Origin of the sequence: Kosakonia pseudosacchari (assembly GCF_900184035.1) — a bacterium.
GTDB lineage: Bacteria > Pseudomonadota > Gammaproteobacteria > Enterobacterales > Enterobacteriaceae > Kosakonia > Kosakonia pseudosacchari.
In genome coordinates this window covers 514,198-571,617 of sequence record NZ_FXWP01000025.1, presented here as the reverse complement: position 1 = coordinate 571,617, position 57,420 = coordinate 514,198, and the positions used below count along the sequence as shown (strand labels likewise).

The following is a 57,420-nucleotide window of genomic DNA, read 5'->3' as shown; positions in this document are numbered from 1 at the left end:
CGCTAAGTCTTATCTTAATGCCGATTACCCCGGAAGTATGGTTGCTATTTTTCACACCCGAATCATCCTGGATATGTCTTATTAAGATTTAACAGCACACACGCATTTGTCGGGTGATGAGTGGCTCATCATTTGCGAATACGTGTGTGCGCAATAAACCAGTGAATTACCGTCAATATTATTATTGGTTGTCAGAAAAATATGCGTTCCATTACTCCGCACACTCAACCCGCACCCATTGTGCTGACCGAGAGTGAATTAGAAAAAATCAGCAAATTGATATACCAACGCGCCGGTATTGTGCTCACCGCGCAAAAACGCGACATGGTTTATAACCGACTCACCCGTCGTCTAAGAGAGCTGAATTTAAAAAGTTTTGAGGATTACACCGATCGACTGGTGGCCAATCCAGGCTGTGACGAGTGGCAGGTATTTATCAATGCCCTGACCACTAACCTGACCTCCTTTTTCCGCGAGGCGTATCACTTCCCGACGCTGGCCCGGCATGCCCAGTCCAGAAACGGGATGTACAACGTCTGGTGCGCAGCCGCCTCAACCGGCGAAGAGCCGTGGTCAATCGCCATGACGCTGGAAGAGACGCTGGGGCGCAGCATTACCGGCCCGCGCGTGCTGGCCACCGATATTGATACCGATGTGCTGGAGAAAGCAAGCCTTGGGGTTTACCGGTTAAGTGACATCGACAACCTGACCGAACAGCAAAAACGCACCTGGTTTTTGCGCGGGACGGGCGAGCATCAAAACAGAGTGAAAATCAAAAGCGAACTGCGCAGCACGGTCCAGTTTCGCCAGCTCAATCTGATTGATGCGCAGTGGGATATTCCCGCGCCTTTCGATGCCATTTTTTGCCGTAACGTGATGATTTATTTCGATCAGAACACCCAGGAGAAGCTGCTGCAGCGCTTCGCGAAAATGCTGAAACCCGGCGGGCTGCTCTTTGTTGGCCACTCGGAGCATTTTCAAAATTTAACCAGCCCATTTCGTCTGCTCGGGCAGTCTGTCTACCGCCTTGGAGATCAAAAGCCATGAGAAAAATCAAGGTGTTATGCGTTGACGACTCGTCACTGATCCGCAAGATCATGACGCATATCGTTAATGAGCAGCCGGATATGGAGATGGTCGCCACGGCGCTGGACCCGATTGTCGCACGCGATCTGATTAAGCAACACAACCCGGATGTGCTGACGCTGGACGTGGAAATGCCGCGGATGGACGGGCTGGAGTTTCTGGAAAGGCTGATGCGCCTGCGCCCAATGCCGGTAGTGATGCTGTCATCGCTCACCGGCAAAGGCTCCGATATTACGCTCAGCGCACTGGAACTTGGGGCGGTGGATTTTATCACCAAGCCGCAAATGGGCTTACAGGATGGCATGGCGCAATACAGCGACATGATCGCCGACAAAATTCGCATGGCGGCCAAAGCGCGCATTCATCGCAGCGAAACAAAAGTGGCACCGCCTCGCGTGATTAAAGCCCCGCTGGTGGGCAGCGAAAAGATTATTGCCATTGGCTCCTCCACCGGAGGAACCGAGGCACTGCGTCAGCTGCTGGAACCGATGCCGCCGACCAGCCCGGCCATTGTCATTGCGCAACATATGCCGCCTGGCTTTACCCGTTCGTTTGCCAACCGGCTGGATCATCTGTGCCAGATGTCGGTGAAAGAGGCGGAACACGGCGAACGTGTGCTTCCTGGTCACGTCTATATCGCGCCGGGTGCTTTCCATATGGAGCTGACACGCAGCGGGGCGAACTATCACATCGCGCTGAATGATGATTTACCGATCAACCGCCATCGTCCCTCTGTCGATTCGCTGTTTCACTCTGTGGCGCAAAGCGCCGGGAAAAACGCTATCGGCGTGATTTTGACGGGGATGGGCAGCGACGGCGCCGCCGGACTGCTGGCGATGCGCCAGGCGGGCGCGTGGACCATTGCGCAAAGCGAACGCACATGCGTGGTGTTCGGTATGCCGCGTGAAGCGATTGCCCACAATGCCGCCTGCGAAACCGTCGATCTTGAGCAAATTGGTCAGCACATTCTTCAGCGTTCTGCCGGTCAGGCGCGCAGGATTTAATTTTTTATTTCATTCCCCTTTATTCAGGAAAAAACAATGGCAGACAAAAATTTACGTTTTCTCGTTGTCGACGACTTCGCCACAATGCGCCGAATTGTGCGCAATTTGTTGAAAGACCTTGGTTTTAACCGTGTTGAAGAAGCCGAAGATGGCCTGGATGCGCTGAACAAGCTGCGTGCGGACGCCTTTGATTTCGTCATCAGCGACTGGAACATGCCGAACATGGACGGCTTGCAGTTGCTGACAGAAATCCGCGCCGACGCCAATTTGAGCAAAATGCCCGTGCTGATGGTCACCGCCGAAGCCAAGAAAGAGAACATCATCGCGGCCGCGCAGGCAGGTGCCAGCGGTTATGTGGTGAAACCTTTCACCGCCGCAACGCTGGAAGAAAAGCTGAACAAAATCTTTGAAAAAATCGGGTGGTAACCGATGAGCGGCTTAGAGAATTCGCAGCCAGAAGATGATTTCAAAAGCATCTTCTCCCGCGTCGGGCAACTGACGCGCTTGCTGCGCGACAGCCTGGTCGACTTAGGTCTGGACCGCACCATTATTGAAGCGGCAGATGCTATCCCCGATACGCGAGACCGCCTGAACTATGTCATCGCGAAAACGGCCCAGGCGGCTGAACGCGTACTGACCTGCGTGGAAGAAGCTCGCCCGCAGCAGGAGGCGATCACGGCGCAAGCGGAAGCGTTAACCGCCCGCTGGGATGAGTGGTTCGCCGATCCGGTGGAATTACCGATCGCCAAAGCGCTGGTGACCGACACACGTCAGTTCCTCCAGCAGGCGCCTGCCATTGCTCGTCAGACCAACGACCAGCTGATGGAAATCATGATGGCACAGGATTTTCAGGATCTTACCGGCCAGGTGATCCGCCGCATGATGTCGCTTATCGAACTGGTCGAGAAAGAGCTGATTCAGGTGCTGCTGGCTTACGTGCCGGAATCACTCCAGCAGGAGAAAGAGGCGGAAGCGGAAGCAAAAACCGCTGCCATGCTGGTCAATGGCCCACAAATTGACAACAGCAAAGCGGGTGTCATGGCGTCGCAAGATCAGGTCGACGACCTGCTCGACAGCCTGGGTTTCTAACGGAGCGCGGTTCGCCGCGCCGCTGAGCAAATCATGTCAGAAGAGAGTGATGTAGAAAAAACAGAAGAACCCACACCCCAGCGAAAACAGAAAGCGCGTGAAGAGGGGCAGATCCCCCGCTCGAAAGAGCTGAGTTCGCTGCTGATGTTGCTGGCCGGGTGGGGGTTTCTGCTCTCTGGCGGTTCACAGTTTGCCCGGCAACTGCTGGAGCTGCTGCGAACCGGTCTGGTGCTCAACCGTTTGTCGGTAATGGATGAACAGTCCATGTTCCACCAGACCCGCTACTTGCTGGAGATGATGAGCAGCGCGCTGCTGCCCATTTTGCTGGGTTTGTTTGTCACCGGGATCGCATCGCCGATGTTGCTGGGCGGCGTCAACCTGAGCGGCAAATCGCTGAAGCTCGATCTGAAGCGGATCTCGCCGCTTTCGGGGTTCAAACGCCTGTTTTCCGCCCAGGTGTTATCGGAAATGCTCAAAGGGTGCCTGAAGGTTGTGCTGGTCGCGTGCGCCTTCGCGCTCTATATCTACAAAAACAAAGCGCATTTCATTCAGTTAGTTAACGAAGCACTGCCGATGGCTATCGCGCATGCCATGAGCATGACGCTGGATTGCCTGATGATGGTGATTTTTTTCCTGTTACCGGTGGTGGGTTATGACGTGTTTTATCAGATAACCAGCCACCTGAAAAAGCTGCGGATGAGCCGTCAGGAGATCCGCGACGAATTTAAACAGAGCGAAGGCGACCCGCACATTAAGAGCCGCATTAAACAGATGCAGCGTGCGGCAGCGCAAAACCGAATGATGAGCGATATCCCGCAAGCGGATGTCATCGTCAACAACCCGACGCACTACTCTGTCGCCCTCTCTTATAAAGAAGGCGGGATGAGCGCGCCAGTCGTTCTGGCCAAAGGCGCCGGAGAGATTGCCTTAAAAATTCGTGAGCTGGGCGCGCAACACCGCATCCCGATGCTCGAAGCACCACCGCTGGCCCGTGCGCTTTATCGCCATTGTGAGATTGGCGAACAGATCCCGGGCGAGCTTTATAGCGCCGTCGCAGAAGTATTGGCCTGGGTTTATGGCCTGCGTCGGTGGCGCAACAACGGCGGCGTTCCGCCGAAGCAGCCCAGGGATCTCGCGGTTCCTGAGTCGATGGATTTTGTACATGAGAGTTCAAACTGATGGCTAATATCGCCAGCAAATTACGCTTACCGGCGTTTAAAGATACACAGTGGCAAATCATGGCAGGCCCGGTGCTGATCATGCTGATTCTGGCAATGATGGTACTGCCGCTGCCGGCATTTCTGCTGGATACCCTGTTCACCTTTAATATCGTGCTCTCCCTGATGATATTGATGGTGGCGATGTTTACGCAGAAAACCCTCGAGTTTTCCGCGTTTCCGACGGTGTTGCTGTTTTCAACCCTGCTGCGCCTCGCGCTGAACATTGCCTCCACGCGTATCATTCTGATGGAAGGCCACACCGGCGCCGCCGCAGCGGGCCGGGTGGTGGAAGCCTTCGGCCACTTCCTGGTCGGCGGCAACTTTGCCATCGGTATTGTGGTGTTCGCGATTCTTATCATCATCAACTTTATGGTTATCACCAAAGGTGCCGGACGTATCGCCGAAGTGGGCGCGCGTTTTGTGCTGGACGGGATGCCGGGTAAGCAGATGGCGATTGATGCCGATCTTAACGCCGGGCTGATTGGTGAAGCGGAGGCCAAACGCCGCCGTAGCGAAGTGACCCAGGAATCTGATTTTTACGGTTCAATGGACGGTGCCAGTAAATTCGTGCGCGGCGATGCCATCGCCGGGCTGCTGATCATGGCGATTAACGTGGTCGGCGGTCTGATTATCGGCGTGATGCAGCACGGTTTAAGCGTGGCGGAAGCAGGCGAAACTTATACCCTGCTGACCATCGGTGACGGTCTTGTCGCGCAGATCCCGGCACTGATCATCTCCACCGCCGCCGGTGTGATTGTGACCCGCGTTTCCAACGATGAAGACATCGGGGAACAGATGGTTGGCCAGTTGTTTAACAACCCGCGCGTCATGTTGCTTTCCGGCGCGGTGATTGGTCTGCTGGGGCTGATCCCCGGTATGCCAAATCTGGTATTCCTGATGTTCACCGCCATTCTGCTGGGGCTCGCCTGGTGGCTACGCGGTCGCGAAATGAATAACCCGAATCGCCGCAGCGCCGTCAACGAAGATAAAGACAGCGCCAGCGCGCTGGCCGCCAACGATCAGGCCACGGCGGAAGCCTCGTGGGAAGACGTTGAAATGGAAGATGTACTGGGTCTGGAAGTGGGCTATCGCCTGATCCCGCTGGTTGACAGCGACCAGGATGGGCAACTGCTGGTGCGCGTGCGCGGTATCCGTAAGAAATTTGCGCAGGAGATGGGCTTTTTGCCGCCAGCGATCCATATCCGCGACAACCTCGATCTGGCGCCTGGCGACTACCGCATTCTGCTTAAAGGCGTGGAAATCGGCAGTGGCACCATGGAGCCGGAACGCTGGATGGCCATCAACCCTGGCTATGCCGAGGGTGAACTGCCCGGCACACCGTGTGTCGATCCGGCGTTTGGCCTGCCCGCCTGCTGGATTGATGAAGTGTTGCGTGAACAGGCGCAGATTCAGGGCTTTACCGTGGTTGACCCCAGTTCGGTTATCGCCACGCACCTGAACCATTTGATCACCCTGCATACGGATGAATTGTTCAGCCGTCAGGAGACGCAGCAGTTGCTCGACCGCATCACCAAAGAGATGCCGAAGCTGGTGGAAGATTTAATTCCGGGGGTGATTTCCGTGACGCTGTTCCACAAAGTGTTGCAGAACCTGCTCTCTGAACGCGTGTCGATCCGCGATATGCGTACCATCATCGATACGCTTGCGGAATATGCGCCAGTGCAAAACGATCCGGATGAGCTGACCTCGCAGGTGCGTATTCGCCTGGGCCGCGCGATCACCGCCCAGTGGTTCCGTAACGACGATGACATCAAAGTGATTGGCCTGGATACCTCGCTGGAAAAACTGCTGATCCAGTCCCTGCAAAGCGGTAGCGCGATTGAGCCAGGCATTGCCGAAAACCTGATGCGTCAGGCTGACCGCGCGATTACCGAACAGCAGTCGCTCGGCGTGTCGCCAGTGTTGTTGGTCAACCCGGCGCTGCGCACCATGGTGTCGCGTTTCCTGCGTCGCGCGTTCCCGCAACTGGCGGTTTTATCGACGCTGGAAATCAGCAACAACAAGACCGTGCAAATGACAGCGGTTATTGGCACCCATTAATCACATCCCTGGTATGACTTTTCTGGCGCTGCAGGTCTCCCCTGCAGCGTCCGCACATACGATAGCGGCAACTGGCACACATCAATGAAATCACTGGTATTACTTCTTCTGGCGCTGCAGGCATCCCCTGCGGCGTTTGCACAAACGACGGGGGCCTGGAGCGCCTCTTCCGCTGGCGGCAGCGTCACCACCGGTAAACAGGTGCTGCGTGGACGCCCGCTTTTCTCCCCGGAATCCCTTTCCCCTTCGGCGCAAGCTGTGCGTATTTCATGGCGCATTACGCTGCTCTCCCCTCCTCCGCCGGGGCTGGTGATTAAGCTTTGTCGTATCGATAAATGCATTCCGTTGCCGGCGCTTTCCGGCCAGCGTCGCATTGATGTTCCGCTGGCGGCGAACGGCGAATTCCGCTTTATCTATTCCGTCAACAGCCTCGGCCAGTTACAGCCGGCGCTCAACGTTGTGCGTAATCAATTAACGGTAAATTATCGCTAAGCAGAAAAAACGAAAGGCTATGCGGACAAATACTGTTCCGCTAGCCTTTTGGGGAAGTTTAATGCAGTGAAGGGGCTTGATGTTGGGAGTAAAGCTGGCTGCACCGGGCACCACGATGTATAGAGGATAAATTCTGTTTGAGGGTGTTAAGACGCGTCTGTAAATTACGCGTTATTTCCGCTTCATTCGCCAGTAATGCTTTTAACAGCACTTTCAATTCTTCTTTGACCATCATCGAAAGCGCATCGGTACTATGGTTGAAAATATCCTGCTTCTTGATGACATACTCCGCTGCGACTTCAACAAAATCATCCCAGCGTTCCTGTTTCGTCATCTCCAGCATCGCTAAGTTCATATCAAATAATTCACGGTAATACTGCAAAATACTCTCAGCCATAACGCACCCGTTTCTGTACCGGTTCAATCTCTTTCCATGTGGCGGCCAGTTTCATTAACAGGCTGTCGACATGTTTTAACGGCTCAGGTTCATTACGCAAATTCGCTTCTAATAAGGTGCGAGACATATATTCGTACATCTGATCGAGATCGGCGGCAATATGCTGGCCTTTTTCATGATCGAGCGCGGCGCGCAGTCCGTTGTCGATAATATTAATCGCTTTAGAAATCATTTTTCCGCGCTGGGCGACATTGCCTTTTTCAAAATAGATTGAGGCCTGCAAAATAGCGCTGTGGGCGCCATCAAACAGCATGGAAATTAATTGATGCGGTGTCGCGCCCGCTAATTTGCTTTGCAGCGAGACCTGCGCATAGGCGTGAGTGCCCTGAGATGCATACATATGCGGCTCCTGAAAGCAGGCCCGCGAAGGCCTGCTGATAACAAAAAATTAAAGAGTAGCAAGCAGCGAGCTTAACTGGCTGCTCATGTTGTTCATGTTCGACATCACGGTATCCAGGTTCTGGAACTCGACGCGATAACGTTCAACCTGCGCGTCAATCAGCTTCTGGGTTTTGTCGATCTGCGTTTGCGCTATTTTCGACTGGTTTTCCAGGCTCTCGGTGGCGGTGTCGATGATGCCGTCGGTTTTGGTTTTCGAATCCCCAAGGTACTCAGTGAGGATGGAACCCAGCGACGTCGCCAGCCCTTCATTCGCGCCACGACCGGAAAACATATTGGCGATTTGTTCCGGGTTATCGGCAATCGCTTCATCCAGCGTATCTTCGTTCAGCGTCATCTGGCCGGTCTGCGCATCAATGGAGATACCGAGATCCGCCAGCGAAGCGTAGGTGGCATCCGCATCGCCGTACACGCCGTTGACGGCGGAGCGAACTTCGCTCACCAGCCCGCGCAGGGTGGAATCGCCCATCAGTGCGCCGCTTTGCGAGCTTTGCGTGGCCACTTCTTCATCGCCAAGACCAGACGTATCGGCAGCAACGTACTTACTGGAAGATGACGTTTTATCCAGCAATGCGTTGTATTGCTTAACAAAATCTTGCAGGCTGGTTTTAATTGCCGAGGTGTCGTTGGTCAGGGTGAGTTGCTCAGATTCGCCGTTTTCCGACACTTTTTTCAGGTTCAGCGTCACGCCATCAATGATGTCATTGATGTTGTTGGTTGAACGCGTGTAGTCGGAACCGTCGACGCGCAATTTCGCGTCCTGCGCATCCGAAACGGCGATCATGTTGTCTGTCATACCCGGGTCGTTAACCAACTGCCCCTGGTCGTCAATATGCTGACCACCGTTTGAGGTATCCAGCACACCGGCAAGCGAAGCATCGCCATCAACTTTGACGCTCATCTGCCCGTCGGAACCGGTTTTTTTCGAGCTCAGCACCAGTTGATAACCATCATCGGTACGCTGCACCGTAGCAGTAACATCGCCCTTCTCTTTATTGATGGCTTTTGCAATCTGGTTCAGCGACGTTTCATCATCTTTCAGTTCGACTTCCATCGACTTGCCATCGTTCTGCGTGATGGTGATGGTACGCGTGCCGCCTGAAGTGCTGGTACCCAGCGCGGTATCGGCATCGGTTTGCGGCTGCGTTTTCAGTTTATGCGCGGCGGCTAACTGCGAAATCGTCACCGAATGGCTATCGGCTTGCGCGCCGGAACCCGCAACAGCGGAAAACGCTTCGTTAGCGCTGACGGTCATTTTGCTAAACGCGTCGCCGCCCATAGTGGTGACGCTTTTTTGCAGATTCGACAGCAGACTGGAAATCTGGCCCCAGGCCGAAATTTGCGAGTCATATTTCTTTTTCAGGTTGGTGTACGGCGTCAGGCGCGTTTGTTCGCCCGCTTTTAGCTGATCCAGCATCGACGCCGTATCAATCCCGCCAGTACCAACCCCTAATGATGATATTGCCATTTCTTCTCCTGTCGGAAATGTCTGTTTGCGGTAGTTCTCTATTAAGCTATCGGCGCGGGAAAATAAAAGATGAATTTTTTACCCTTACCGCACAATAAAGGAAAGCGGCACTTTGCACCGGCTATTTTCACTAATTACAGCTGATTGCAAAAGGGCAAACACCGTACATAAAGAAGCAAAAAGGCATTGCTGATAATTAGTCGCAAAAATGACAGCAATTTATCGCTTTGCGTTCAATGAAAACCCTTCCTTATATAGAAAGCACGCTCCATTAAAATTCGAAGAAAAAAATCATAAAAAGCTATTACGCAAAATACGTGCGGTTTTGTTGGCAATTTAAAACCTAACCCGCAAAGGCGCATAAAATATCAACGATATAGCGCTAAAAACCCATTAAAAATAAAAAAAACGGCCAGCAAATAAAAAAGTTTTTCGTGCAAAATATTTTAGTCATTTTTTAAAAGGCCGATTTATTAAGTATGCGAACGAAATGACGCATAACCATACTCTGTATAGTAAATTGTGTATAAGGAAACCCCATGTCCCAGGTTATTAATACTAACGCCCTCAGCCTCGTCGCCCAAAACAACCTGAATAAATCTCAGGGCTCTCTGGGTACTGCAATTGAGCGTCTGTCTTCTGGTCTGCGTATTAACAGCGCAAAAGACGATGCCGCAGGTCAGGCAATCTCTAACCGCTTCACCGCGAACATCAACGGCCTGAGCCAGGCTTCCCGTAACGCCAACGATGGTATCTCCATCGCGCAGACCACTGAAGGCGCGTTGAACGAAATCAACGACAACCTGCAGAACATCCGTCGTCTGTCTGTACAGGCGCAGAACGGCACCAACTCTGATTCTGACCGTCAGTCCATCCAGGACGAAATCGACGCGCGTCTGTCTGAAATCAACCGTATCTCTGAACAGACTGAATTCAACGGCGTGAAAGTACTGAGCGAAGACCAGAGCCTGTCTATCCAGGTGGGTTCTAACGATGGCCAGACTATCGATATCCAGCTGAACAAAATGGATTCCAGCACTCTGGGTATGGACGGCTTCACCGTTGCAAGCGGTGTTGACGTTAATTCTCTGACCGCTTCTACCACCGTTGACATCAGCGTAACCGTCGACAAAGGTCTGAGCAACGTTGTTGACTCCAAAACCACTCCGACTGTAAATGCTACCGGCGTTGTTGAAGGTTCCGACGGTAAAACTTATGTTTCTGGTGATGATGGTAAATACTACGAAGCAAAAGCGAACACCAACGGTGATGGTCTGACTTATGACACCACCACTGCAGCAAATACCACCGGTGTCACCATGAGCGCCAACAAAGCGGGTTCTTCCGTGACCGTTTCTCAGACTGCTACAACTACCGGTCTGCCGGGTGGTAGCGCTCTGATGACCGATGGTGAAGGTAACTTCTATGTTAAAGATTCTGCTGGTGGTCTGGCCAAAGCCGAAACAGACCTGCAGGGTAATATTACTGTCGGTAAAGCAGTTTCCACCGCTCAGGCAACGACCGATCCGCTGACCAAAATCGACGAAGCACTGTCTCAGGTTGATGAACTGCGTTCCGGTCTGGGTGCGGTACAGAACCGTTTCGCTTCTGTTATCAGCAACCTGAACAACACTGTTAACAACCTGTCTCAGTCTCGTTCTCGTATCCTGGATGCGGACTTCGCTTCTGAAGTTTCTGAAATGAGCCGTGCGAACATCCTGCAGTCTGCTGGTACCTCTGTACTTGCTCAGGCTAACCAGGTTCCGCAGAACGTCCTGTCTCTGCTGCGTTAATTTCTGGTGTTTCCGGCAGGCTCCGGCCTGCTTTTTACCCACCCGCCCATTCGCCTGGGCGGGTTTTTTATTGCCTGCGATTTAACACACCTTTCCAGCCGTAATTCACCGTTCTGCACTGCGTTAACACAAACGCGCTATCAGAACCTTCATCTATCTATTATTCCCGCGCTGGCTATCTTTTTTCTATTCCGTTTAAAGGAGAGCAGCGATGGCAGATTTAACCGCACCAGAAGGTTCATTCGCATGGGCGATGTTACAGCTTCAGGCCGGTAACCGGGTCAGCAGAAGCGTGTGGCAGGATGCGGGTATGTACCTCGTCAGAAATCCAGGCTTAACAGAACAGGTGGTGGTTGAAAATGACTGGCGTGCGGCGGCGGGTATTACGGTTGGCACACCATTTAACTATTTGCCCAATATCGAGTTATGCAATGCGCAACAGGATTTTGTTCCCTGGGTTGCGACGCACGAGGATATGGAAGCGACGGACTGGCAGGGTATTGCTGCGGTTGGTGAGCCTGGCAACGACTGGAAATTGATATTTGATATGGAGGTTATAAAAATCAACTCTACGGACACTGACGGTGAGGACTATGGCGCTAAAAGTTATGCAACTATAATTCAGTCACCTGATTTATTAAACGCTATCTGGGGTTTCGGAACCTCATATCATCCTGAGTACATTTCTCCATCGTGCCTTTTTACCGCAATGTTTTTCACAGGTAGTCCTGAAAACGATGAACAATTGCTTGCCGAACTTAGTGTTGCGGGCATACAAGTCAGAACCGATGATGTCGTTTTTGATATGTCTCACGACTTCCAGGCTTATATTTTTGCCCATTCGATGGGAGATTATGTTCGCTTTAGATTTAATGACTTCAATTCAAGCAAAGATGTCTACAAAGTACACCAGTACCTGAAAAGCCAGGTTGGTAGAACCATTCGGGTTTATGTCAACTGGTGATCACGTTGAGAAAAGGCAAAAAAGTTTATCGCAGGTTAGCGTGAACAAAAAAAAGCCTTTCCGTCAGGAAAGGCCTGTAAGGTACAGCGCGTATAAAAAGTAAAACAAAATTAGTTAAACGAGGTCTCGGTCACGCGTTCAATCAGCTCCATCTCTTCACTGTTCAGCAGCTTTTCAATATCCACCAGAATCAACATGCGCTCATCGAGCGAGCCAAGACCCAGCAAATATTGTGTCGAGAGCGTAACGGTATATTCCGGCGCAGGTTTGATCTGCTCGGCATTAAGCGCCAGCACATCGGAAACGCCGTCAACCACAATCCCGACCACCCGGCCGCTGTCGAGGCTCAGCACAATCACCACTGTGTTGTCGTCAAACTCAGCGGAAGCCAGTTCAAATTTCACACGCAGATCGACAATCGGCACGATCACACCGCGCAGGTTGGTCACACCAGCAATAAACGCAGGTGTGTTGGCAATGCGGGTGACGCGATCATAACCACGGATCTCTTGTACTTTTAAGATCTCAATGCCGTACTCTTCGGTGCCCAGGCGAAACACCAGGAACTCATTACCCGTGTTGTCACCGGTTAACTGCTTATTTGTGTTAGATAAATTCATTTCTTAACCTTTTTAAAAACTGACGTCAGGCTCTGTCTCAGTGTGCCCTGGCGCTTTTTGCCAGCGTCGTTAGAACCGCCACATCCAGAATCAGCGCGACGCTGCCGTCGCCGAGGATGGTCGCCGCCGAAATACCCGGAATTTTGCGGTAGTTCTGCTCAAGATTTTTCACCACCACCTGGTGCTGGCCGATCAGTTGATCCACCAACAAGGCGTAACGGCTACCGGCGCTCTGCACAATGACGGCGATCCCTTCGCTGATGTCGTAATCCTCGTCGTGAATGCCAAACAGCGTGCCCAGCTCGACAAGCGGTAAATACTCTTCGCGCACCTGCAACATGCGCTCGCCGCCGGTCATCCGGTGCAGGGTGTTTTCCGAAAGCATCAGCGATTCCATCATGCTGCCGAGCGGCAGAACGTAGATTTCTGAACCCACACGTACGGACATCCCATCGAGGATCGCCAGCGTCAGCGGCAGAATGATGCGGATCTTCGAACCGCGACCCTGCTCGGAATGGATGGTCACATGCCCACCCATTTCCTGAATGTTACGGCGCACCACGTCCATACCAACGCCACGACCAGAGACATCGGTCACTTTTTCCGCCGTGGAGAAGCCCGGCGCGAAAATCAGCATCCAGACATCTTCATCACTCATGTTGTCGCTGATCGTCATGCCCTGCAGTTGCGCTCGCGCCAGGATCTTCTCGCGGTTCAGCCCGGCACCATCATCGGTCACTTCGATAATGATATTGCCGCCGTGGTGTTCCGCCGAAAGCACCAGATTCCCCTTGTCGGCTTTACCATTGGCGCGGCGCACATCAACCGGTTCAATCCCGTGATCGAGGCTGTTACGCACCAGGTGCGTTAACGGATCGACAATCTGTTCGATAAGACGTTTATCAAGCTCAGCAGAACCGCCAACCAGCGTCAGTTCCACTTCTTTATTCAGCTTACCGGCCAGGTCATGTACCAGACGCGGGAAGCGGCTAAAGACATATTCCATTGGCATCATGCGAATCGACATCACCGACTCCTGCAAGTCGCGCGCGTTACGTTCGAGCTGCGCAATGGTGCTAATCAGCGTGTCGTGATTGGTGGAATCGAGCACACTGGAAAGCTGCGAGAGCATCGCCTGGGTGATGATCAACTCGCCCACCTGGTTGATTATCTGGTCAACCTTCTCGACCGCCACGCGAATGCTGCTGGCTTCTGTCGCTTGCGGGCGCTGGCGGTTATTTTCCGGGCGTGTCGCACGCGCTGCCGGTGCGGCCGGTGCCGCTACCGCGTTCACTGCCGCAGGCGTTGCTGCCGCAGCTTCGCCGGAGGTGGCAACCGGTTCTTCTTCGGCCGGGGCCGGGGCGATGGAAATCTGTTCCGGTTCGAGCACAAAACACAACACCGCCAGAATATCGTCCGGGGATACCGTGGTGTGCAGCGTCAATTGCAGGCTCTCATTGTCGGTCTGCAACTGGCTCACGCGGCCTAAATTGCCCATTTCATCAATGAGCGGCTGGCGATCGTCTTCTTTGATTTTGCTCAGCACGATGCGCAGCCGTTGGCCATCCTCGGCAGGTTTCGCCGCCGGTGTCGCAACTGCTTGTTCAACCACTGTGTCGGCAGCAACCGGTGCGGCGATATCTGTGGAAACCGCAGCGGAAGCCGTGCCGTCGAGAGCAATCTGGCGCAGTGCATTGCAGATATAGTTGAACGTCTCTTCGTCGGGCTCGGCGGAAGCTTTATAGGCATCCAGTTGATCCTGCATAATATCTTTGCTCTCCAAAAACAGATCGCGAATAGGGCCAGTAATCGTCAACGTACCGCTGCGTACATCATCCAGCAGGTTTTCCAGGATGTGCATGGTTTGCTGTAACACAGTGAAACCAAAGGTGCCCGCACCGCCTTTTATTGAGTGCGCGGCACGAAAAATCGCATTCAGAACTTCTCTGTCCGGCGAGTCGAGATCCAGTTCCAGCAGATACTTTTCCATATCCGCCATCAGCTCATCCGCCTCGTCAAAAAAGGCCTGATAAAAATCGCTTATGTCCACTTACTTACTCTCCTCAGGACCGCTTTTTACCGTAGGTTCAACTGCCACCGGGCTGCTTTGCGGCGGCGCGTCGGTGGCTGATGCACTCGGGCTTGCCGGGGTTGAAACCAGCGTGTCGCGCAAAAGCACATCTTCTTGCATGATCTGTTTCTCTTTCTGCTGGCTCAGCACCAGGATACTGATACGGCGGTTAATGGGATCGGCTGCATCGGAACCGGCCTGCATCATGGTGTCCGCCGTACCGATCACCCGGATAAATTTATTGCTCGCAAGCCCGGCACCGGCCAGGATGCGCCGCGCCGCATTGGCACGATCGGAAGAGAGCTCCCAGTTGCTGTAGCCCTGTTCACCGTTGGCGTAAGGCAGCGAATCCGTGTGTCCGGTGACAATGATGCGGTTCGGCATGTCGTTTAACACCGGCACCAGCGCCTGCAGAATATTCACCATGTAACTTTCGGGCGTCGGTCGGCCTATTTTGAACATCGGGCGATCCGCGCTATCGGTGATTTGAATCAGCAATCCATCATCGGTCAGCGAAAGCCGCAGGTTGGAGGTGAAGTTGTTCAACCGTGGATCGATTTGGATCAGGCTTTCCAGCTTCTCTCTCGCCCGCTTCAGGTTGACTTCACTCTTCTTCGCGTCCAGTTGCTGCAACGTTCGTTTGAAAACTTCGCCATCTTGTTTGATGACATCTTCGCCGCCGCCGGGGATCACGCTGTCGCTAAGGCTCGCTTTATCGCCCTGCGCCAGCGTGGTTTTCATCGGCATTTTGAAATATTCAGCGATCTGCTGGCGCTGCTCCGGGCTGGAAGAAGAGAGCAGCCACATCACCAGGAAAAACGCCATCATTGCGGTCATAAAGTCCGCATAGGCGATTTTCCAGGAACCGCCGTGTGAACCATGCTTTTTATTGATGGATCTGCGGACAACAATGGTAGTGGCAGACTTCTTACTCATGTCGACTCACCCGAAGAGGATGACGCGCTTGAGGTACGTACTTCGCGAACGTGATCTTCCAGTTCCGCGAAGCTGGGACGTTCCGTGGAAAAGAGGGTTTTACGGCCAAATTCAACGGCGATCTGCGGCGCATAACCGTTCATGCTGGAAAGCAGCATGGTTTTAATGCACTCGAGCATTTTCAGGTGTTCCGCGCTACGCTGGCGCAGCAATGTCGCCAGCGGCAGCACCATGCCGTATGCCATCAAAATACCGAGGAAAGTACCGACCATGGCGTGGGCAATCAGCGCGCCCAGTTCGGCTGCCGGACGATCGGCCGCCGCCAGGGCGTTAACCACCCCCATTACCGCCGCCACGATACCAAATGCGGGCAACCCGTCGCCGACAGCGTTAAGGCTGTGCGCCGGCACTTCATGCTCGTGTTCGCAGGTCTCAATCTCTTCATCCATCAACGCTTCCATTTCAAAGGCGTTGGTATTACCGCTCACCATCAGGCGCAGATAATCGGTGATGAAATTCATGATTTCACTGTCGGCCATCAGCCGTGGATAGGCTGAGAAAATCGGGCTGTTTTGCGGATCTTCAATATCGTTTTCCAGCGATACCAGACCGTTCTGGCGGCCTTTCGCCAGCAACAGATACATCATCGCCAGCAGATCCATATATAACGCTTTAGTGAAATGGGAACCTTTAAACAAAGTAGGAAACGCTTTTAAGGTGGCCCGGATCGCTTTACCGTTATTTCCGACAATAAAAGCCCCTACGCCAGCCCCGCCGATAATTAAAAACTCGGTAGGCTGAAACAGTGACGCTAGATTCCCGCCACTGAGCGCAAAGCCGCCAAATACAGTCGCGAAAACGACGATATAGCCAATGATGACTAACACTTCAACTCCTTAATAACTCAATAATCATGGCGCAACAACATAGCGGGCCGCGCGGTGAAAATGCCGCAGCATCTGTTACTGCCGCCGATGAGAACGCGCCAGATCAGGAGTGGCTTTTTTTATTGCCCGCGAAGGTGGAAAACACAAACAGCAGGTAAAATTGGTGCTGGTATTTTCCGGCGTGGTAATAAAACGCCCGCCACACGTGCTGCACTCAGTATGTTTAACCATGCCGCAGTCAATAAACCGCAGCAGCGTCCAGGCGCGCGTTAAACCTAAAACTGGTTTTTTCTCTGTACCGTTCAGACTATTTTCCAGATACAGGCGATAGCCCTTCAGCATAATCTCAACGGGGCGACCAGATTCCGTCTTTTGCAGATAACAATAAATGTTATAAAACATTGACGAATGAATATTTTGTTCCCACGCCATATACCAGTCGGTGGAAAACGGTAGCATGCCTTTCGGCGGCGAACAGCCTTTGAGTTCTTTATACAGTTTTAATAATCTTCTGCGGCTAAGATTGGTTTCACTTTCGAGAACCTGCATCCTGGCGCCAAAAGAAATCAATTCCATGGCAATTTGCGCATCCCTGATTTCTGACATTATGCTTTTTTCACACATCACAAACTCCGCTGTCAGGATCTCGAAGGCTCGTCCTCAGAAAGAGAATTAAGCAAATCAGTGGATAAAATGATTCCGGTATGGATACTTTGTAAAGCATCAATACGGGAATCTTTGGTCAAACAGTCAATCACTGTTTCGTTATCTATGCGTAACCGACAAATAAGCTGGCCGGTTGACGCAAGTTTAATAAGCTGCGGAAACGTCAAACCTTTCACAATATCAATAGTGGACTCACTTAATCCCAGGCGAAATTTTGCCGTAAAGCGGTCCTCGTGAATAAGACGTTGCGCCAATAACAAATAGGAAAGATTCAAATCCCGAATACACTGCGTCGGCTCATTAAAGTTTGTTACGTTCATTACAATTCCCCCTGTACAAGGTAATCCATAATGCAATTACCGTCCTTTATTGTGTAACCAAGATGTAACAAGTTTAATGCCGATTTTTTTAGTATAAGAAATCAAGGTGAAACGGAAATAATGAACCTAATAAGGAAAGCCAGCCTGGTCGAAATTTAATCGGAGCAAGATTTTCCTGATACCTTATTATTCCCAGCCTCTTCCTTCCAGACGTGCACGTAAACGTTTGATCGTTTGGCTATGCAACTGGCTGACGCGCGTTTCGGTAATACCCAGCAGCGATCCGACTTCCTTCATATTCAACTCCTGTTGATAATATAAATTGAGTAGCATCTGCTCGCGCTCAGGAAGTTCTCTGATCTCCTTACTGATCTGCTTTGTCAAATCGCCCAGTAAAACATCATTTAGCGGATCAAGATGATCCTGTTCCATTTCTGACAGCTCAACACCATCTGCCAGTAATTCTTGTAGCTCATCGAGTGAACAGAGCATGCTGGTATTTGTTTCGGATAATACTTGCTGATATTCCTGCAATGACATCCCTAATTCAGCAGCAATGTCGGACTCGCTTGCCACGCCACCGGCACGTTGCTCAACGCGCATAATGGCAGAAGAAACTTCGCGGGTCTTACGACGCACGCGGCGAGGCACCCAGTCGTGTTCGCGTAATTCATCCATAAAGGCCCAACGTAAACGCTGTGCAATATAGACCGTGAGTTTGACCCCTTTTTTGGGGTCAAACTGTTCGATTGCATCCAGAAGCGCAATAGCACCAGCCTGAATAAGATCGTCAATATCAACACTTGACGATAATTTAGACTGCATCTTTAACGCTTCATAGCGAACCAAATAACCGTATTTGGTCCACAACTGGTCTTTCTGAATTGACCCGTCAGGGCTATATAATCCATTCACTATTACAATTTCCGGGATGATAATAATTGACTAAAATTATTATCGATTATCGCCAATTCAAATAGCATGATAAGCAATCGGAAAGTGGAACATATCGTGACTTTATTTCCCCACGAAACCCACAGCGAATTAAAATGTTTCCCAGTCGCCTTCACTTTTCTTGGCAGGAACATAATCTCGCTTGGCAGTGGTAATAACCGGGCGCAATTTCTCGCTGTTATTTCGTTCACGGGTCACAACCGATACGTGGCTTTCATTAACAACAAACTGCGCGACAATTTGTTCCAGATCGCTGGCATGTTCTTCCACGCTGGTTGCGGTGCGCGCAGCATTCTCAACCATGCTGGCATTCTGCTGCGTGACCAGATCCATTTCATTAACGGCCTGCGCAATCTGGTTAATACCGGTGCTTTGCTCATCCGATGCCGAGGTAATTTCCGCCATAATGTCGGTTACCTGAATAACAGATTTCACAATTTCCTGCATTGAAGAACCGGCCAATTCCACTTCCTGGGAACCGATATTCATATTGGCGACACAGGTGTTGATCAATTGGCGGATCTCTTTCGCCGCATCGGCGCTGCGTTTCGCCAGGTTACGCACTTCACCGGCAACCACCGCAAAACCACGCCCCTGTTCACCGGCACGCGCCGCTTCAACCGCCGCGTTAAGCGCCAGGATGTTGGTCTGGTTAGCAATGCTATCGATCACGCTGTTGATGTCGGCAATTTGGCGGGAGTTCACCGTAATTTCCGTCATGATCTTATCAAGATTGGTCATCACTTCGCCGCCTTTCTGCGCGCTGGCGCTGGCGCTTTCTGCCAGTTGCTGAGCGCTGTGGGCGTTATCGGCGTTCTGACGAACCGTGATTTTCAGCTCTTCCATGCTGGCCGCAGTTTCCTGCAGTGCGGAAGCCTGCTGTTCAGTACGCGAAGAGAGATCGTTGTTGCTGGTCGCGATTTCCTGGGCGTTGGAGTAAATCTGCTTCACGCCATTACGAATACCGTACACCGTGTCGGTCAGCGACTGGCGCATATGCTCCACTTCCTGCAACATTTGGCCGATTTCGTTCTGCGCACCGGCGTCAATTTTGTTGCTCAGGTTGCCGCCAGCAATAGCCTGGAAGGAGACAACGGCCTGCTCCAGACGGCTAAAGATAGTGCGTTTCAGCCAGATACGAGAACCCACCGCGCTAATGATCGCCAGAGCCAGAGCAAAGAACGCGAAGAAAGTCATCCGCTGGGTGTCACTGTGCGATACCTCGCTAAAACCAGTAACCAGGTGCTCGGCATAAGTCAGATACTCTTCAGCCGCCTCTTGTACCGCAATACGGTTTTTGGCTTCGTCAATCATATCGCGATCATAGGCGGTCGGGTTTTTAATAAAGGTAATTTTCCGCTGCGCACTTGCCAGAACCGTATCAAAACGCTTCTTAATATTGGCGGCAATCGTCTGCTCTTCCTCGGTCTGGAATGGCGTGGACACAAATTTGTCCATCTGCTTTTCCGCATTCGCGAGCATTTCCTTCGCTTTGTCGATATCAGTTTGTTCTACCGGCTGGTTGATCAGGGTCGCGACCATCGCGCCGTTAACCTGAGCAATACCCCCCGTCAAGCCGACAATCGCGCTATTCAGCATATCGATGTTGTCATTGGTCATTACCGCATCACCGAAGTTATCCGCCGTCGAGCGGCTACTTACCAGCGCATAGGCAGAGACCAAAATAATACAAGCAATTAACAACCCAAACAGGATATTAATCCCGGTGGATATTTTTAAGTCTTTAAACATAACGAAACCTAACTAATTGAGAACACGGTGAAATACCTTTTTGCAGGTATTCCATGCACACATGCGAGATGAATAAAAACCCGTCAATAATGACGGGCCTGAATCGGGTTAACCCACAAAATTAAAAATTGATAGCTGCTGCATCGACTGAAATACGGTCATGGACGAATTAAGCGCAAACTCTGACATCTTTGATTGCGACAACAGCGTAATCATTGAATCCCAATCCGAACCTAATGTTTCCTGCAACCGGCTTTGCACATTGATATTTTGCGCTTCGGAACTAAAGCCCAGGGCTTCTAGTTGTTGCATATTGGTCCCGACGGTGGCGCGAACCTTACCGAGGTTATCAATGTTTTTCTTGATGCTGATATTGGTGCTGTCCAGCGTATCCTGCAAAGCCTGACGATCGGCATCGCTGGTAATCGGCTGCTGCAGTTGCGTAATGGCCGCGTCCAGCGCTTTAAACAGATCGTCCGACGAACCGCTCAAAAAGATATCGTCGCCCGTATGACCGACCTGCATTTCGGTGCTGTCGGAAACGACCTGCGTCATCGCGGTATCACCGCCGACATAGGTGCCGTCTTTCTGGAAAGGTGCCGCCCCGGTTTTGTAACCGGCAAAAATATAGCGCCCGTCGCTGTTTTTGGTGTTCGCCAGATCCAGCAGGTTATCGCGAATACCTTGCAACTCCTGCGCCAGCGCCGTGCGATCCTCATCGGAGTACGCGCCGTTACCACCGGCGACAATTTTCTGCGACAAATTTTCAGACAGCAGGTTAGAGATAGAATCCAGCGTGTTATCTTCCTGGCCCAGCGCATCCTGCGCGTAGGTGCGCGCGGTGTCGTACTGGCTCATTCTGGATAACGCATTCTGCAAAATGACCGCCTGCGACGCGCCCGTTGGATCGTCGGAAGGCTTCAGCAGCGTCTGCCCGGCTGAAAGACGCGTGGACAGATCGTTATAACCGGTCATGGCATCTGACAGGCTATCAATACGGTTTTGAAACATATAACTGGTGCTAAGACGCATCGTTTATTCCTGACTTTTCATTGAGTGGCCCGGTAAACCGGGCGTACTTAGCGAATACTTAACAACGTGTCGAACAGGGTGTTCGCAGTCTGTAGAACCTGCGCGTTCGCCTGGTAATACTGCGAGAACATCTGCAAATTGACGTACTCTTCAGTGATATCAACACCCGAAACCGACTGCTGCTGAAGCGCCCACTGGTCATACACATTCGCTGAGGTGGACATGTCCGCTTTCAGCGCGCTCACCGAGGCACCGACGGAGCTGACAAGGCTTGCGTAAGCGCCCGACAGCGTCTTGCCGTCAACCACTTCTTCGTCCTTGATGCCAATCATCGCCAGGATGTTCTCGTTATCGCTCTGGTCGTCAGGATCGGGAGATTTCGCCGCCGCAATCTGATCGCCATCGGTGATCGCCACGGTGATGTTATCTGCCGCGCCGTCGGTCGGGTTCAGCGAGAAGCTGTCGCCCGGCTGCGGTGTGCCGCCTGGGGTAATGGAGATCCCTTCGAATTCCAGTTCACCATTAGTGCCAATGGTCGGCGTGATAGCGCGGCCATCCGCAGTGGTGATAGTCCAGTCGGTGCTGCCCGGCCCGTTAAAAGTCAGCTGGTAGTCTTCCGATTTCACCGACGGGATATCGGCAAAGCTGACATCCAGTGAACCGGTGCCCGCGTTATTGATATTGCCGACCGCTTGCGGTTGACCGATGTTAAAAATATCGCCGCCCGCGTTGCCGTCGAGGTCGTAACCCTGCGCATTCGCTTCGTTGAATTTGTTGGCCATTTGCAGCGCCAGCTGGTTCAGCTGATCGCGCGCGGAAACCAGATCTTCATTGCGGAATTTGAACAGCCCGCCCAGCGCACCGGTGGTTTTCCCTTCGTCGAGCGGCAGAGCGTTGCCTGAAGCGTCAACGTACGCCACCACGGTTTTTGCCGGGTCGCTTTCAGAGGCACTGGCCTGCAGTTCATAGGATTTGCCGCCGCTCACCAGCGACATCCCGTTTTGCATGGAAACGCTGACCGCGCCGGTATCGGTATTTTCTGTCACCTTAATACCGATCTTCTCGCTCAGTTGGCCTAATATCTGGTCACGCTGATCGAGTAAATCCGCAGGCATACCGCCGGTCTGACCGTGGATCTTTTCAATTTGCTTATTCAGCGACGCCAGCTGTTTGGTATAGGAGTTAATATCATCAACGGTCTGTTCAATTTGCGTGTTGGTGCTCTGCTCCAGACCATTTAATGTTTTGCTGTTGCTGCGATATTGGTTGGCAATCGCATTAAATTCAGCCATAACCCCCTGGCGAGCCGCCGGATCAACCGGGTCTTTACTTACCGATTCCATGGCTTCGAATAAATTGTCCATGGTCACGGAAATATTGTTGGTGCTGTCGCCAAGCATGTTATCAATTTGGCTAACCTGCTCGTAACGGCTATTCAGGGAATAAAATTCCGTTGCCGCGCCGCGTACCTGATTGGTCATAAAACCATTATAAGCACGCTGAACGTCGCCCACTTTTACGCCATAGCCGAAGAAACCATAATTGGTGGATTTGCCACCCGCTTCGCCCAGGATAATATTCTGGCGGCTATATCCTGCGGTGGTCGCATTTGACAGGTTATTCCCCACCACATTCAATGCGTTCTGCGCAGCGTTAAGCCCATTCTGGGCGAGATTGATTAAATTCATATGTTATCGATCCTAACCAGAGGAGGAGGTAAGACGCCCCTGATAAAAGTAGCGCTCTCTTATATTTATCGGCCTTACAAAATTTCACTAAAGCCTGACGGTTAAAATAATGAAGAAAAATCTGTCGAATAGGCTTCAGCCGCCTGATTGACGTTATTCTTCACTTGCTGAATGATGCTGATCAATTTTTTCGCATACGCAGGATCGGTTGCATATCCGGCAGACTGCAACGCTTTTGCCGCTATTTCCGGCGATTCAGATTTCACAACATTTTTATAACGCGGGCTACGACTAATTAACGACGTATAATCTTCCAGCGCTTCGGTATAAGAGGAATAGACTTTAAATTTATCCCTTATTTTCTGCGCAGTGCCATTTTCATATTCGGTGGTGGTAATTTCGGTAGTTTCACCGTCCCAATCCGCCGTGGCTTTCACGCCAAATAAGTTATGACTTGGTTTGCCATCGCTGGTCATAATTTCGCGTTTACCCCAACCGGATTCCAGCGCCGCCTGGGCAATAATTAACTGATGTGGAATACCGCTTAAACGCGCGACCGCCATCGCAGGCCCCATCATGCGGGAAATAAAGCTGCCGCCAGGAACGGCCGCAATTTCCGGCTGCGGCGTGGCGGTTTTTTCTGCCTGCTGTTCTTCAGGGTCGACCGGCTGCAAACGCAGCGGCACGCTGATAAAGCGTGCCGGGCTGATATTAAGCGGCACTTCACGCGTCGCTGTGACATTTTCCACTGTTGAGGCGGGTTTGCCGGTCAGTTGTTGCACCATCAGATCGGCAAAACCCATTTTTCCTTTTTCGGCGATGTTCTGCGACAACTGCTGGTCATACATCGAGGTAAACATCTCCGACTGCTGCGTATTAAACAGCCCGTCTTTGAAGGAGGCCTGGCGCATGCTCTTGAGCATCATCTGCACGAACAAGCCTTCCATCTGCTTCGCCACCGCCTTTAACGCATCCGGGGAGTCGTTGTGGGCGGCCAGTTTCAGTTTGTCGAGGCTGTGCGCGTCAAACGCCGCCCCCTGAGTCATTGCCGGGCCGATCATCAGTTAATCTCCAGACGCGCATGCAGGCAGCCTGCGGTTTTCATCGATTGCAGGATCGCCATCAAATCATTCGGCGTTGCGCCAAGGTTGTTTAACGCCCGCACCACATTGTTCAAATCGGTGCTGGTGTTCACGCGTTGCAGCGAGCCGTTTTGCTCACGCACGGAAAGCTGCGTGTTCTGCGTGACCACTGTTTGCCCGCCTGCCAGCGGCGTATTCGGCTGGTTCACCTGGGTGTTGTTAGCGACTTCTACCGTCAGATCGCCCTGCGCAACCGCACAGGAATCCAGCGAAACATGGCGGTTCATCACCACCGATCCGGTACGCGAGTTGATGATGATTCGCGCATCACCGGCATCCACGCGCAACGGAATATCCTGCACCGCCGCAAGGAAGCGCACGCGCGCGGCGCTGTCGGCAGGTGCGCGCAGGCTAATGGTGCGCGCATCTTCCGCAAATGCGGCGCCTGCGTAACGGCGGTTGATCGCATCGCTCACCTGTTGTGCCACGGTGAAATCATCTTCATTAAGCTGGAGTTTAAGCGAGCCTTGAGCGGCAAAGTTCGACGGCACTTCACGTTCAACCGTCGCGCCACCGCTGATGCGTGCGCCATTAAGCTGGTTGACCTGCACCCGGTTGCCACCGGCTTGCGCGCCTGCGCCGGAAACCAACAGGTTCCCCTGCGCCAGCGCATAAATCTGGCTATCCGCGCCCTTCAGCGGGGTCATCAGCAGTGTGCCGCCGCGCAGGCTTTTGGCGTTACCCATTGAGGAAACCACCACGTCAATCTGCTGACCGGCGCGGGCAAACGGCGGCAGTTCCGCCGTCACCATTACCGCCGCGACGTTTTTGAGCTGCATATTCACGCCCGCCGGCACGGTGATACCGAGCTGCGAGAGCATGTTGTTCAGGCTCTGGGTGGTAAACGGTGTCTGCATGGTCTGGTCGCCAGTACCATCAAGCCCGACAACCAGGCCATAGCCCATCAGGGAGTTGCCGCGTACCCCTTGCAGGGTGGTGATATCGCGAATGCGCTCCGCGCTGGCCTGCCCGGCGATAAGCGCCGACAGACAGCACAACAGCGCAAGGCCACGGGTTAAGAGATTCGTTTTCATCATCAATCAAAAAGGAGAAAGGTTAAGGAACATGCGCTGCAGCCAGCCCATTTGCTGCGCTTCGTTGATATAGCCATTACCGACATACTCGATACGCGCATCTGCCACCTGGGTGGAGATAACGGTGTTGCTGGCGCTGATGGTGCGCGGGTTCACGATGCCGGAGAAGCGGATAAACTCAGTCCCTTGGTTAATCGCAATCTGTTTTTCACCGACAACCGCCAGGTTGCCGTTTTCCAGCACCTGTTTCACCGTCACGGTGATGGTGCCGCTAAAGGTATTTTTCGCCGCCGCGCCGCCTTTCCCGGCGAAATCATTCGTTCCACTGATGGACGCATCGGCTTTACCGTTGCCCACCAGACCGGCCATAAAACCAGGTACGCCGGCGACGCCGACATCGGTGGAGCCATCACGCGAGGCACTCGCCGAGGAACTCTTGCTGGCGCTGACGTTTTCTTGCAGCGCAATGGTCAGCGTGTCGCCTACGTTGCGTGGGCGGCGGTCTTCAAACATCGGTTGATAACCATAATTCATCGCCTGCCCTGTCTGAAAAATCGAGCCATTCGCGGTAGCGGCGGCGACCGGTGCGGGCATAGCGGAGGTTTCGCCCCCCACCAACGGTTTTTGCGGAATGTAGGCGCAGCCGGTAACCACGGAAATCAGCATGAAAGTCGTTGCTAAACGACAAAGCGTACGTACAGAGCAAGGGAGATTGGTCATTTCATTCACTACAGGTAAAGCAGCCGCGAGCGATGCCCGCGGCCAGGGATCAAAGTTGAGTCAGTCGTTGCAGCATCTGGTCAGACGTCGACACCGCTTTACTGTTAATTTCGTAGGCGCGCTGGGTCTGGATCATATTGACCAGCTCTTCTGCGACGTTAACGTTCGAGGTTTCGACGTAGCCCTGTTTCAGGGTTCCCGCGCCGTTTAAACCCGGTGTGGATTCATTCGGTGCGCCAGACGATTGCGTTTCGCGATACAGGTTTTCACCAATGCTTTCGAGGCCGGAATCATTGATAAATGAGCTCAGCGTTAGCTGACCAACCTGCTGCGGCGCGGTCTGCCCCGGCACGGTCACGCTGACAATACCGTCGTTACCGATGGTCAGGCTTTGCGCGTCCTGCGGGATAGTGATCGCCGGTTGCACCTGATAACCGCTGGAGGTCACCAGCTGTCCGTTCTGGTCAAACTGGAACGAGCCGTCGCGGGTATAGGCGGTGGTGCCATCCGGCAACTGTACCTGGAAGAAACCGCTGCCCTGAATGGCGACGTCTTTGCTGTTGTTGGTCTGCGTCAGGCTGCCCTGGCTGTGAATGCGCTCGGTCGCAACCGGGCGAACACCGGTACCCAGCTGTAAACCAGAAGGGATGGTGGTCTGCTCGGAAGACTGCGCGCCCGGCTGGCGTAAGGTCTGATAAATCAGATCTTCAAATACCGCACGCTGGCGTTTAAAGCCGTTGGTGCTGACGTTCGCCAGGTTGTTGGAAATCACATCCATATTGGTTTGCTGGGCTTCGAGGCCGGTTTTCGCAATCCATAAAGAACGGATCATGGTCTATTTCTCCTTATCGGGGCTTAACCGGCGCTCAGTAACTGGTTAGCTTTTTGTTCGTTATCATCAACGGTGGTGATGACTTTCATGTTCATGTCAAAACCGCGGGCGGTGGCGATCATGTCCACCATCGATTTCACCGGGCTGACGTTGCTGCCTTCCAGCATGCCGGGCATCAAGCGCAGATCCGCATCAGCGGGAAGCACTTGTGCCGCCGCCGGATCGGCGACATGAAACAGACCGTCATCGCCATGTTTCAGCGTGTTTGGTGTAGCGTTAACCATTTTCAGGCGCGCCACCTGCGCCAGCGCTGAAGGCTCATCGCCTGCGCCCAGCGCGGTGATGGTGCCGTCCGCCGCGATAGTCAGTTCCGCCTGCGGCGGTACAGCTACCGGGCCGCCGTCACCGAGCAGCGGCATACCGCGCACCCGCAACTGGCCTTCGGCATCCACTTCGATGTTGCCGTCTTTGGTGTAGCCTTCACTGCCATCGGGCAACTGCACCGCCAGCCAGCCGTTTTGCGGCATGGCGACATCCAGGCTGCGCCCGGTGGCCTGCATCGTGCCCATGGTGTTGTCGCTAAACGGCGTGGATTCGGCCACCATCGTGCGGGTTTCTATCGACGGCCCCTGCACAGGGATCGCGCGAAACGCCGCGATCTGCGCACGAAAACCGGTGGTAGAAGCATTCGCCAGGTTGTTAGAGGTCACCGCCTGGCGGTTAAGGGCCGCGTTTGCGGCCCCCATTGCGGTATAAATCGCGTGATCCATGAGGCGCTACTCTTAACCCAGGTTAACCAGCGTTTGCAGAAGCTCAGACTGGGTCTTGATGGTCTGAGAGTTGGACTGGTAGTTACGCTGGTAAACAATCATGTTCACCATCTCTTTACTCAGATCCACGTTTGAGGCTTCCAGCATGTTGCCGCGCAGCGAACCCAGGTTACCGGTGTCGGCAATACCAATGACCGGCTGACCGGATTCCGGGGTTTCCGTCCAGCAGTTGTTGCCCGCTGACTGAAGACCGCCCGGATTGGTGAAGTTGCTCAGTACCACCTGACCCAGCAACTGGTTTTCACCATTGCTGTAAGAGGCGATGATCTGGCCGTTATCACCCACGGTGTAGCCGTTCATCAGTCCCGGCGGATAACCGGTGGTGCTCGGGCTGTCCATGGTGTTTTCAGACGCCTGCTGAGAAAGACCAGAGAGATCGAGGTTGAAATTCAGCGCCGCGCCCCCCTGGTAAGCCGCGCCCGCAACCGGCAGGTTCGCCGGGTTGGTGGTGAGCTTGCCGGAGGTATCAAACGTCAGGTTGACGGAGCTGGTGGTGCCCGGCGACGTGGAGTCGACGGAGTAGGCCGTCCACTGGTTATCCGCCGTTTTCACGTAATAGACGTTGATCGCGTGTTCGTTGCCCAGGCTGTCATAAGCGTTAACCTGGGTGGAATAGGTGTAAGAGTCGCCATCTGCCGGATCGAAAGGCGTCACCGTGACAATCTCGTTACCGGAATCCAGGTTACCGGAAATGGAACCCGCGTCAGAGGCGCGAGCCGGCATCTGCCCGGTCGGGATCTGAATCGGCCCGACCGGCGCGCCCTGCTGGATCGCAGGCGGTGTACCCGTAGCCATGTAACCCGTCAGGCGCATGCCCTGGTTATTGACGACGTAGCCATTTTCGTCCGTCTGGAACTGACCATTACGGCTATAAAATACGCGACCCGCTTCGGTCACCATGCGGAAGAAACCATTGCCCTGGATACCCATATCCAGCGGGCTGCTGCCTGCGCCAAGTACGCCATCGCTGAAGTTCTGGTTCACACCAGCAACCTGTACGCCCATGCCGACCTGAGAACCGGCAAACACATCGGCGAAAGCCACAGAACCTGATTTAAAACCGACCGTTTGTGAGTTGGCGATGTTGTTACCTACAACATCCAGCGCCTGTGATGAGGCGTTTAATCCACTAAGACCTTGAGAAAAACCCATGTGATAAATTCCTGTGCGCAGGTTGCGCAAAATCCAAACTAAAAATTACTCGATGAGGTAAACGTCACTCAGCGAGGCGGTACCATTAACACCCAGTTGCAGCACCGCGCCTGAGTTGGTGAAGGAGACGCTCTGCACTTTCGCCGGTTTCAGCGCGGTAATGGTTGGCGTGCTGCCGTCGGCGTTGGTGGCGGAGAACGACACTTTGAAGTTCGTGTCGGCCTGCAAGCGCGGATCGCTCGGCTGGAAATCGTCAAAATCATCCAGCGAGTACTGATGCACGCCCGCTTCCACATTTTTCAGCTTCGCGGTATAGGCGTTACCGGCCGGATCGGTCAGCGTGACGGTGACTTCATCCGCCGGGCTGTTCAGGGAAATCCCGACTTTCTGGTTTCCGTCCGTGGCGGTGGAAACAGAAGGTTCGCCTTCAACCATGATGTCGCGCCCTACCCAGTCAGCGGAGTTCATCTGCTGCATACTGGCGACCAGCGTACCCATGCTGTTCATGGTGCTGTTGAGCTGCTCGACGCCCGCCGCCGTGTTGAACTGCGCCAGCTGAGCAGTCAGCTGGTTGTTGTCCATTGGGCTGGTGGGATCCTGGTTTTGCATCTGCGCCACCAGCAGCGTCATAAAGTTATTCAGCAGGTCGTCGGCGCTGGAGCCGGTACCGACACTCGAAGAACTGGTGGTATTGGTGTTACTGGTGCCCGACGAGGAGGTGGTTTTCGTCGTCGCGGCGCTTTGGGTGATGACCGGTGAAATTGCCATTCTTTAATCCTTACTGGCCCAGAGTCAGCGTTTTCAGCATCAGGTTCTTCGCCGAGTTCATCACTTCGACGTTGGCCTGATAGCTGCGGGATGCCGAAATGGTGTTGACCATTTCACCCACCACATCGACGTTCGGCATATGGACATAACCTTTGTCGTCCGCCAGTGGGTTTGCGGGTTCATAAACCAGTCTGTCCGGCGCAGTGGATTCCGTAACGCCGCTCACTTTCACGCCGCCAATCTCCTGACCGGCGGAGTTATCGACATTGAACACCACCGAACGCGCGCGGTACGGTTTGCCATCCGGGCCAGCAATACTGTCGGCATTCGCCATATTGCTGGCACTGACGTTAAGTCTTTTTGATTGGGCGGCCATAGCCGAACCTGAAATATCGAAAACACTAAACAGCGACATGAAAATTATTGACCTTGGTTAAGGGCACTCGTTAAACCTTTTATTTGAGCACCGAGAATCGTTAGACTCGTCTGATATTTGACATTGTTGTCAGCAAAATTAACGCGTTCACGATCCATATCGACAGTGTTTCCATCAGCTCGTGGCTGATCGGGAATACGATAAAGTAATTGTCGATTGTCCGTTTTCGGCGCTACGCCAGGAATATGTTTCCCGGCGGTTAAACTTAGTGTTAATGGATGACGCGTTTCCTGCTGCATTGCATTTTTCAATTCTTTTGAAAAATCAATATCTCGCGCCTTGTATCCCGGCGTATCGGCATTCGCGATATTGGACGCTAAAATATCCTGCCGCCGCGACATCAGGCTTAACGCCTGCTGCTGGAAACGCAATTCATTATCAAGTTTATCAAACATGAAATGACTCGCTTACTTCTGAATTGATTACGGGGCATAGTCTAAGAGACAACCTAATAAATCTATACCTTAAAAATCCGACAGAAGTTGACGCATTTAGCCAGTTCACTTTCGCTTAATTTGCCGAAAAGAAGCTTATATTTAAAAGTTGAAATAGCAATGCAGTGAAATGCTGTCAAAACTGACGGCATTTAATAGATAAGAAAATGTCCATCCTGAATTACAATTAAAAAAATATTAATCCTATTGTTTCTTTATATTATAAGGCAGGTTTACCTCATTATGCCGCAGCTCCTTATACGGTCGCTTATCGTGATTTTCGCGCTCTGCTGCCCGTTCTCACCGGCTTTTGCCAGCGCGCCGGAAAATAGCGATCTCGAAGCCCGCATCGCCACCTTGCTGGCCGCGAACAATAAAGAAGCGGAGAATCAGCCACAGCTGCGCATTAAAATTCTTACTCCCGCGTCTAAACTCGCCGCATTATGCGCCCAGCCAGATTTACGGCTTTCGGGCCGCTCTGTGCGCCTGACGGGTCGGCGCAGCGTGATAGCCAAATGCGGCAAAAAACAGCAGTTCATTCAGATTCAGATTAGTGCCACCGGCAGGTACTGGGTGGCAGCGCAGACGCTGAAACCGGGGCAGATTATTGGCGCAGAGGATATCCAGCCCGTGAGTGGCGAACTGGATCGTTTACCGGCCGGGTTATTGCTTGATCCGCAGAGCATTATTGGCAGCACGCCCACGCGCATCATTCAACCGGGATCGCCGCTGGCAGAAAATCAGCTGCGCCGCAGCTGGGCCGTTATTGCTAATCGCACCGTCGAAATTACCGCGCCGGGTGACGGTTTTCTGATCCACGCCAAAGGTAAAGCGCTGGATAACGCAGCGCTCGATGAAAGCGTCAGAGTACAGACCCGAACCGGCCAGGTGGTGGTCGCCACCGTAACAGGACAAGGACAAGTGAGCATTAGCCTGTCGAACTGATTTCAGTTTTATTTTCCCCGTGCCGATATCTTTAATACAGAGCCACCGCATAGAAAACCAGGATCCGTATGAACATTGAACGCACCCGCCAGGCCAATCCCATTCAGGCAGCCGGCACTCAACAACAACCCGTTGAGACCAGAGTTATGAATGATGAGGCAACGCAATCGGGGAAAACAGACGCCCAGCAGGCCGGCACGCAGGTCAAACTCAGCCAGCTGACGCAGCAAATTAAAAATGACGGCAGCCGTGATGTTAATACGGAACGTCTTGCCGCCATTAAAGCGAAGATGGATGCAGGTGAACTCCACCTCGACAGCGATAAAATCGCCAGCGCGTTGGTACGCGACATCTTTCGATTCTCATAATCTCAACATGCATGTGAATGATGGAAAACTTACCCGTAATTCTGAACAAACTGTATACGCTGCTGGGTGAACTTGAAGCGACCCTGGTAGAAGAAATTGGCCAGCTTAGCCGCGCCCAGATAAACCCGGTTTCACTGCAAGTGATCTCCGACAACAAGAGCCGTTTGTTGTCGGCGATTAACTTCTACGATGAGCAGCGTAAACAGGAAGAGAAACAGCATCAGTTGACGTTTCCCTACCCGCGCCACTCCGAACTGGCCACGCTTTGGGATCGTATTACCGTGGTGGTGCGAAAATCTGCTGAGCTCAATCAAAAAAGCTATCAGTTGCTGAACATGCATATGAAGAAGATGAACGACTTCAAAAAGATTGTCAGCCAGACGACCGCAACCGCGCAGCTGTATGGCGAAAGCGGCAACCGCAGCAATGATGCTTCGGGTAATGTTTACCGCATTTCTGTTTAATGCGGTCTCTTCTCCGTGCAACATTCAGCATTAACACAGCGTTATGGCGTCTTGCGCGCCCGTGTTGTTCCCCGCACCAGACCCGGAATCCCTCCTCTTTTCCGGGTCTGGTGAGTATGTTGTGCATGTGCTTCCCGCATTGCGCCTGACGCGCGTTCTCTGAACGCCTTTGCGTCGTTTTCTGCCCCCCTTTCCTCTATTCGTTTCGCGTAGCCTGTCGACGCCGTGACTGACTTTGCTTGCGGGTTGCAGGCTGACATTTCATTCCGTCTGCTTTTTCTGCGCACTGTTATGCACGTTGTTAATGGCTAACCAGATCGTTTCTTCTGTGCCGTAAGCGGGCATTAAGTTGCGGTGGTTTGTTCTGCGTGGCGTGATACGCGTTATCGATGGTTAAACCAGGATCTCTCCTCCGGTGCAGCAAGCTGGTGTTCAGTTCCGGTAGTTTGTTCTGCGTGATGTTATGCGCGTTGTCGATAACTAAACCAGGATCTCTTCTTCGGCGCCGTAAGCTGGCGTTCAGTTGCGGTGGTTTGTTCTGCCTGGCGTGATGCGCGTTGTCGATGGTTAAACCAGCATCTCTCCTTCGTCGCCGTAAGCTGGCGGCATTTTCCTATGCGCGGCATTCAGACGCTTAAATCCGCACTTTTCTTCTGTGCTGTTAGCTGGCGTTTAGTTTCGGTGGTTTATTCTACGTAGCGTCATGGCATCCATTTTTGCCTTCAGCGATTGTCTGGACGATTGAGGCTTACCGTCGCGCGCTTCGATTCTGTTTTATGGCCCTCATCCATAGCACAATCCTCTGCGCCGTTTATTTGACCATAAGCGTAAGTCGTCTTCGTACTAGTCTTAGCGATAAACCCGCACAGAAAGCCGTTCTCAGCGATTCCCCTAACAAAAATGTTTCTAAATGTTTCATAAATTTTGGCGGTGAATGTGAGGTCGGTCGCATTAAAAATCAAAAGCGCTGATTTAGATCCTTTTTTTCCGGTTAAAAATGCTGCCTGAGCGGGGGGCTGTCAGAGTAAATAATTGGCACTTTTTTAGCAGGGAATTTTTGAGCTGCTTTTTCCGCCTCCGATAAATCAATCGGCAGAAAAAAGGCTATTTACGAACGCATCAAAAATAGCGAGAATACGTTCAAGCAATGCAACAGGACGTTTTACCGGTTCATTCTGAATGGTGCTTTGCTTAAATACCCTCTCGATGAAAGGCGTGTTATTTAGTTGCCACATGTCGGGAAACCTGGTGACTAAACTATATTACTGTGGCAATTAGACAGTACATTAGTTGTCATATGTGATGTAAAACCACTATTTCGATTGCCACCTTGAGTGGCATTTTTTTTGCCATTTTTTCATGAAGTTAGAAATAACAATCAAGGAACAGTGTCAAAAGATATAAGAAGAACGGGAAAGGAAAGATATTTTTTGGCTATACAACATAAAAACAGAAATGCGAAAAAGAATGACAGGGAAAAATAGAAATATCAGAAATGGGGATCGCTAACATTCAAGAGCAGGCGAGATAACGCATCATAAAAATATCCATTCATCAACTTAACGGATATATTTTGACAGTTTTATCTTATCAGCGAAAAAAATAGAGAGAAGCCCGTTTTGCAATGGCTGTGGAGGCGTATTCTACCGTATCTTTTTTAATCGTCCAGTTTCTGCCTTCTGCGATGTTAACAACATAACAAACTGTTATATTTAAATTTTTCCGGGAAAAAAAGCAAAACCCACACCACGCAGTAGTGATTAGTATCGATGGCGTTAAATTTCCCCGCCAATTTCCGATTTTAAACTCTACATCAAACACAAACTGCGATATTTTAATCCAGAAAAGCTACTCATGAGGTTGTTGTGTGTTCTGGACATGCTGCACCTCGTCCGTCCACAGCCGCGTGTAATCAGGCCAGCTCTGCGGATAGCAAAAAACGCCCTGCACGCTGGCGGGCGTCACCAGCCGGTAGCGTTGCGCGAGCAGCGGCACGATCCAGCGGTGATCGCTGAGATAGCGCATCAATCGTTTGACGCGTCGGCTGTAGCGCTCCGCCGGCCCGGCGTTAATACGATCAAGAATGCGGATACCGCGCCGCCAGATTGCTTCTCCCCAAAACCAGGCCCACATCACGCTGTGACGGTAGCGCTCCTCCATGCTGAACGCGTCATGCTGCTCGAAACGCAGAAACCCCATGCAGATATCCTGCTCCGCCCAGTTTTTATCCTGCAATAACCAGTGGGTAACGCTTATCGGCGTCAGCGTCACTTTACAGCCGCGATACCGCAGGCTTTTCGCCAGCTCATCCACCAGCTTGCGCATTTCTGTTGAGCGGAAATAGACAAGATTCAGGCTATCTGGCAGTAGCGCCTGCACTTCCGGTTCGGCGGTTGGCTGCAGCCACTCCGGCAGCGGGCCCAGCGTATCCTCCCGCTCGATCAAGCCTGTGCTAATGCTACGCGCAACCCGCCGGATAAATGCCTGCTGCTGCGCGTTTAAGCGTCCGCGCGCCTGGTTGAAGGTCACATAATAAAAGGCATCGGCATTATCCCGCTCGGCCATCGCTTCGGGTGTAATCAACGACTGGGGCGTATCCATGCGTACCAGCGCAGGCAGCGGGGAGACGCTGAGCGGCGTGCTGTAAACAATCTCCGATGCCTGCGGCGTTTCGCCATACCAGGCGGAAAAACGTCTTAACACCAGTTGCGTACTGGAGTGCTCGCTCACTTTAAACGGCCCCAGGCCAATGGAGCCATTGCGCGGATGCGGCAGCGCATACACCGGGTTTGCCAGCCGATAAAGCAGCATGTTATCCCGTTGGCCCAGCTGCATCGTCAGCACATAATTGTCACATTTCACGTCAATAACATGCGGCAGCCCAGGGCCACCGGCATAGCGCTCAAGCGTCTGCCGAAGCTGCTCAGGCAGAACAGGTTCGCCGTTATGCCAGACCAGGCCGCGACGCAGAACAAAACGCCAGCGTAATCCATCTTCACTGCTGGTGATGGTATGGGCGAGGCCGGGAATGGGCGCGACCTGCTCAGGAATATGGCGCGTCAGCCCGGCATGCACCATCTGCAAAATATGCCGCCCGGCACGATCGGTGTGGATAGACGGAATGGGCGCCAGCAGCGGCCGGTAAAAAGAGATTAAATAGCGAAAACCGTCGCTGGAATAGTGCGGCTGCGCCTGAACGGATGTCGTTTCTGCTTCAGATGTCGGATATTCCCCCGCCAACAGGGTTTCCAGCGCCGCCGCATTCATACGGCATTGCAACACGCCCAGCGCGCCGCGCCCCGGACGCGAATTCCACACCAGCCAGCCCTCTTCCTGCATTTCATGCAATAGCGAACGTGCATAGCGCGCTGTGCAGGCGAGCGTATCGGCGATTTGCGCCAGCGACACTTCATGACGGTGAGTGTTATAACGGGAAAGCAGCCGATTATAACGGCGCAACAAACTCCCTTTTTTAACGGCAGAGTTATAAAGCATTAAAGTTTTCCAGCGTCATACAAGGAAGTTAAAAGATGAGCCGTCAGGCCAGAGGAAAGCCTCTTAAATGTAGCATATGAGAATAAAGCCAGAATTAACGCCTCCGCATTCCATGCGCTTTATCGCTGTCCCCTGAGGGCTGTAATCATATGACAAACAAGACTAAATTGGTAATTTTCATTTGAAACCCGGCCACTCTTTGTCATTTTAACCAATTCAGATATTTCATTGATATTATTTTCCCTCACACCTTAAAAATGCGCATCACTCATCATTAAGCACCACGCCTGGCAGCAAAATAACGCTATTTTTTTAACGCTGCGCGAAACTTTTGCCGGCATTCGAACGAACTGTCTTTGAGCGTTAATTTATTTCCCTTACAGGAGCGCAACATGATCCCGATGAAAAAACTCGTTCTCAGTCTCACCGCCGCTGCATTGTTGAACATCGCTACTGCCCACGCAGCCCTGCCCACCGGTTCGCAAGCGCCCGATTTTAAACTGCAAGGCGCGCTGGCCGGAAAGCCGCTCACCTTCTCGTTGCAACAGGCGCTGCAAAAAGGCCCGGTAGTGCTTTACTTCTTCCCGGCGGCGTTCAGCAAGGGTTGTACCATTGAAGCGCACGCCTTCGCCGAAGCGACGGACGATTTCAAAAAACTGGGTGCGACAGTGGTGGGCGTGACGGCTGGCAACACCGACCAGGTGGATGAATTCTCCAAACTGGAGTGTCGCGATAAATTCACCGTCACCGCCGATCCAGGCGCAAAAGTGGCGGCGCAATATGACACGTTGATGAAAATGAATGGCAAAACCCTCTCCGATCGCACCTCCTATGTGATCGCGCCCGATGGCAAAATCCTGCTGAGCTACACTGACAGAAACCCGGAGACGCATATTCAGAAAACGATGGAAGCGGTGAAACAGTATGCCAACGCGCATTCGTAAACGGGGCCGTTAATCATCATTTATCCATCAGAGAATCGCTATGTTAACCGCCATGCTCGCCGCCTTCGCAGGCGGCATTATTCTCAACTTTATGCCCTGTGTGTTTCCGATTATCTCGCTGAAAGCGCTGGGGCTGTTACGCCATACGCAAAGCCCGGCGCAAACCCGTAAAGAGGGTCTTGGCTTTTTGCTCGGCTGTGTGCTGACCATGCTGGCGCTTGCGGGCGTCTTGCTGGCGTTACGCGCCGGGGGAACCGCCGTGGGCTGGGGCTTTCAGTTGCAATCGCCGCTGGTTATCGCCTTTCTGGCGCTGATTATTCTGGGCGCGGCACTCAATTTGCTCGGCGTATTTGAGGTCGGTCTGTCGGTACAACGCGCCGGCGAGTTAACCCTACAACGCGGGGCATTTCTGCGTGCGGCGCTGACCGGTGCGCTCTCAATCATTGTCGCCACCCCATGCGCCGCCCCCTTTATGGCAGGCGCCATCGGCTACGCGCTTGTGCAACCACCCGCCGTGGCGCTGGTGATATTTATCGCCCTGGCGCTCGGTTTTACCGCTCCGTTTACGCTGATTTCACTGTTTCCGGCGCTCGGCAAATGGCTGCCGCGCCCCGGCGCATGGATGAATACGCTTAAACGCGGGCTGGCTTTTCCCATGTTCGGCGCTTTCGGCTGGCTGGTGTGGGTTCTGGCGCAGCAGGCTGGCACCACGGCGCTGGCGGCTATTCTGGCGGCTGCCGTGGTGGTGAGTTTCGCCGCCTGGCTTTACGGCATGGCGCAACAGCGTCGGTTTGCCGGGCGCGGTCATAAAGCGCTGTTTGCCCTGACCGCAGCGCTGCTGCTGGCTACCATTGTTCCGCTGCCTTCAATAGTGCAAAACGGTGCGCCGCTGGCGGCAAGCAATACGATTGAAGAGGTCAAATGGTCGCCGCAAACCGTGGCGGATAATCGCGGCCACGGCAAGGCTATCTTTGTCAATTTCACCGCCTCCTGGTGCATAACCTGCCAGGTGAATGAAAAGACCTCGCTCTCGACACAAGCCGTGAAAGCGGCGCTGGCGAAAACCGGCACGCTGTATATGGTGGCGGATTCGACCAAATTTAATGCGGATATTGATGACGCGCTCAACGAGCTGGGGCAAGGCAGTTTACCGCTGTATGTGGTCTACCCGGCAGACGGTGGCGCACCGAAAATTTTGCCGCAGGTGTTAACCCCTTCCATTGTGGTTAACGCGCTAACGCAGGCCAGCGGGAAAAAAACCTGAAGGCGGGATATGGAAAAAAACGAGGCAGCACGCGATGAATGGCCGCAACTGATGGCGCTGGCGCAGTCCGGCGACAGCCAGGCCTACACGCGGCTGCTCAAAGCGCTGGTGCCGGTTATCCGCTCCCTCGCCCGCAAACAGATTGCCGATGAAGTGCTGGTGGAAGATGTGATTCAGGATGTGCTGCTCACCGTGCACCGGGTGCGGCACACCTACGATCCGGGCGCGCCTTTTCTGCCGTGGCTGATGGCGATAGCCAACGCCCGCGCGGTGGATGCGCTGCGCAAACGAGGCCGCCATCAGCAGCGCGAAGTGGCAAGCGAGGCGGATATTCCCCTGCCTGCCACCAGCATGGAAGTGCCATCACACGATGAGCTGACCATGCTGCTGAATCAGCTACCTGCGCGCCAGCGGGAGGTGGTTGAACATGTTCACCTGCGCGAAATGACGCTGGCAGAAACCGCGACGCAGCAAAATTTGACGGTCGCCGCCGTGAAATCTCTGTTGCATCGCGCCCTGAGCAATCTTCGTCGGTTAGGAGCACATCATGGCCGATCATGACCTGTTAATTGAACAATTGGGTCGTTCCATTGAACCAGTAAAACGCCCCTTCCAGCCGGGCTGGCGGGCGCTAAGCTGGGTGGCGCTCGCGCTGCCTTGCGGCGTTATCGCGGGTTTTATCCTCAACCGCACGCTGACCGACTGGTCGCAGCCTGGCGCGTGGTGGGCGCTGATGCAATTACTGCTGACATTTATCGCCGGGACGCTGGCGGTGCGTAATGCGTTTCTGTTGAGCATCGCCGGGCGCAACGCGCTGGGCTGGAAATGGTTTACGCCACTGGCAGCGCTGTGGCTGGCAGGTACGTTCAGTAATCTGCATTTGCACCGCGTGTTGCCGGTAAGTACGGCTGTCGAAGGGCCGAATTGCTATCTGTTTATGGTGACGGTCAGCGTGCCGATGGCATTGATAGTGATTGCTTACCTGCGCCGCACGCGCACGCTTTTCCCGGCGCGCAGCCTGGCGGCGGCGGGCGCAGGCGTCGCCTGCATGGCGCTTACGCTGCTTACCCTTTGCCACCCGACGCACATCAGCCTGGCGGATTTGATGCTGCATATCGCCGCCTTCAGCACCATTGTACTGGCGACAATCGCGCTGGGTTACAAATGGGTGTCACTGCCGTAATGCGCAGCACGTACTGAACGGTCAGTACGTGCTTACACACTTAGCTTTTTTGCGGGAAGATCCACAGCTGTTCAGCAGGCAGCACCACGCGGTAGTTTTGCTGGTTGCGCTGCTGGGTGCCGTAAACCCGGATCGCGTAATCATCGCCGGAGGTGCGGAACAGATACTCCCAGCGATCGCCCAGGTACATGCTGGTGAGCATCGGCAAATCCAGCGAGTTATCCTGCGGCGAGTCCGCCAGCCGCAGGCTCTCGACGCGGATCACCGCCGTGCAATCCTGGCCTGCGCGCACGCCCGGCCCGGCAACGCCCCACAGCGCCCAGTTCGCCCCTTCAATCCTCGCCCTGCCGTTACTGACTTCGCTCACCTTGCCGTGTAGCCGGTTGTTGCTGCCCATAAACTCGGCGGTAAATAGCGTCGACGGCGTGGCGTACATCTCCTGCGGCGTACCTTGCTGCTCAATCACTCCGTTGTTGAGGAGCAAAATGCGATCGGAAATCGCCATTGCTTCATTCTGATCGTGCGTCACCATCAGTGCCGACAGCCCCAGCTTAACAATCAGTTCGCGCAGGAAGACCCTGGCTTCTTCACGCAGCTTGGCATCGAGATTCGAGAGCGGCTCATCAAGCAAAATTACCGGCGGGTTGTAAACCAGCGCCCGGCCAATCGCCACGCGCTGCTGTTGGCCGCCGGAAAGCTGGTGCGGGTGGCGCTTGCCAAGCGTGCCCAGCCCAAGCTGATCCAGCACGCTTTGCACGCGGGTATTGATTTCCGCGGCGCCGACTTTGCGCAGCTTGAGCGGGTAAGCGACATTCTCGAACACCGTTTTATGCGGCCACAAGGCGTAAGACTGGAACACCAGGCCAAGGTTGCGTTCCTCAGCCGGAACTTCACTGCGCGGCGTACCGTCGTACACCACGTTATTACCAATAGTAATCCGCCCCTGGGTGGGTTTTTCCAGCCCGGCGACAGCGCGCAGCAGCGTGGTTTTCCCGCTGCCGGAAGGGCCAAGCAGCGACACCACTTCGCCGCGTTTCAGCTCCATCGAGACACCTTTTAGCACCGCGTTGTCACCGTAGGTCAGATGCAGGTTTTCTACCGCCAGCTCAATCATGTAATTTCACTCCAAAGCGCAGGGCCACACCAAGACCGATGACCACCAGCAGAATATTGATAAACGACAGCGCGGCGACAATATCAATCGCCCCTGCCGCCCACAGCGACACCAGCATTGAGCCGATGGTTTCCGTCCCGGGCGACAGCAGATAGACCCCGGTTGAATATTCGCGCTCAAAAATCAGGAACATCAGCAGCCAGGAGCCAATCAGGCCATAACGCGACAGCGGCACCGTCACGTGGCGGGTCACTTGCCCGCTGGTCGCTCCCGTGCTGCGTGCCGCCTCTTCCAGTTCCGGGCCGACCTGCAAAAGCGTTGAGGAGATAAGCCGCAAACCGTAAGCCATCCACACCACGGTGTAGGCCAGCCAGACGCTGAAGATGGTGTTACGCAGCGATCGCAGCCAGACAATCAGGTTTTCGCGCAGCCACTCGGCCACCGGCAACCCGGAAAGCCAGCCGTTTTTCAGCGACTGATCGAGCCACATCGGTAAAAACAGGAACACCCACAAAAACGCCAGCCCGGCCAGCAGCCCCGGCACCGCGCGGGGAACCAGCACGCTGTAATCAAGAAAGCGCGTCACGTTATCCTGCTTGCGGTGCATGGCAATGCCGACGAACAGATAACAGATCACCGCCAGTGCGCCACCAAAAACACCAATCGCCATTGAGTTGACGATGGCGCGCAACAGGTTCGGTTGCTGCCAGATATTGCGGAAAGTATCGAGCGACACCTCATCCCACAGCGAAACGCCAACCCCCCAGTTGGAGATAAACGCCCGCAGCACGACGCCAATCAGCGGCACGCCGATGGTAACCGTCAGCCATGCCACCACCACCGCACCGGCAACCCAGCGCCATTTGCCCAGCGGCAGCGCGCGAGCCTGCGAGGCTTTACCTTTCATGGTGACAAAACGGTTGGCGGTACGCATCAGGCGGCGTTGCAACATCACCAGCGGGATCGTGATACAAATCAGCACCACCGCCACCGCCGCCATCAGATGGTAAGAGGGCGTACCCAGTTTGTTGGTCAATTTATACAGATAGGTCGCCAGCACCATGTTGCCTTCCGGATCGCCCAGCACCAGCATCAGGCCGAACACCTCCAGCCCAAGGAAGAACAACAGTACGCAGGCGTACAAAATTGACGGGCGAACCATCGGCAGGCTGACGGCGGTCATCACCTTTAACGGCGATGCGCCAACGGTACGCGCGGCTTCTTCCACGTCAGAACCGACGCTGCGCAGCGCCGAGGAGATATAGAGATAAGCGTGGGGAACATGCGTGAGCCCGGCAATCACCACGATGCTAAACATCGAGTAGATGTTCCACGGCACAAAGCCGATTAACTCCTGCGCCCAGCGCGAGAAAAAGCCCACCGGCCCGGCCGCCACCACATAACCAAAGCCGAGCACCATCGGTGAAACAAAAATCGGCACGAGGATCAGCGGCTCAATAAAACGGCGGCCCGGTAAATCGGTGCGCACCATCAAAAACGCCAGAATGCCGCCCAGCGGAATGGCGATAAACACCAGGCCAAAAGCGAGGATAAAACCAGACTTCAGCGCCAGATAGAAATCCGGATCGGTAAAAATGAACTCAAATGCTTCGAGACTCAGTTCCTTAGAACGGACAAAAAAGGGTGCCGAGAGAAAACTCTGCACCACAATAAATAACAGCGGGATATAGATAACCAGCGCGGTGATTAACACAATGACGCCGCGCGGCAACCCCTGCCATTTTCTGCGCACACTATTCATACATCATCCCTTTGGTCAGGAACCTCACGCCAACCCACTGGCTGAGAAAAAGGTTGTACGCAAAACCGGCGCACAACCCGTCAGGGCGTTATTTAGCGGCGGCAGCGCGCCATTGTTTAATAAATTCCAGACGTTTTTTCGGCTCCAGATACTCCAGCAGCGACTCATCCACCGCAATCGGCTTCAGCGCGTCGCCCAGCTGTTTGGTCATGCCGTCAATGTCGTTTTTGCCTTCAATATCGTTACGCAGCGAGGGGATATCCGCCTGGTTGGCAAGAATGCTCTGCCCCTTTTCAGAAAGCACATAGTCAAACCACAATTTCGCGGCGTTACTGTGCTCCGCTTCAGCGCTGATAAACGACACGCGCGACAGCACCAGCACGTAATCTTTCGGGTAGGAGATGCCCAGCGAGTTATCCCCTTTGGCGCGCGCTTCGGCGTAAGACCCCAGGATGTTGTAGCCAATTAAGTTTTCACCCGAAGAGACACGCTCCATCATGGTGCCGGTGGAGGATTGCACCGTTAAACCGCCCTTCGCCACATCCGCCAGATGGGTGAAATAGTCTTTGTCGTGCTTACTGTCTTCCACGGCGAGCATAAAGCCGAGGCCGGATTTTTCGATATCGTAGGTGGTGACTTTGCTTTTGAATTTGTCGGTCTGGCTGGCGATGAGTTTGCCAAGCGCGATGTGTGAATCCGGCACATCACCTGCCGGGATCAGGCGTTTGTTATAGATAAAGACCACCGGCTCATAGGTGGTGCCGTAGGCTTTTTTCTCCCAGACCGCCCACTTGGGCAGTTTATCCAGCTCGGGCGAGGCGTATTCAGCGGCATAGTCAGTGGCCAGTTTCAGCGCGGTATCCATTGAGGAGCTCCAGACCACGTCGCCGCTGCCGCCGCCGGACGCCTGTTCGCTAAGATAACGGTTGTACAGTTCGGTACTGTTCATATCGTTATATTCCACTTTAATGCCCGGATACTGCGCCTCAAAACCCTTGATCAGCGGGCCTGCGGCTTTGGTATCGGTGGTGGAGTAAATAACAACTTTGCCTTCTTTGGTTCCTGCGTCTACGATTTTCTGGTAATCCGCCGGATACCCCTGAGGCACGGCAGCCAGCGAGGCGCCGGAAAAGAGCGCCGCCAGCGCCACGGCCAGAACAGTGAATTTCTTATCCATGAACAAACCCCTTTGGTATCATTTTTTTAAACACAAATTTAACATATAGCGTGCATTTCAACCGGTGCAACGCAGTCGCTTGTTTTTTCCAGGTTTTGTGACGCTGGCGGGATTTAATTACTGACGTTGCAGAATCAGGCGCACCGATGCGTTAAAGCATTACAGATCAGCCAGATAGATCTGCCCCGGTTTTCATCGTGGAGTGATAAAGAGGTATTAAAAAGACGACGTGAGGACGAAAGAGAATTAACTCAGGCGGTATCTATTTTTATTTATAACGCCTGCGAGATCGATGACAGGAATATTAATCGCCTAAAATCAGCGGGCGATCATACAGCACAATATGTTGCGGATTTTGTGGCGAGTATTTCACGGTCGTGCCGTTGCCCTCGGCAAAGCGCACAATTTCACGGCTATCCAGGAACTGAAACACGCTCGCCTGCACCACCTGCCCTTCGCGGGTTTTGAAGCGCAACACCAGTTCACAATAGACAGAGCGTCTGTCCATCCAGTTGGTACGTTTAAGGGCAATAATATCGGCGTTCGCACCGATGCCGTGTTTCATCACATGGGCTTCGATAAACAGCTGGCGAACCCAGCGCGTTACCTTGTAGATAAGGAATATCACCACAATGGCGATGCATAAAAGGGCAACACCGTGCAGGATATTTGCCATGCGGTTTCCTCCTGATGAAAAGTCGGTTTACTTTAACGCTTTTTGGCAGGGATGCGACACGGTATCCTGACCGAAAAAATCCCTCCCGCGTTACCGGCAGCTCACCCCTTCGGCCTAATTGCGTCACCTAAGCCAAACACCCACGTTCATTATTTGTTCGCTTTTTCGTCATAAAACGATCATCACCCGTGCTCTTAATGGTCGCCAGTTTAATGAAAAATCCGGACGACTTATGAACAGCGCGTTGGCAGAAATCTCTGAAGACCACTATTCGTCTCTGCATCAATTAAACACGGTGCCGAAGCAAAAGGTGCTGAGCGTGAAGAACTTACGCAAAGCCTATAACGCGCACCAGCCTGTGCTACACGACATCAGTTTTGATCTGCACAGCGGTGAGATGGTGGGCGTGATTGGACGCTCCGGCGCAGGGAAATCCACCTTGCTGCATGTACTAAACGGCACACACAGCGCCACCGCTGGAGAGATTTTAAGTTTCCCGGAAGTGGGCACACCGCGCGATGTCACGCACCTGAAAGGCCGCGCGCTTAATCAGTGGCGCAGCCAGTGCGGCATGATTTTCCAGGACTTCTGCCTGGTGCCGCGCCTCGATGTACTAACCAACGTGCTGCTCGGCAGGCTGAGCCAGACGTCGACGCTGAAATCCCTGTTTAAAGTCTTTACCGATGAAGACCGCGCCAGAGCCATCGCCTTGCTGGAGTGGCTGAACATGCTGCCGCATGCCTTGCAGCGTGCGGAAACGCTTTCCGGCGGGCAGATGCAGCGTGTCGCCATTTGCCGCGCGCTGATTCAAAACCCCTCTCTTTTACTGGCGGACGAACCTGTCGCGTCGCTGGATCCGAAAAATACCCAGCGCATCATGGGCGTATTACGCGAAGTGAGCGAGCAAGGCATCAGCGTGATGGTGAACCTGCACTCGGTGGAGCTGGTGAAAGAGTATTGCACTCGCGTTATCGGCGTTTCCCAGGGACGGATTATTTTTGACGATCATCCCTCCCGGTTAACGCAGGACGTGCTGCAGGTGCTGTACGGCGATGAAATCAGTCAATTGCATTAATTATTCCTTCCAATGAGACGACACAGGCAATGACAATGAAAAAGCATATTTCTGGCGCATTACGTTTATCGGCTTTGATGACAGGACTTCTGCTGGCATGGCAGGCGGCGGCCGCGGAGCAGCCGAAGGAATTAAATCTGGGGATTTTGGGCGGCCAGAACGCAACCCAACAAATTGGTGATAACCAGTGCGTGAAAGAATTTCTGGATAAAGAACTGCACGTGGACACCAAGCTGCGCAACTCGTCTGACTATTCGGGCGTGATTCAGGGTCTGCTGGGCGGAAAAGTCGATGTGGTGCTGAGCATGTCGCCCTCTTCTTACGCCTCCGTCTATATTAATAACCCGAAAGCCGTGGATATCGTCGGTATCGCGGTGGATGACAAAGACAAGTCGCGCGGTTACCACTCGGTGGTGATTGTGAAAGCCGACAGCCCGTACAAGAAACTGGAAGATCTGAAAGGCAAAGCGTTTGGCTTCGCCGATCCGGATTCCACCTCCGGTTACCTGATCCCGAACTACGCCTTCAAACAGAAGTTTGGCGGTAACGCGGATAATAAATACAACAACTTCTTCTCCAGCGTCACCTTCTCCGGTGGTCACGAGCAGGACATCCTCGGCGTGCTGAACGGCCAGTTCGCTGGCGCAGTGACCTGGACTTCAATGGTGGGTGATTACAACACCGGCTACAGCGTCGGGGCGTTTAACCGACTGATCCGCATGGATCACCCGAATCTGATGAAAGAGATCCGCATCATCTGGGAATCGCCGCTGATCCCGAACGGCCCGATTCTGGTGAGCAACAGCCTGCCGGCGGATTTCAAAGCCAAAGTGATTACTGCGGTTAAAAAACTGGATACCGATAACCACGCCTGCTTCGTGAAAGCGATGGGCGGTACGCAGCATATCGGTCCCGGCAGCGTGGATGACTTTAAACAGATTATCGAGATGAAACGCGAACTGGTTAGCGCACGTTAGTCCTTCGCCGCATCGATTCTCCGGCCCCTGCGTGAAAACCAGGGGCTTTTATTCGCGGGTCATACAGGATCTACCGCTACGCATGAACATGTCGAATACGCAGTTTGAGCACTACTATCAACAAGTCAGAATGCGCCAGAAGCGCGACACTGTCGCCTGGTCGCTGGTGCTGCTGGCGCTCTATTTCGCCGCCGGTAACGCGGCAGAATTCAATCTCGCCACCATCTGGCATTCGCTGCCGAATTTTATGGATTACATGCTGGAAACGGTGCCGACGCTGCACTGGCCGGTGCTGTTTGCCGACAGCCACACCAAAGGCTCGCTGGCGTACTGGGGCTACCGTTTACCGATCCAGCTCCCGCTGATTTGGGAAACCCTGCAACTGGCGCTGGCCGCAACGCTGGTTTCCTTCGTTATCGCCGCTGTGCTGGCCTTTCTGGCAGCGGGCAACACCTGGTCTCCTCCGCCGGTACGCTTTGCCGTGCGCACGCTGGTCGCCTTTTTACGCACGATGCCGGAACTGGCGTGGGCGGTTATTTTCGTGATGGCGTTCGGCATCGGGGCGATCCCCGGATTTCTGGCGCTGGCGCTGCACACCGTTGGTAGCCTGACCAAGCTGTTTTATGAAGCGGTCGAGAGTACGCATGACAGGCCGGTACGCGGGCTGGCCTCCTGCGGCGCGACACATTTGCAACGCATTCGCTTCGCGTTGTGGCCGCAGGTAAAACCGATTTTTCTCTCTTATGGCTTTATGCGCCTCGAAATTAACTTTCGCTCCTCGACCATTCTTGGGCTGGTCGGCGCAGGCGGCATCGGCCAGGAGTTGATGACCAACATCAAACTCGACCGTTACGATCAAGTCAGCATCACGCTGCTGCTGATTATTATCGTCGTTTTCGTGCTTGATACGCTCTCTGGCCGCTTGCGCCAGTGGGTGCTGGAGGGGAAAAAGTGACCAACTGGCAAGCAGTACCGAATGTGGAATTGAGCCGCAAATTAAACCGAAAACTGTTCCAGACGCAGGGGCGTTATCTGCGCCGCCTCGGGCTTATCGCCCTTGCCGTGCTGCTCTATTACGTGTGGTTTTTTATGCAGTTCGGCATTCCTGTTGAACAGGCGTTGACCGGCATGCAGCAGATTGGCCGCTATATGTTGCGGATGTTCGTCTGGCACGATTTCCTCAACTGGCCGTTTGGCTATTATTTCACGCAGATTGGCATTACGCTGGCAATTGTCTTTGCCGGAACCCTGACCGCCACGGTATTCGCGCTGTTGTTATCGTTTTTTGCCGCCCGCAACATCATGAAAGGCGGCATTGCGGGCGTTATCGCCTTTTTCATGCGCCGCCTGTTCGATATGTTGCGCGGTATTGATATGGCGATCTGGGGGCTGATTTTCGTGCGCGCCGTCGGGCTTGGGCCGCTTGCCGGGGTGCTGGCGATTATCATGCAGGACACCGGCCTGCTCGGTCGGCTGTACGCCGAAAGCCACGAAGCGGTGGATCGCTCACCAGGACGCGGCTTAACCGCCGTGGGCGCAGGAGGTTTGCAGAAACACCGTTTCAGCACATTTACCCAATCTTTCCCGACGTTTCTGGCGCTGAGCCTGTATCAAATTGAGTCCAATACCCGCTCGGCGGCGGTGCTCGGTTTTGTTGGCGCGGGCGGGATTGGTTTGATTTATGCCGAGAATATGCGGCTGTGGAACTGGGATGTGGTGATGTTTATCACCGTTATTCTGGTGGCGGTCGTCATGCTGATGGATAGCGCGTCGGCCTGGCTGCGCCGACGCTATATTACCGGCAAAACAGTGCCGCTGTTTAAGCCAGAGTAAGATGCCGGGGCCTCAATGCCCCGGCAGGTTAGCCATAATAAATTTTCGCGTTCACATATCCTTTTTTAGTTTGTCCCACTCGCCCTCCACTTTGCTTTTGAAGGTGGCTTGTTTGTCCTGTTTGCAGGCTTCAATCACGGCGGGCGTCACCGTTTCAATCCCCTGAACATCCACTACCGCTTCTTCTGGTTTGTCCTTACTATTTAAGGCTTCAGCAATGCCGATGGCCGTTGGCTGGAAAGAGGCTTTCAGCGCGAGAAAATCCTCACATGTCCAGCTATTCACCGGTTTACCTTTATCGGCTGCCTGTGTCGCAGCGGAAACCAGCAGCAAGCTGCCAACGATGATGCTAACGGTTGTTTTCATTCACTTCTCCTTATTAATGACTCATATCATTGAAAAAACTGCTATTCCTTAGGGGCTAAATGATGCGGTGAACGCGCGCGTGGATGGATAAAGAAATGTCCTTTCGGCGCATTATCCGTGGTGATGGCGACCAGGGTCACAGTGCCTTGTTTACCGCGCTTGTCATGCAGCGCGTAGACCAGAAAGGGGAGGATCAGCACAATCACAAAACAGATAACCAGCAGCGTGATGTACTTCTCGTCGGCGCTTTCGCCGCCAATCGAGGCTGGCGGATAAAAAGAGACGATAAAGGCCAGTAGCGAAACCAAAAAGCCCAGCCCCGCCACCGCGAGGCGGAATCCTTTGGCACCGGGAATATGAAAAGTGCGCTTGAGGCGTGGCTGTTTGCAAATTAACTGCATATAGCCCAGGAACAATAAAAAATAGCTACACAGATAAATCACCACCGTCAGCGTCAGCGCGATCAAAAAGGACATATTGCTGCCGCCCCCCGAGTTGGTGAGCACCACCAGCGCAACGGATGTCAGCAACAGTTGGCTCACCACCAGCGTTACCGGCACGCCGTTTTTATTCACGCTGGCGAATGACGCAGGCAATATGCCTCGCTGGGCGGTGACATACATGCCGCGAGACGGGCCAACAATCCATGAGGCGATCTCCGCCAGCACACCCAGTACCAGCAGAGCAGCAATCACTTTTACGGCCCATGAAAGCCCGGCACCGTAATGGGTGATTAACACACTGAAGGTTTGCACGACCCCGGCAGAAAGGTTGATGTCGTTATGTGGGATCACGGTCGCGACAGACAAGCCGCCAATCGAACTGAGGCAAATCGCGGCGATCATCAGCAGGATCATGGCCAGCGGATAGTCGCGCCCGGGGTTGTTCATTTCGTTAACATGCGTAGCCGACGCCTCGACGCCCATATAACTCAGAATGAACGCCACAAAAACCACCAGCGTACCGAGCCGGGTGAAGTCCGGGACAAATGTCGACATATCAAAGGTGATGGCCAGCGGCGCACCGCTAAGGAGGTAAGTAATAGCCAGCACCACGAGGATAGCCGCAGGCAGCAGGATGCCGGCGAAGAAGCCCACTTTAGCGATTTGCGCGGTATATTTCGTGCCGCCAAACTGGGTAAACGCCAGCCCCCACAGAATGATTAACGCGGCGATGGTTTTCGTCAGCGGATCGCTGTTCAGCGCTGGCCAGTCAAGGATATACGCCAGCGCGCCCAGTACGAAGTAGAGCATCGGGATAAAACCGATCGCGATTTGCAGATAACCAAACGAAATCGCCGCAAACCCCCAGCGTTCGCCCAGCGTTTTTGCTACCCAGGTAAAGATCCCGCCCTCTTCCCAACCTTCAACCGTGGCCATTTCAGCCGCACACAGACCAACCGGGATAAACCATAAGATGCCGCCCAGTAATAAGAAAAAAACCAGACTGAAACCCGATGTCGCAAACGTCGGGTATTCATACACCGCCATCACCATGGATGCGGTGATCGCAAAAAAACCCATCATGGATAATGTCTTAGCCGGCACACTTTTGTTCACCGCCTCCATGGCACTTCTCCTTTCATAACGAGGCTTTCCGGGCCTCAGGCGTGATTAAAACCACTGGCTTCTTCCGCGCTGAGCGGGTTGATGACCGGATGCCGGGAAAAGTAGTCAAGTGCGCGCTTAATATCGTCCACCAGCAAGCTGGCGAGATCATGGCTTACGCCGTGACGCACCAGCACCCTTTGAATAACCAAATCTTCGCGATGGGCTGGCATTGAATAGGCGGGCACTTGCCAGCCACGGCTGCGCAGGCGATCGGCAAGGTCATAAAGGGTGTATCCGCCAATGGCTCGCTCGGCACGCAGCGTCCACGCCAGCGCGGGAATGCCTTGCTGACTGTCGCCATCGAACAGGATTTTGAACGGCCCAAGCTTGTCGATTTCCCGCGCCAGATACTGCGCTGTCTGGTAACAGGCGTGATGAATTTTCGTGTAGCCTTCCCGCCCCAGACGCAGGAAATTGTAATACTGGGCAATGACCTGCCCGCCAGGTCGTGAAAAGTTGAGGGCGAATGTCGGCATGTTGCCGCCGAGGTAGTTAACATTAAAAATCAGTTCTTCCGGCAAATCGGCGGCCTCGCGCCATACCACCCAACCGGCGCCCAACGGCGCAAGACCGAATTTGTGACCAGAGGCATTAATGGATTTCACCCGTGGCAGGCGAAAATCCCACACAATATCCGGTGCGCAAAACGGCGCCAGAAACCCGCCGCTGGCACCGTCAACATGGATGGGAATATCAAGACCGGTTTCCTGTTGCAGATTATCCAGCGCCTCATGCACAGCTTTTACCGGCTCATACTGGCATGAGAAGGTGACGCCCATCGTCGGGACAACGCCAATGGTGTTCTCATCCACCCGCTTGATCACCTCTTCGGCGTTCATCACTAAACGCTGGCCTTGAAGGGGAATTTCACGCAGCTCAACATCAAAGTAGCGGGCAAATTTATGCCAGCAGATTTGCACTGGCCCGCAAATCAGGTTTGGTTTGTCAGTAGGTTTGCCTGCGGCAGCCTGCTTTTTTCGCCAGCGCCATTTAAGCGCCAGGCCGCCAAGCATTGCCGCTTCTGATGAACCAATTGTCGAGCAGCCGAGCGTGTTTTCCGCCTCCGGCGAGTGCCATAAATCGGCCAGCATATGTACGCAGCGAGACTCAATTTCGGCCGTTTGCGGGTATTCGTCTTTATCGATCATGTTCTTGTCGATAGACAAATCCATCAATGTGCGAATTTCATCATCGACCCATGTCTGGCAGAAGGTTGCCAGATTTTGTCGTGAGTTACCGTCAAGCATCAATTCGTCGTGTACTGCGGCAAAGACATTCCGCGGATCCTGTTCTTTCGCGGGGAAGTGGTGTTTTTCCAGGGACGAAGATAATTCCAGTGAGGCGTAAATATCATCTATGCCAGGATATTGCCCATCCATATGCCCTCTCCTTTATGGGTGCATTCGCTCATTCGTTATGACTGAGAAAGCTATAAACCCTGCTTTTTATTTTTTCAAACCAATGGAATTTCCTTACTCAATCATTAAATGAATAAAAACGGCACACCATGAAGCTGATTTTAAAAGAAAAAACATTAACAGGCGAAATGCATATTTATTTACAGGAACAGGTAACCTGCTGATATAAATAACCACTCTGATTTCCTTAATTTATATTTTATGAGATGAATTCAGATCTTATATGGCTGCAAATCGTTATTTTTCGACTGCATATAACTCTCTTTATCTGATATATCTTTTATGTTCCGCACAGAATTCGCCCCCATAACAAGAGTTAAAAAAATCGTTGAACAGACAAAACGCCATTGATTTGCTAAACCGTTTTAGTTAATTTTTAGCAATACTATTTGTCAGGAGAAAAGCATGTCAGCCAGAGTCTGGTGTCTGGGCGATGCCGTCGTGGATTTACTGCCGGAAGCACCGGGGCATTTAATGCAGTGCCCCGGTGGCGCACCGGCGAATGTTGCGGTCGGCGTTGCGCGGTTGCAGGGAAATAGCGGGTTTATCGGCCGCGTCGGTGACGATCCGTTTGGTCGTTTTATGCAACAAACGCTGTCCGCAGAACAGGTTGATACCACGTTTATGCATGCCGATCCGGCGCAGCGCACCTCGACGGTGGTCGTAGCGCTGGACGATGACGGCGAACGTTCGTTTACCTTTATGGTACGCCCCAGCGCCGACCTGTTTCTTGCCGAAAGCGACCTGCCAGCATTTCAGCGCGGCGAATGGCTACACTGCTGCTCAATTGCGCTGGCGGCAGAACCGTCGCGATCCACCACCTTCTCTGCCATGCAGCGGGTACGCAGCGCGGGCGGCTTTGTCAGCTTCGATCCCAATATCCGCCAGGATCTCTGGAAAGATGCCACGCAGCTTCGCCGCTGCCTGAGCCAGGCCTTAACGCTGGCCGATGTGGTGAAACTCTCTGAAGAGGAACTGGCGTTTTTTTCCGGTTCCACGCAGCTGGACGCCAGCATGCAAGCCATGGCGATGCGTTATGCCATCAGCTTGCTGCTGGTGACACAAGGAAAAGCGGGCGTAACCGCCTGGCACAGCGGCAAAATTTTCCACTACCCCACGTTGCCGGTGGTGAGCGTCGATACCACTGGCGCAGGCGACGCCTTTGTCGCCGGGCTGTTGTGGGGTCTGGCGGAGTACGGCCTGCCGGACTGTGAAGCGCAGTTGTCCGCGCGGCTTGCCAGCGCGCAGATCTGCGGCGCGCTGGCAACCACCGCCAAAGGTGCCATGACCGCCCTGCCATATCACCACCAGCTTATAGAGCAGTGCCGCTGACCAGCCGGGCTTGCCGCTTCGTTTTGCGAGCCGTCTCACAATCACTAAACCGGTTTAGCAAATTTCATTGCGCGGAGAAAATGGGCTTGATTATGATTCGAAGCCTAAACCGGTTTAGCAAAATAACTCTGTGATGATGGCTCTTCCTTAGGGATGCAAAAAGATGAAAAAAAGCACGCTCGCCGTAACCCTTGGTTTGATATTAAGCGCCGGTGCCGCTCACGCCGCCGACCCCAGCATGAGCAGCATCGAAGCGCGTCTCGCCGCACTGGAACAGCGCCTGCAAGCCGCAGAACAACGCGCTAACGCCGCCGAAAACCGTGCGCAGGCTGCCGAAAAACAGGCACAGCAGCTGGCCGCCGCCCAGCAAAAAAACCAGACTGCCACCGCCCCGGTTGAGCAGCGCATCGCCAAACTGGAACAAAAAGCCGCTGACGAAGGCGGATTTGAGTTCCACGGTTACGCCCGCTCCGGCTTGCTGATGAACAACTCCGCCGCCAAAACCCAGGGTGGCCCAACGGTGACGCCAGCGGGCGAAACCGGTGGTCACGTTGGTCGTCTGGGGAATGAGCCGGATACTTATGTTGAGATGAACCTTGAGCATAAACAGACGCTGGCGAACGGTGCGACCACGCGCTTTAAAGTGATGCTCGCCGACGGGCAGCGTACCTATAACGACTGGACGGCCTCCTCAAGCGATCTCAACCTGCGCCAGGCATTTACTGAAATCGGCCATCTGCCAAGCTTCAGCGGCGCGTTTAAAGATTCCACCGTCTGGGCCGGTAAACGCTTTGATCGCGACAATTTCGACATCCACTGGATTGACTCCGATGTGGTATTCCTCGCCGGGACCGGCGCGGGTGTTTACGACATGAAATGGAGCGACAACGCGCGCAGCAACGTCTCGATTTACGGGCGTACTTTCGGCGATATCGAAAACAGCGAAAACACCGCGCAGAACTACATTCTCTCGCTGAATAACTTCTACGGTCCGGTGCAGTTGATGGTGAGCGGCATGCGCGCCAAAGACAACGACGACCGCCTCGATCTCGACGGCAACAAAGTGAAGAGCGATGCAGCGAATACCGGTCTACATGCCCTGCTCGGCCTGCATAACGACAGCTTCTACGGCCTGCGCGAAGGGTCGGCGAAAACCGCGCTGCTGTATGGTCACGGCCTGGGCGCGGAAGTGAAATCGATCGGTTCCGACGGTGCGCTGCTGCCGGAAGCCAACACCTGGCGTCTTGCCAGCTATGGTATTACGCCGCTCGGCGGCGGCTGGCATATTGCCCCGGCGCTGCTGGCGCAGACCAGCAAAGATCGCTATGTCAAAGGCGACAGTTATCAATGGGCTACCGCCAACGTACGTCTGATTCAGGGCTTTACCGAAAACTTCGAAATGCAGTATGAAGGCAGCTATCAGTACATGGATCTGCGCCCGGAAGGTTACAACGGCCGCAACGCGGTCAGCGGCAACTTCTACAAACTCACCGTCGCCCCAACGCTGAAAGCCAGCGATGTGGGTGAATTCCTTAAACGCCCGGAAATCCGCCTGTTCGCCACCTGGATGGACTGGGATCATCGTCTGGATAAATATGCGAGCTCCGATGCCTTTGGCAGCGACGGCTTCAAGGCCGGCGGCGAATGGAACTTCGGGGTACAAATGGAAACCTGGTTCTGATGAAACGGCTCCTTCGGGGGCCATTTTTGCCGGTTAGTCCCACAAAAACGATAAAACAGAGGTTTTTATGGATTTTGCACAAATTTCCCGGTCGCTACTGCCGCTACTGGGAGGCAAGGACAATATTGCCAGCGCCGCGCACTGCGCGACACGCCTGCGCCTGGTGCTGGTGGAAGACGCGAAAGCGGATACTACCGCGATTGGCAAAGTCGACGGGGTAAAGGGGTGCTTTCGTAACGCTGGTCAGTTGCAGATTATCTTCGGCACTGGCGTAGTGAATAAAGTTTACGCCGCGTTTATTGCCGAAGCCGGGATCAGCGAAACCAGTAAATCAGAAGCGGCGGATATTGCCGCGCGTAAACTGAACCCGTTCCAGCGAATCGCCCGTTTGCTCTCCAACATTTTCGTGCCGATTATTCCGGCGATTGTCGCCTCCGGTCTGCTGATGGGCCTGCTGGGAATGGTGAAAACCTACGGCTGGGTGAACGCCGACAACGCGCTCTATATCATGCTCGACATGTTCAGCTCGGCGGCGTTTATCATTCTGCCGATCCTGATTGGCTTTACCGCCGCGCGCGAGTTTGGCGGTAACCCGTACCTCGGCGCAACGCTGGGTGGCATTCTGACCCACCCGGCGCTGACCAACGCCTGGGGCGTGGCGGCCGGCTTCCACACCATGAATTTCTTCGGCATTGAAGTGGCGATGATCGGTTACCAGGGCACGGTATTTCCGGTGCTGCTGGCGGTGTGGTTTATGAGCCTGCTGGAAAAACAACTGCGCCGCGTGATCCCGGATGCGCTGGATCTGATCCTCACGCCGTTCCTGACGGTGATTATCTCCGGCTTTGTCGCCATGTTGATTATCGGCCCGGCGGGTCGCGCGCTCGGCGACGGCATCTCCTTTGTGCTCAGCACGCTTATCACCCACGCCGGATGGCTGGCCGGTTTGCTGTTCGGCGGCTTATATTCAGTGATTGTGATTACCGGCGTACACCACAGCTTCCATGCTATTGAAGCCGGGCTGTTGGGTAACCCGTCGATTGGCGTTAACTTCCTGTTGCCAATCTGGGCGATGGCAAACGTAGCGCAGGGCGGCGCGTGTCTGGCGGTATGGTTTAAAACCAAAGACGCGAAGATTAAGGCGATTACCCTGCCCTCGGCTTTCTCTGCCCTGCTCGGCATTACCGAGGCGGCAATTTTCGGTATCAACCTGCGCTTTGTAAAACCGTTTATCGCCGCACTTATCGGCGGCGCGGTCGGCGGTGCGTGGGTGGTGTCTGTGCATGTCTATATGACGGCGGTTGGCCTGACCGGCCTGCCTGGAATGGCGATTGTGCAAGCCAGCTCGCTGCTGAATTATATTATCGGCATGGCTATCGCCTTTAGCGTCGCCTTTGTCATCTCTTACCTGCTGAAATACAAAACGGATTCTGAATAATGGCTTCACAACCGCTGCTACCCGCCATTTTACAGGCGGTGATGAAAGGTCAACCGAAGGCACTGAATGACAGCCACTACCCTGGCTGGCATCTGGCACCCGCCACCGGGCTGCTCAACGATCCGAATGGGTTTATCCACTTTGCCGGGCGCTACCACCTGTTCTACCAGTGGAACGCGCTGGGCTGCCAGCACCAGCACAAGTGCTGGGGGCACTGGAGTTCAGCGGATTTAGTGCACTGGCAGCATGAACCTGTCGCGTTGATGCCCGATGAAGAGTACGACCGCAGCGGTTGTTATTCCGGCAGCGCCGTTGATAACAATGGCGTCCTGACGCTTTGTTATACCGGCAATGTGAAATTTGATGATGGCACGCGCACCGCGTGGCAATGCCTGGCGGTGCAAAACAGCGCGGGCGGCTTCGACAAGCTCGGTCCGGCGATCCCGCTCCCGCACGGTTACACCGGCCACGTTCGCGACCCGAAAGTGTGGCGGCAAGGCGACTATTGGTACATGGTGCTGGGCGCGCAGGATCTGCAATTACAGGGCAAAGTTTTACTGCTGCGTTCCGAAAACTTGTGGAACTGGCAAAACCTCGGCGAAATCGCCGGTAGTGGGCTGGGCGGGCTGGGTGACGCGGGTTACATGTGGGAGTGCCCCGACATGTTCACGCTTAACGGCAGTACGTTTTTAATCTGCTGCCCGCAAGGCCTGGCGCGCGAAGAGAAGCGCTATCTCAACACTTACCCAAGCGCTTATTTAAGCGGTCAGCTCGACTACGCCAGTGCACATTACCAGCACGGTGACTTTCATGAACTGGACGCCGGGTTTGAGTTTTATGCTCCGCAAACCACGCTCAGCGCCGACGGACGCCGCCTGCTGGTAGGCTGGATGGGAGTGCCGGACGGCGAAGAGATGCGCCAGCCGACCGTTGCCAACGGTTGGATCCATCAGATGACCTGCCTGCGCGAGCTGACCTCCCGCAATGGAAAACTGTATCAGCAGCCTGTCAAAGAGTTGCAGGCGCTGCGCGGTGAGCAGCAAGGTTATCGCGGCGTGGCGCACAAAATGCCCATGCTGAGTGCGCAGCGCCTGGAACTGGTGCTGGAAAGTGCGGGCGAGGTGACGCTGAATTTCGCCGATACGCTGATCCTCGAATGGCATCGCGATGAGCTGCGCCTTGCACGCCGCAGCCTGGAAAACGGCGCATGGCTGTACCGTTACTGGAACGGATGTGCGCATAAGTTGCAGATCCTCTGCGATCACTCAAGCATAGAGATCTTTATCAACGATGGCGAAGGGGTGATGAGCAGCCGCTACTTCCCGGCCCATCCGGCGCAATTAACCCTGACGGGAGACGCAGAAGTGCGGGCCAGCTACTGGTCGTTACGTGCTTGCATGGTAGAATAAGTGCTTGTTTCCTTAACCGATGCACAACCGTGAGAAAAACAAAACGCGTTACCATCAGTGATATCGCCGCGCTGGCGGGCGTCTCGAAAGCTACCGCCAGCCTGGTGCTTAACGGCCGCGGCAAAGAGCTACGCGTGGCGCAGGAGACGCGCGATCGCGTGCAGGCCATCGCCCAGCAGCATCATTACCAGCCGAGCATTCACGCTCGTCTGCTGCGTGAAAACCGCAGCCACACGCTGGGGCTGGTGGTGCCGGAAATCACCAACTACGGTTTCGCTGTTTTTTCTCACGAGCTGGAAAATCTCTGCCGCGAAGCCGGTTTGCAACTGCTTATCTCCTGTACCGACGAAAACGCCAGCCAGGAAACGGTGGTGGTCAACAACCTGGTCGCACGCCAGGTGGACGGGCTGATTGTTGCCTCCAGCATGCAAAACGACACCGACTATGTGAAGCTCAGCGAGCAGTTGCCGGTGGTGTTATTTGACCGACATATCAATGACACCCAGCTCCCTTTGGTTATCACCGATTCGCTGACGCCGACCGCCGAATTAGTTGAACGGCTGGCGCGCGCCAACCCTGATG

General features: G+C 53.8%; 55 protein-coding genes (1 of these 55 only partly in view). 25 read left to right on the top strand and 30 right to left on the bottom strand.

From position 1 onward, the window contains the following. The first annotated feature begins 201 nt into the window (after positions 1 to 201). The 7 genes from BN2591_RS21340 (at position 202) to BN2591_RS21310 (ending at position 6,952) form a co-directional block, all read left to right on the top strand. Positions 202 to 1,047, top strand: coding sequence for a CheR family methyltransferase (locus BN2591_RS21340; RefSeq protein ID WP_086873778.1), 846 nt, complete (start codon positions 202 to 204; stop codon positions 1,045 to 1,047). Further along, positions 1,044 to 2,090, top strand: coding sequence for a protein-glutamate methylesterase/protein-glutamine glutaminase (locus tag BN2591_RS21335; RefSeq protein WP_086873777.1), 1,047 nt, complete (start codon positions 1,044 to 1,046; stop codon positions 2,088 to 2,090). Before BN2591_RS21340 ends, BN2591_RS21335 begins: the two co-directional genes overlap by 4 nt. Before the next feature lie 36 nt (positions 2,091 to 2,126). Beyond that, on the top strand, positions 2,127 to 2,516 hold the full coding sequence (gene cheY, locus BN2591_RS21330) for a chemotaxis response regulator CheY (RefSeq protein ID WP_086873776.1): 390 nt from the start codon (positions 2,127 to 2,129) through the stop codon (positions 2,514 to 2,516). A gap of 3 nt (positions 2,517 to 2,519) precedes the next feature. Then, positions 2,520 to 3,179, top strand: a complete 660-nt coding sequence (gene cheZ, locus BN2591_RS21325; RefSeq protein WP_086873775.1) for a protein phosphatase CheZ — start codon at positions 2,520 to 2,522, stop codon at positions 3,177 to 3,179. A gap of 33 nt (positions 3,180 to 3,212) precedes the next feature. Continuing rightward, positions 3,213 to 4,358: a flagellar biosynthesis protein FlhB gene (gene flhB, locus BN2591_RS21320; protein ID WP_086873774.1), complete on the top strand. Its 1,146-nt coding sequence runs from the start codon at positions 3,213 to 3,215 to the stop codon at positions 4,356 to 4,358. Further along, entirely contained in the window at positions 4,358 to 6,460 is a 2,103-nt protein-coding gene (flhA, locus tag BN2591_RS21315) for a flagellar biosynthesis protein FlhA (protein ID WP_086873773.1), read from the top strand. Before flhB ends, flhA begins: the two co-directional genes overlap by 1 nt. Positions 6,461 to 6,544: 84 nt before the next feature. Then, on the top strand, positions 6,545 to 6,952 hold the full coding sequence (locus BN2591_RS21310) for a flagellar protein FlhE (RefSeq protein WP_244173043.1): 408 nt from the start codon (positions 6,545 to 6,547) through the stop codon (positions 6,950 to 6,952). 58 nt (positions 6,953 to 7,010) lie between these two features. On the opposite strand, the gene BN2591_RS21305 is transcribed toward BN2591_RS21310, so the two are convergent. From BN2591_RS21305 to fliD, 3 genes are read right to left on the bottom strand one after another with little or no spacing between them, the layout of a single operon-like run. Next, on the bottom strand, positions 7,011 to 7,349 hold the full coding sequence (locus BN2591_RS21305; RefSeq protein WP_086873772.1) for a flagellar protein FliT: 339 nt from the start codon (positions 7,347 to 7,349) through the stop codon (positions 7,011 to 7,013). Further along, the gene (gene fliS, locus BN2591_RS21300; RefSeq protein WP_086873771.1) at positions 7,342 to 7,749 is read right to left on the bottom strand and encodes a flagellar export chaperone FliS; all 408 of its coding nucleotides are present in this window, start codon (positions 7,747 to 7,749) and stop codon (positions 7,342 to 7,344) included. Before fliS ends, BN2591_RS21305 begins: the two co-directional genes overlap by 8 nt. 48 nt (positions 7,750 to 7,797) lie before the next feature. Further along, entirely contained in the window at positions 7,798 to 9,276 is a 1,479-nt protein-coding gene (gene fliD, locus BN2591_RS21295; protein WP_086873770.1) for a flagellar filament capping protein FliD, read from the bottom strand. Between the two features lie 539 nt (positions 9,277 to 9,815). On the opposite strand from fliD, the gene BN2591_RS21290 reads away from it, so the two are divergent. Together BN2591_RS21290 and BN2591_RS21285 are read left to right on the top strand one after the other, a co-directional pair. Beyond that, positions 9,816 to 11,069, top strand: a complete 1,254-nt coding sequence (locus tag BN2591_RS21290) for a FliC/FljB family flagellin (RefSeq protein WP_086873769.1) — start codon at positions 9,816 to 9,818, stop codon at positions 11,067 to 11,069. Positions 11,070 to 11,280: 211 nt separating this feature from the next. Beyond that, a complete protein-coding gene (locus BN2591_RS21285) occupies positions 11,281 to 12,033 on the top strand; it encodes a Thoeris anti-defense Tad2 family protein (protein WP_086873768.1) in 753 nt (250 codons plus the stop codon). Positions 12,034 to 12,143: 110 nt separating this feature from the next. Here the strand turns inward: BN2591_RS21285 and cheW are convergent, their stop codons facing one another. The 19 genes from cheW to flgB form a co-directional block, all read right to left on the bottom strand. Next, a complete protein-coding gene (cheW, locus tag BN2591_RS21280) occupies positions 12,144 to 12,653 on the bottom strand; it encodes a chemotaxis protein CheW (RefSeq protein WP_086873767.1) in 510 nt (169 codons plus the stop codon). Positions 12,654 to 12,690: 37 nt separating this feature from the next. Beyond that, a complete protein-coding gene (gene cheA / locus BN2591_RS21275; protein ID WP_086873766.1) occupies positions 12,691 to 14,703 on the bottom strand; it encodes a chemotaxis protein CheA in 2,013 nt (670 codons plus the stop codon). Beyond that, positions 14,704 to 15,660: a flagellar motor protein MotB gene (motB, locus tag BN2591_RS21270; RefSeq protein WP_086873765.1), complete on the bottom strand. Its 957-nt coding sequence runs from the start codon at positions 15,658 to 15,660 to the stop codon at positions 14,704 to 14,706. It abuts the gene before it with no gap. Beyond that, a complete protein-coding gene (motA, locus tag BN2591_RS21265) occupies positions 15,657 to 16,547 on the bottom strand; it encodes a flagellar motor stator protein MotA (RefSeq protein WP_086873764.1) in 891 nt (296 codons plus the stop codon). The genes motB and motA overlap by 4 nt, the downstream gene beginning before the upstream one ends. 75 nt (positions 16,548 to 16,622) lie before the next feature. Further along, positions 16,623 to 17,171 carry a flagellar transcriptional regulator FlhC gene (gene flhC, locus BN2591_RS21260; RefSeq protein WP_086873763.1) on the bottom strand — a complete coding sequence of 183 codons (549 nt, stop codon included), beginning with the start codon at positions 17,169 to 17,171 and terminating at the stop codon, positions 16,623 to 16,625. 14 nt (positions 17,172 to 17,185) lie between these two features. Further along, positions 17,186 to 17,533 (bottom strand): flagellar transcriptional regulator FlhD, encoded by a 348-nt coding sequence (gene flhD, locus BN2591_RS21255; RefSeq protein ID WP_086873762.1) that lies wholly within the window; start codon positions 17,531 to 17,533, stop codon positions 17,186 to 17,188. A 186-nt stretch (positions 17,534 to 17,719) separates the two neighbouring features. Next, positions 17,720 to 18,448 carry an RNA polymerase sigma factor FliA gene (locus BN2591_RS21250; RefSeq protein WP_086873761.1) on the bottom strand — a complete coding sequence of 243 codons (729 nt, stop codon included), beginning with the start codon at positions 18,446 to 18,448 and terminating at the stop codon, positions 17,720 to 17,722. Between the two features lie 129 nt (positions 18,449 to 18,577). Continuing rightward, a complete protein-coding gene (locus BN2591_RS21245; protein WP_086873760.1) occupies positions 18,578 to 20,239 on the bottom strand; it encodes a methyl-accepting chemotaxis protein in 1,662 nt (553 codons plus the stop codon). 108 nt (positions 20,240 to 20,347) lie between these two features. Continuing rightward, positions 20,348 to 21,271, bottom strand: coding sequence for a flagellar hook-associated protein FlgL (gene flgL / locus BN2591_RS21240; protein WP_086873759.1), 924 nt, complete (start codon positions 21,269 to 21,271; stop codon positions 20,348 to 20,350). A gap of 47 nt (positions 21,272 to 21,318) precedes the next feature. Continuing rightward, entirely contained in the window at positions 21,319 to 22,959 is a 1,641-nt protein-coding gene (gene flgK / locus BN2591_RS21235) for a flagellar hook-associated protein FlgK (protein WP_086873758.1), read from the bottom strand. A gap of 101 nt (positions 22,960 to 23,060) precedes the next feature. Beyond that, positions 23,061 to 24,020, bottom strand: a complete 960-nt coding sequence (gene flgJ, locus BN2591_RS21230; RefSeq protein WP_086873757.1) for a flagellar assembly peptidoglycan hydrolase FlgJ — start codon at positions 24,018 to 24,020, stop codon at positions 23,061 to 23,063. Further along, entirely contained in the window at positions 24,020 to 25,138 is a 1,119-nt protein-coding gene (locus BN2591_RS21225; protein ID WP_086873756.1) for a flagellar basal body P-ring protein FlgI, read from the bottom strand. The genes flgJ and BN2591_RS21225 overlap by 1 nt, the downstream gene beginning before the upstream one ends. A gap of 3 nt (positions 25,139 to 25,141) precedes the next feature. Next, entirely contained in the window at positions 25,142 to 25,801 is a 660-nt protein-coding gene (locus BN2591_RS21220; protein WP_017459384.1) for a flagellar basal body L-ring protein FlgH, read from the bottom strand. 103 nt (positions 25,802 to 25,904) lie between these two features. Further along, positions 25,905 to 26,687, bottom strand: coding sequence for a flagellar basal-body rod protein FlgG (gene flgG, locus BN2591_RS21215; RefSeq protein ID WP_017459383.1), 783 nt, complete (start codon positions 26,685 to 26,687; stop codon positions 25,905 to 25,907). A 23-nt stretch (positions 26,688 to 26,710) separates the two neighbouring features. Beyond that, on the bottom strand, positions 26,711 to 27,457 hold the full coding sequence (locus BN2591_RS21210; RefSeq protein WP_017459382.1) for a flagellar basal body rod protein FlgF: 747 nt from the start codon (positions 27,455 to 27,457) through the stop codon (positions 26,711 to 26,713). A gap of 12 nt (positions 27,458 to 27,469) precedes the next feature. Then, positions 27,470 to 28,669: a flagellar hook protein FlgE gene (gene flgE, locus BN2591_RS21205; RefSeq protein WP_086873754.1), complete on the bottom strand. Its 1,200-nt coding sequence runs from the start codon at positions 28,667 to 28,669 to the stop codon at positions 27,470 to 27,472. 45 nt (positions 28,670 to 28,714) lie between these two features. After that, the gene (locus tag BN2591_RS21200) at positions 28,715 to 29,437 is read right to left on the bottom strand and encodes a flagellar hook assembly protein FlgD (RefSeq protein WP_086873753.1); all 723 of its coding nucleotides are present in this window, start codon (positions 29,435 to 29,437) and stop codon (positions 28,715 to 28,717) included. Between the two features lie 10 nt (positions 29,438 to 29,447). After that, positions 29,448 to 29,852, bottom strand: a complete 405-nt coding sequence (flgC, locus tag BN2591_RS21195; protein ID WP_020454867.1) for a flagellar basal body rod protein FlgC — start codon at positions 29,850 to 29,852, stop codon at positions 29,448 to 29,450. A 5-nt stretch (positions 29,853 to 29,857) separates the two neighbouring features. Then, on the bottom strand, positions 29,858 to 30,268 hold the full coding sequence (gene flgB, locus BN2591_RS21190; RefSeq protein ID WP_017459378.1) for a flagellar basal body rod protein FlgB: 411 nt from the start codon (positions 30,266 to 30,268) through the stop codon (positions 29,858 to 29,860). Between the two features lie 282 nt (positions 30,269 to 30,550). On the opposite strand from flgB, the gene flgA reads away from it, so the two are divergent. The 3 genes from flgA (at position 30,551) to BN2591_RS21175 (ending at position 32,084) form a co-directional block, all read left to right on the top strand. Next, positions 30,551 to 31,252, top strand: coding sequence for a flagellar basal body P-ring formation chaperone FlgA (flgA, locus tag BN2591_RS21185; RefSeq protein WP_086873752.1), 702 nt, complete (start codon positions 30,551 to 30,553; stop codon positions 31,250 to 31,252). Positions 31,253 to 31,320: 68 nt separating this feature from the next. After that, a complete protein-coding gene (flgM, locus tag BN2591_RS21180; protein WP_086873751.1) occupies positions 31,321 to 31,620 on the top strand; it encodes a flagellar biosynthesis anti-sigma factor FlgM in 300 nt (99 codons plus the stop codon). A 17-nt stretch (positions 31,621 to 31,637) separates the two neighbouring features. After that, a complete protein-coding gene (locus BN2591_RS21175; RefSeq protein ID WP_086873750.1) occupies positions 31,638 to 32,084 on the top strand; it encodes a flagella synthesis protein FlgN in 447 nt (148 codons plus the stop codon). A gap of 1,848 nt (positions 32,085 to 33,932) precedes the next feature. Here BN2591_RS21175 and BN2591_RS21165 read toward each other — a convergent pair. Beyond that, positions 33,933 to 35,579: an SgrR family transcriptional regulator gene (locus BN2591_RS21165; RefSeq protein WP_086873748.1), complete on the bottom strand. Its 1,647-nt coding sequence runs from the start codon at positions 35,577 to 35,579 to the stop codon at positions 33,933 to 33,935. A 392-nt stretch (positions 35,580 to 35,971) separates the two neighbouring features. On the opposite strand from BN2591_RS21165, the gene BN2591_RS21160 reads away from it, so the two are divergent. From BN2591_RS21160 to BN2591_RS21145, 4 genes are read left to right on the top strand one after another with little or no spacing between them, the layout of a single operon-like run. Further along, complete coding sequence (locus tag BN2591_RS21160) at positions 35,972 to 36,523, top strand: peroxiredoxin (RefSeq protein WP_086873747.1); 552 nt, start codon at positions 35,972 to 35,974, stop codon at positions 36,521 to 36,523. 40 nt (positions 36,524 to 36,563) lie between these two features. Further along, positions 36,564 to 37,787 (top strand): protein-disulfide reductase DsbD family protein, encoded by a 1,224-nt coding sequence (locus tag BN2591_RS21155; RefSeq protein WP_086873746.1) that lies wholly within the window; start codon positions 36,564 to 36,566, stop codon positions 37,785 to 37,787. 9 nt (positions 37,788 to 37,796) lie between these two features. Continuing rightward, positions 37,797 to 38,348: a sigma-70 family RNA polymerase sigma factor gene (locus tag BN2591_RS21150; RefSeq protein ID WP_086873745.1), complete on the top strand. Its 552-nt coding sequence runs from the start codon at positions 37,797 to 37,799 to the stop codon at positions 38,346 to 38,348. Further along, positions 38,335 to 38,970 (top strand): DUF1109 domain-containing protein, encoded by a 636-nt coding sequence (locus BN2591_RS21145; RefSeq protein WP_086873744.1) that lies wholly within the window; start codon positions 38,335 to 38,337, stop codon positions 38,968 to 38,970. The genes BN2591_RS21150 and BN2591_RS21145 overlap by 14 nt, the downstream gene beginning before the upstream one ends. Positions 38,971 to 39,010: 40 nt before the next feature. Here the strand turns inward: BN2591_RS21145 and BN2591_RS21140 are convergent, their stop codons facing one another. The 4 genes from BN2591_RS21140 to BN2591_RS21125 form a co-directional block, all read right to left on the bottom strand. After that, positions 39,011 to 40,084: an ABC transporter ATP-binding protein gene (locus tag BN2591_RS21140; RefSeq protein ID WP_086873743.1), complete on the bottom strand. Its 1,074-nt coding sequence runs from the start codon at positions 40,082 to 40,084 to the stop codon at positions 39,011 to 39,013. Then, positions 40,077 to 41,846 carry an ABC transporter permease gene (locus BN2591_RS21135; protein WP_086873742.1) on the bottom strand — a complete coding sequence of 590 codons (1,770 nt, stop codon included), beginning with the start codon at positions 41,844 to 41,846 and terminating at the stop codon, positions 40,077 to 40,079. The genes BN2591_RS21140 and BN2591_RS21135 overlap by 8 nt, the downstream gene beginning before the upstream one ends. An 88-nt stretch (positions 41,847 to 41,934) precedes the next feature. Continuing rightward, positions 41,935 to 43,023: an ABC transporter substrate-binding protein gene (locus BN2591_RS21130; protein ID WP_086873741.1), complete on the bottom strand. Its 1,089-nt coding sequence runs from the start codon at positions 43,021 to 43,023 to the stop codon at positions 41,935 to 41,937. A 304-nt stretch (positions 43,024 to 43,327) separates the two neighbouring features. Beyond that, the gene (locus tag BN2591_RS21125; protein ID WP_086873740.1) at positions 43,328 to 43,699 is read right to left on the bottom strand and encodes a DUF3592 domain-containing protein; all 372 of its coding nucleotides are present in this window, start codon (positions 43,697 to 43,699) and stop codon (positions 43,328 to 43,330) included. Positions 43,700 to 43,931: 232 nt separating this feature from the next. Here BN2591_RS21125 and phnC point away from each other — a divergent pair, with 232 nt between their 5' ends. From phnC to phnE (BN2591_RS21105), 4 genes are all read left to right on the top strand, one after another. Then, a complete protein-coding gene (gene phnC, locus BN2591_RS21120; RefSeq protein WP_086873739.1) occupies positions 43,932 to 44,774 on the top strand; it encodes a phosphonate ABC transporter ATP-binding protein in 843 nt (280 codons plus the stop codon). 35 nt (positions 44,775 to 44,809) lie between these two features. Beyond that, complete coding sequence (gene phnD / locus BN2591_RS21115) at positions 44,810 to 45,751, top strand: phosphonate ABC transporter substrate-binding protein (protein ID WP_086873738.1); 942 nt, start codon at positions 44,810 to 44,812, stop codon at positions 45,749 to 45,751. Positions 45,752 to 45,833: 82 nt separating this feature from the next. After that, positions 45,834 to 46,706, top strand: a complete 873-nt coding sequence (phnE, locus tag BN2591_RS21110) for a phosphonate ABC transporter, permease protein PhnE (RefSeq protein ID WP_086873737.1) — start codon at positions 45,834 to 45,836, stop codon at positions 46,704 to 46,706. Continuing rightward, complete coding sequence (gene phnE, locus BN2591_RS21105) at positions 46,703 to 47,584, top strand: phosphonate ABC transporter, permease protein PhnE (protein WP_086873736.1); 882 nt, start codon at positions 46,703 to 46,705, stop codon at positions 47,582 to 47,584. The genes phnE (BN2591_RS21110) and phnE (BN2591_RS21105) overlap by 4 nt, the downstream gene beginning before the upstream one ends. 51 nt (positions 47,585 to 47,635) lie before the next feature. Here phnE (BN2591_RS21105) and hdeA read toward each other — a convergent pair whose 3' ends face one another. The 3 genes from hdeA to gad are packed head-to-tail and all read right to left on the bottom strand — an operon-like array spanning position 47,636 to position 50,939. Continuing rightward, on the bottom strand, positions 47,636 to 47,950 hold the full coding sequence (gene hdeA / locus BN2591_RS21100) for an acid-activated periplasmic chaperone HdeA (RefSeq protein WP_017459357.1): 315 nt from the start codon (positions 47,948 to 47,950) through the stop codon (positions 47,636 to 47,638). Positions 47,951 to 47,991: 41 nt separating this feature from the next. Further along, complete coding sequence (gene gadC / locus BN2591_RS21095) at positions 47,992 to 49,518, bottom strand: glutamate/gamma-aminobutyrate antiporter (protein WP_086873735.1); 1,527 nt, start codon at positions 49,516 to 49,518, stop codon at positions 47,992 to 47,994. Between the two features lie 35 nt (positions 49,519 to 49,553). Further along, positions 49,554 to 50,939 carry a glutamate decarboxylase gene (gad, locus tag BN2591_RS21090; RefSeq protein ID WP_086873734.1) on the bottom strand — a complete coding sequence of 462 codons (1,386 nt, stop codon included), beginning with the start codon at positions 50,937 to 50,939 and terminating at the stop codon, positions 49,554 to 49,556. A 444-nt stretch (positions 50,940 to 51,383) separates the two neighbouring features. On the opposite strand from gad, the gene BN2591_RS21085 reads away from it, so the two are divergent. The 5 genes from BN2591_RS21085 to BN2591_RS21065 form a co-directional block, all read left to right on the top strand. Further along, positions 51,384 to 52,310 (top strand): aminoimidazole riboside kinase, encoded by a 927-nt coding sequence (locus tag BN2591_RS21085; protein WP_086873733.1) that lies wholly within the window; start codon positions 51,384 to 51,386, stop codon positions 52,308 to 52,310. A gap of 163 nt (positions 52,311 to 52,473) precedes the next feature. After that, on the top strand, positions 52,474 to 53,991 hold the full coding sequence (locus tag BN2591_RS21080) for a carbohydrate porin (protein ID WP_086873732.1): 1,518 nt from the start codon (positions 52,474 to 52,476) through the stop codon (positions 53,989 to 53,991). 67 nt (positions 53,992 to 54,058) lie between these two features. Then, a complete protein-coding gene (locus BN2591_RS21075) occupies positions 54,059 to 55,429 on the top strand; it encodes a sucrose-specific PTS transporter subunit IIBC (RefSeq protein ID WP_086873731.1) in 1,371 nt (456 codons plus the stop codon). Continuing rightward, positions 55,429 to 56,838, top strand: a complete 1,410-nt coding sequence (locus BN2591_RS21070; RefSeq protein WP_086873730.1) for a sucrose-6-phosphate hydrolase — start codon at positions 55,429 to 55,431, stop codon at positions 56,836 to 56,838. Before BN2591_RS21075 ends, BN2591_RS21070 begins: the two co-directional genes overlap by 1 nt. A gap of 29 nt (positions 56,839 to 56,867) precedes the next feature. Continuing rightward, a protein-coding gene (locus tag BN2591_RS21065) for a substrate-binding domain-containing protein (RefSeq protein ID WP_086873729.1) crosses the window boundary here: on the top strand, positions 56,868 to 57,420 show its 5' portion. It continues 461 nt past the right edge of the window; the window shows 553 of its 1,014 coding nt (coding positions 1–553); the start codon lies at positions 56,868 to 56,870; its stop codon lies beyond the right edge, outside the window.

Bases quoted from the DNA above. Each gene is read 5' to 3' on its own strand.
- BN2591_RS21340 (WP_086873778.1), top strand. From the start codon at position 202: ATGCGTTCCATTACTCCGCACACTCAACCCGCACCCATTGTGCTGACC.
- BN2591_RS21335 (WP_086873777.1), top strand. From the start codon at position 1,044: ATGAGAAAAATCAAGGTGTTATGCGTTGACGACTCGTCACTGATCCGC.
- cheY (WP_086873776.1), top strand. From the start codon at position 2,127: ATGGCAGACAAAAATTTACGTTTTCTCGTTGTCGACGACTTCGCCACA.
- cheZ (WP_086873775.1), top strand. From the start codon at position 2,520: ATGAGCGGCTTAGAGAATTCGCAGCCAGAAGATGATTTCAAAAGCATC.
- flhB (WP_086873774.1), top strand. From the start codon at position 3,213: ATGTCAGAAGAGAGTGATGTAGAAAAAACAGAAGAACCCACACCCCAG.
- flhA (WP_086873773.1), top strand. From the start codon at position 4,358: ATGGCTAATATCGCCAGCAAATTACGCTTACCGGCGTTTAAAGATACA.
- BN2591_RS21310 (WP_244173043.1), top strand. From the start codon at position 6,545: ATGAAATCACTGGTATTACTTCTTCTGGCGCTGCAGGCATCCCCTGCG.
- BN2591_RS21305 (WP_086873772.1), bottom strand. From the start codon at position 7,349: ATGGCTGAGAGTATTTTGCAGTATTACCGTGAATTATTTGATATGAAC.
- fliS (WP_086873771.1), bottom strand. From the start codon at position 7,749: ATGTATGCATCTCAGGGCACTCACGCCTATGCGCAGGTCTCGCTGCAA.
- fliD (WP_086873770.1), bottom strand. From the start codon at position 9,276: ATGGCAATATCATCATTAGGGGTTGGTACTGGCGGGATTGATACGGCG.
- BN2591_RS21290 (WP_086873769.1), top strand. From the start codon at position 9,816: ATGTCCCAGGTTATTAATACTAACGCCCTCAGCCTCGTCGCCCAAAAC.
- BN2591_RS21285 (WP_086873768.1), top strand. From the start codon at position 11,281: ATGGCAGATTTAACCGCACCAGAAGGTTCATTCGCATGGGCGATGTTA.
- cheW (WP_086873767.1), bottom strand. From the start codon at position 12,653: ATGAATTTATCTAACACAAATAAGCAGTTAACCGGTGACAACACGGGT.
- motB (WP_086873765.1), bottom strand. From the start codon at position 15,660: ATGAGTAAGAAGTCTGCCACTACCATTGTTGTCCGCAGATCCATCAAT.
- flhC (WP_086873763.1), bottom strand. From the start codon at position 17,171: ATGTGTGAAAAAAGCATAATGTCAGAAATCAGGGATGCGCAAATTGCC.
- flhD (WP_086873762.1), bottom strand. From the start codon at position 17,533: ATGAACGTAACAAACTTTAATGAGCCGACGCAGTGTATTCGGGATTTG.
- BN2591_RS21245 (WP_086873760.1), bottom strand. From the start codon at position 20,239: ATGTTTAAAGACTTAAAAATATCCACCGGGATTAATATCCTGTTTGGG.
- flgL (WP_086873759.1), bottom strand. From the start codon at position 21,271: ATGCGTCTTAGCACCAGTTATATGTTTCAAAACCGTATTGATAGCCTG.
- flgK (WP_086873758.1), bottom strand. From the start codon at position 22,959: ATGAATTTAATCAATCTCGCCCAGAATGGGCTTAACGCTGCGCAGAAC.
- flgJ (WP_086873757.1), bottom strand. From the start codon at position 24,020: ATGATCGGCCCGGCAATGACTCAGGGGGCGGCGTTTGACGCGCACAGC.
- BN2591_RS21225 (WP_086873756.1), bottom strand. From the start codon at position 25,138: ATGATGAAAACGAATCTCTTAACCCGTGGCCTTGCGCTGTTGTGCTGT.
- BN2591_RS21220 (WP_017459384.1), bottom strand. From the start codon at position 25,801: ATGCTGATTTCCGTGGTTACCGGCTGCGCCTACATTCCGCAAAAACCG.
- flgG (WP_017459383.1), bottom strand. From the start codon at position 26,687: ATGATCCGTTCTTTATGGATTGCGAAAACCGGCCTCGAAGCCCAGCAA.
- BN2591_RS21210 (WP_017459382.1), bottom strand. From the start codon at position 27,457: ATGGATCACGCGATTTATACCGCAATGGGGGCCGCAAACGCGGCCCTT.
- flgE (WP_086873754.1), bottom strand. From the start codon at position 28,669: ATGGGTTTTTCTCAAGGTCTTAGTGGATTAAACGCCTCATCACAGGCG.
- BN2591_RS21200 (WP_086873753.1), bottom strand. From the start codon at position 29,437: ATGGCAATTTCACCGGTCATCACCCAAAGCGCCGCGACGACGAAAACC.
- flgC (WP_020454867.1), bottom strand. From the start codon at position 29,852: ATGTCGCTGTTTAGTGTTTTCGATATTTCAGGTTCGGCTATGGCCGCC.
- flgB (WP_017459378.1), bottom strand. From the start codon at position 30,268: ATGTTTGATAAACTTGATAATGAATTGCGTTTCCAGCAGCAGGCGTTA.
- flgA (WP_086873752.1), top strand. From the start codon at position 30,551: ATGCCGCAGCTCCTTATACGGTCGCTTATCGTGATTTTCGCGCTCTGC.
- flgM (WP_086873751.1), top strand. From the start codon at position 31,321: ATGAACATTGAACGCACCCGCCAGGCCAATCCCATTCAGGCAGCCGGC.
- BN2591_RS21175 (WP_086873750.1), top strand. From the start codon at position 31,638: ATGATGGAAAACTTACCCGTAATTCTGAACAAACTGTATACGCTGCTG.
- BN2591_RS21165 (WP_086873748.1), bottom strand. From the start codon at position 35,579: ATGCTTTATAACTCTGCCGTTAAAAAAGGGAGTTTGTTGCGCCGTTAT.
- BN2591_RS21160 (WP_086873747.1), top strand. From the start codon at position 35,972: ATGATCCCGATGAAAAAACTCGTTCTCAGTCTCACCGCCGCTGCATTG.
- BN2591_RS21155 (WP_086873746.1), top strand. From the start codon at position 36,564: ATGTTAACCGCCATGCTCGCCGCCTTCGCAGGCGGCATTATTCTCAAC.
- BN2591_RS21150 (WP_086873745.1), top strand. From the start codon at position 37,797: ATGGAAAAAAACGAGGCAGCACGCGATGAATGGCCGCAACTGATGGCG.
- BN2591_RS21145 (WP_086873744.1), top strand. From the start codon at position 38,335: ATGGCCGATCATGACCTGTTAATTGAACAATTGGGTCGTTCCATTGAA.
- BN2591_RS21140 (WP_086873743.1), bottom strand. From the start codon at position 40,084: ATGATTGAGCTGGCGGTAGAAAACCTGCATCTGACCTACGGTGACAAC.
- BN2591_RS21135 (WP_086873742.1), bottom strand. From the start codon at position 41,846: ATGAATAGTGTGCGCAGAAAATGGCAGGGGTTGCCGCGCGGCGTCATT.
- BN2591_RS21130 (WP_086873741.1), bottom strand. From the start codon at position 43,023: ATGGATAAGAAATTCACTGTTCTGGCCGTGGCGCTGGCGGCGCTCTTT.
- BN2591_RS21125 (WP_086873740.1), bottom strand. From the start codon at position 43,699: ATGGCAAATATCCTGCACGGTGTTGCCCTTTTATGCATCGCCATTGTG.
- phnC (WP_086873739.1), top strand. From the start codon at position 43,932: ATGAACAGCGCGTTGGCAGAAATCTCTGAAGACCACTATTCGTCTCTG.
- phnD (WP_086873738.1), top strand. From the start codon at position 44,810: ATGAAAAAGCATATTTCTGGCGCATTACGTTTATCGGCTTTGATGACA.
- phnE (WP_086873737.1), top strand. From the start codon at position 45,834: ATGAACATGTCGAATACGCAGTTTGAGCACTACTATCAACAAGTCAGA.
- hdeA (WP_017459357.1), bottom strand. From the start codon at position 47,950: ATGAAAACAACCGTTAGCATCATCGTTGGCAGCTTGCTGCTGGTTTCC.
- gadC (WP_086873735.1), bottom strand. From the start codon at position 49,518: ATGGAGGCGGTGAACAAAAGTGTGCCGGCTAAGACATTATCCATGATG.
- gad (WP_086873734.1), bottom strand. From the start codon at position 50,939: ATGGATGGGCAATATCCTGGCATAGATGATATTTACGCCTCACTGGAA.
- BN2591_RS21085 (WP_086873733.1), top strand. From the start codon at position 51,384: ATGTCAGCCAGAGTCTGGTGTCTGGGCGATGCCGTCGTGGATTTACTG.
- BN2591_RS21080 (WP_086873732.1), top strand. From the start codon at position 52,474: ATGAAAAAAAGCACGCTCGCCGTAACCCTTGGTTTGATATTAAGCGCC.
- BN2591_RS21075 (WP_086873731.1), top strand. From the start codon at position 54,059: ATGGATTTTGCACAAATTTCCCGGTCGCTACTGCCGCTACTGGGAGGC.
- BN2591_RS21070 (WP_086873730.1), top strand. From the start codon at position 55,429: ATGGCTTCACAACCGCTGCTACCCGCCATTTTACAGGCGGTGATGAAA.